Below are 49,796 nucleotides of genomic sequence, written 5' to 3'. Positions count from 1 at the left end.
GGGGTCAGGGGTGCGTTACGGTGTGTCACTAGGAACCTCCGGTGTTGGTGTGCGTGTCGTTACCCACCTGCCTACCGGAGGTTCCCTGTATCCGCTCACACTGTTTACAACCTCCCGAGGAAGTACAGCTAGCTCAGCCTCAACGCCGCCCAAGTACCTCGGAAAATAGCTCCTCGGGAACGAAGCCGGTGAGCATTCCCAGAATGACACCGAAGGGGTCGAGATGCTGGGTGTGCTTGTCGCTGCAACGGTCGGCGGGTTCCTCATCGGTGAACAGGTAGGCGCTGCCGGTCACCGGGGACTCGACGCTCTTGTTCCATACCTTCGAGGAACCTGTATCCAGCAGCAATGGGGAATGTTGTACTTCTGCGCGGGGAAAGAAAACCCACTCCCCAGGAGCTGCCAAAGCATGGCGGCCAGCCGAAGGACTGACCACTCCGTCACTCCAGAGGGGGCTCAGCTACTCCGAGGTCTGGGATTCGGCAAGAGTGCCGGCCACTTCCATTGCTGTCTCCCATGCATTCCGAATCGCATCACGGGAAACGCCGGTGACCAGGAGCTCTTCGTCGGGGCGGCCCCGCATCAGGGAAACCGGTGCGATGTGGCCCGCTTCCACAGCCGCCGAGACGCGCTCAACCAACAGGTCCGCCGCGCTCAAGGGGCCGCTGAGAATTACCGTTCCGGGGTCGACTACGGTCGCGGCATCGAGCACCGTCTGCCCCAGCAGCTCAGCCGCATACTCGGCTTCGGTGTTGTCGGGATCCTGGAACGCGGCAAGCGCCAGGTCGATGTCGATGGAGGATTTGTCCGGGCTGCCGAAGCTCAATGAAGAAAGTTCGGCGTGCAGGGTGGTGCCATGTGGGGTGCGGAGAAAGCTGATCTCCCCGGCCGCGCCGTTGGCACCACGGACTACGGTGCCTTCGGCCACCTGGGCACCGCCGATACCAGCGCCCAGGTAGATGTAGAGGAATGACCGGCCCGGCTCTTTGTCCGGATCGGTGGCCTCCGCCAGGGCTGCCCAGTTCACGTCGTTGTCCACGCGGACCTGTGGCACATGCGCCAATCCCAACTCGGCGATGATGTCGGGGACGAAGCCACCCAGGGGCGCGCCGGCCATCGGTTGGACCGCACCGGTGTGCGGATCCACCGGCGCGGCGACGGAGATGGTCGCGGAGTGGCACGGAGTGTCCATTGCCGTCGCGGCCGCAGCAAGTTGTTCTTTCGCCCAGGCAATTCCCCGGGAAAAGCTCACATCCTCGGTGTATTGCCGCTCCCACTGGAGCTCGCCGCGGAAATCCAGCGCGCGGACCACGAAGTGGCGCCGCTCGAGTACCACGGCGCTGACATGACAGTACCCGGGATTGATCCCGTAGAGCAGGGCGCGTCGGCCGCGTCCTCGGGGAGTGGACTCGCCGACTTCGGCGATCATGCCGGCAGTGCGGAGTCGGGTGGCGGAGTCGGAGATCGTTGGTTTGGAGATCCCGGTTGCCCGGGCGATCTCCGCTCGGCTCGCTGCGCCGTGTGTGGCCAGGTGTCGGAGGAACGCCTGGTCCGTCATTCCGGTGAGGTTGGCGGGAAGGGAGCGGGAAGACGGCGGCGGGGGTGGCATCGCAATAAGTGTAGCTACTGGGATGTCCTCAACAGGAGGTTTCGGGAGGGTGGCCACCCCCGGAAGAGCTGACTCCAGGCCCTGGTTTGTGGCCGTTTTACTCACGCCCCTTTACTTGTGACAGCTATCACGCTAGTTTCTAGTAAATCGTTTTTACCAAATAGGTCAACGTGAAGAGAGGGCACATGACCACCGCGACTTCCCCACATGCACCCACCCAACGTCCGGATGACCTTCCTGCCGCCATCCGGGAAACCAAGGCACAACTCCGCGCCCAACTGGGCGGACCAGCTGGCGTCAAGGCCGCCTTCCGCGAGGTCGAGGCCTTCGTCGAGGAACGGGTGAAGGAGATCGAAGAGTACAACGCCCGCGGCGAATCGATCTGGCCGGAGATCAACTACGACGACATCGCGGCCGGCAACATCTCCGAAGAGTTCAAAGAGAAGGTCCGCCGCTACGGAGTGCTCGTCGTCCGCAACCACTTCCCCCGTGAGCAGGCGCTGGAATTCGACCGGGAATTGGTCGACTACGTCGACGTCAATGACTTCGACGCCCAGTACCGCGGCCCCGGTGATGACTTCTTCGGCACCTTGGCCGCCTCCCGCCCGGAGATCTTCCCGATCTACTGGTCCAGGCCGCAGATGCAGGCCCGACAGTCCGAGCGCACCGCCAAGGTGCAGGCATTCCTGAACCACCGCTGGAAGTTCGAGTCCGAAGGCGTGAAGTGGTTCGATCCGGACCAGGACAGCATGTACCCGGACCGCATCCGTCGCCGTCCCCCGGGAACCAATTCCTCCGGCCTGGGCGCCCACACCGATTCCGGTGCAGTGGAACGCTGGCTGCTGCCCGCCTACCAGAAGGTCTTCCAGGACGTCTTCAGCGGCAACTTCGCCAACTACGACCCGTGGGATGCGGCGCACCGCACCGAGGTCAACGAGTACGAGGGCGGCTCCACCATGTGTTCTGCCTTCCGGACCTTCCAGGGCTGGACCGCACTGTCCGACCAGCAGCGTGACCAGGGGGTGCTGGCCACCGTCCCGATTCCGGAAGCCATGGCCTACATCCTGCTGCGCGCGTTGCAGGACGACGTCGCCGAGGACGACCTCTGCGGTGCCGCACCCAGCCGGGTGCTCGCCGTCAACGAGCAGTGGCACCCGTTGCTCATGCGCGGGCTGACCAACATTCCGGATCTCCAGGCTGGCGACAGTGTCTGGTGGCACGCCGATATCGTCCACGCCGTAGACCCGATCGAGGACCAGCAGGGCTGGGGCAACGTCATGTACATCCCGGCCGCCCCGATGTGCGACAAGAACAAGGCCTACTCCAAGCAGGTGGCCGAGCACTTCCTCAACGGCACGTCCCCGGACGACTTCCCGGCCGAGGACTACGAAGTGGACTGGCAGGACCGTTTCACCACCGCTGATCTCAATGAGATCGGCCGCCGTGGGCTCGGCCTGGATTAATCAGCCCTCACTTACAGCGGGGTAGCTGCAGCATCAGGCCCTTGAAGGGCGGCTGCAGCATCCCGCCGTTGGCACACCAGCACGGACCATTGAGAGCATCCATCACTCCCACCAAGGGACTCAAGAGAATCGACAACAGTCATGGCAGACACAACACACACCGCCGATGAGCGGGTGAGTTCCCGGCTCATCGGAGTCGTCGCCACTGCGGCACTGGGCGGCTTCCTCTTCGGCTTCGACAGCTCCATCATCAACGGCACCGTGGAGGCGATCCGCGACCAATTCTCCCTGAACGCGGTAGTACTCGGTTTCGTGGTCTCCGTCGCGCTCCTGGGCGCCGGCGTCGGGGCCTGGACCGCGGGCATCTGCGCCGACCGGATCGGGCGGGTGAAAACCATGCTCGTGGCAGCATTCATCCTCTTTGTCTCCTCGGTGGGGGCGGGGCTGGCCTTCGGCGTGGTGGACCTGATCATCTGGCGCTTCCTCGGCGGTGTCGGCATCGGCTTCGCCTCCGTGATCGCCCCCGGCTACATTGCCGAGGTCAGTCCCGCGAAACACCGCGGCACCCTGGCCACCATGCAGCAGATGGCACTGGTGACCGGCATCTTCATGGCCCTGCTCGCCAGCGCGTGGTTCGCCCGCATCTCCGGCGGGGCCGCCGAAGTGCTCTGGTTCGGTCTGCCCGCCTGGCGGTGGATGCTCATGTCCGCGGCTGTACCGTCCCTGATCTACGGCATCCTGGCGATCCGGCTGCCGGAATCCCCGCGTTTCCTGGCCTCCCGCGGCCGCACCGACGAAGCCCGCACCGTGCTGCGCGAGGTCGTCGGCATGCGCCAGGAAGTCAATATCGACGCCAAGATCACCTCGATGCTGGGTACGGTCAAACTGGAGAAGCGGCAGAAGTTCAGTGACCTGCTCGGTGGCCGCTTCGGCCTACTGCCGCTGGTCTGGATCGGCATCCTGCTCTCGGTGTTCCAGCAGTTCGTCGGCATCAACGTCATCTTCTACTACTCGACCACCCTGTGGCAGGCCGTCGGCTTCCAGGAGTCCGATTCGTTCGTGATCTCAGTGATCACCGCAGTGACCAACATCGTGGCCACCATTATCGCGATCATGCTGATTGACAGGGTCGGTCGACGCCGCCTGCTGCTGATCGGCGCCGCGATCATGACGGTGTCACTGGCAACCATGGCCCTCGCCTTCGCCCAGGCAGACATTATCGACGGCGCGCCGGTCCTGCCCGGCTCCTGGGGCCCGGTGGCATTGGTGGCGGCCAACCTCTTCGTGATTGGCTTCGGCATCAGCTGGGGGCCGACGGTCTGGGTGCTGCTGGGGGAGATGTTCCCGAATCACATCCGTGCCTATGCCCTGGGTGTGGGCGGCGCCGCTCAATGGTTGGCGAACTTCGTGGTCAGCGCGACGTTCCCCTCGCTGGCGGACGCCGGTCTGGAGTTGGCCTATGGTCTCTACGGCTTCTTCGCACTGCTGTCGTTCGTGTTCGTCTACTTCCTGGTGCCCGAAACAAACGGCAAGCAACTCGAAGCCATGGGCGATGACGCTCCCCGCGAGCCGGCACTACCGGTCCCAGGCTCCCACATCGAGGACGACGTGGACCCCCGGATGAGGACCTCGCCGGATCCGGTGTAACCCGTGACTCCCCGAGACCGAGCCACCTGTTCAGGGGCTCGGTCTCGTCATCTTTGGCGGCGGGGAGGTGGCACTCTGGAAAAATTCGCCGGGTAAGTGCTGCAGTAGCGCCGAATCAGGGAACTCCGAGTAGCCAAGAAAACACCGACTCTCCTCGACTGTCCCTATCGCTACCGGCCGCGAGATCTGATCAGCGGCATCCGGTACCGCATCAAGACCGGTTGCCCTTGCTTACCGATCCCCCGCGCTCCCACCCGCCGCCCCACCGATCCCCGGTAACTTGGGGAGCAATGAAACCTCATCGGCTCCTGGCCACTGTCGCGGGCATTCCCGTTGCGGCACCCGTGGTCACCGCTGGTATTGCCATGGGCGGAGCACCGCAATGAGCACCGGTAACAACAATCGCCGCCCGTTCCGCGTGATCCTGGGTCTCCTCCTGGTCGTGGCACTGATCGTGGCGCTGGTGGTCTACGGTCCCGGCCTACTCCGCAGCCTGCGGGAGGGCGAGAACCTGCTGCCCTGGCCTGCCGAGTGCACGGTCCAGACCGCGGAGGGCGAAGTCGGACTCTCCCGCGACGAGGCAAAGCTGGCCACCACGGCGGTGGCGCTCGGGGCCCGCGGGACGGAGACACCGGACACCTCCGGCATTGACGACGCCGTGCTGCAGCGGCTCGCTGAAGGCTCTCCCGAGGATGCGGGGCCGAGTCTGATCTGCCGCGGAGCAGCTGCCAGCAACCTGCTCGAAGAGCAGATGACGGCCAGCGGTCTGACTCCGCGCGCCGAGCAGGTCCGCGCGGCGATGGCCGAGGTATTCGGTGAGTTGCCCCTGGGCGGCTTCACCCCGGGTGGCTTCGATTACGGCCACGGGGAGGACTCGACGCACTATGACGGCCGCGCCATCGACGTCTTCTTCCGCCCGGTCACCGAGGAAAACCGGCGGGCAGGATGGCGGCTGGCCCACTGGCTGATCGCGCACGCCGACGAGCTGCACATCCAGTACGTCATCTTCGACGACCGGATCTGGAGTGCCCACAGCTTCCGCGGGCAGTGGCGGGATTACCGGGCACCCGAGCCAGCCAACGAGATCCTGCGCCACCTCGACCACGTGCACGTGGACGTGCTGGGCGGTGGACCCGAATAGGAATTCGCCCTGCTTATCGATGCCCCGTTCCCGGCGCGTGCGACCATGCACCGCTGGCATCTCCACAGATCCTGGCTGGCATTTACTGCTTTACAATGATGAAAGATAGTTACATTCCGGAACCGGGATGAGACGTGGGCACAGGGGTTGCCGCAGCACTAGCTTTCTCCGTGATAAGTCACCACCCTGCAGAGGGAACCCCGGTCTGAGTTTCAACGAAGCCCGGGCGTGTGCAGTGCGATCCAGCGGCTAGCGAGCTTCATGATCAGCGTGAAGTTCGCCTCGCTAGTGGGTGCCGGTCTGCAGATGGCCTACGGCCTCTCGGGCTTCTTCGCCCTGGTGTCCTTCGTCTTCGTGTACTTCCGGGCGCCGGAAACCAACGGCAAGTACCTTGAGCCCATGGGAGAGGACACCCCGGGAGAACTGACGCCACCGGTTACCTCACTTACTCGCTCCAGCACTGCCAGCAATGCGGAACTCCGTCCGAGGACGCTGGCCGATCCGGTGGAGGCACTGACGCCCCGATACCGGATTCCTTGTTTCGAGAGCCCGGCATCGTCATCTTTGGTGGCCGGAGGTGAACTACCCGGTACCGAGTAGTTCACCTCGGTTTCTTAAGCGGCGGTCTCTCTACAGCGGGTGCTTGAGTCCCGCTGTCATAGGAGGGGATCCCGCCGATGGCTTGCTAGCGATAGATGCTGCCGTGACTGCGTGAGGAAAGGTCCTGTTCCGTCTGGCAAGCGACGAGTCTCAAGGCAGATCCTTCGTTGCTCCAAGGCCCAAAATCTGTAGCGTCGGCAGTTGCTGCTGGGTCCCCTAAAGCAGACGGTAGCTGCGAAGAATGTGGTCGGTAGCTGCAGCCCCATCCGATCCGCTTCGCGGACTCGATTCGGTGAACCGGACTGCTCGTCTTGCCCTGGGCCCAGGCGGGACGGACGCCTGCGAAAACTCCGGCCGATTCGCGATTGCCGGTGCCCGCTCTATCCTCCCCTTGAGTACCTGACCTCCGGCAGGTTTTCTCCCCCGGTACTCCGTGACATGCTCTCCACGCCTTCTTTGATGAGATCGATGAACCACTTCTGAGGTGCTGTTCGCCGCCGCTTCACTCGCGACATCAATGACACTTCCATACGCTCAGCGGGGATCGGACTGGGCAGGATCTGCAGCCGCTCCGACCAACCGAGGCTCTCGACCACCGCTTCAGGAATGATCCCCAGTAGATCTGAGTTCATGACCACTCCGGGTACGGACACAACTCTGGTGCCGAGAATCCCCGTCTGTAGCTGTACGCCAGCCTTCAGTAGAAGATTCTCGGGAGCATCATGTCCAATGGATGATTTGATCCGGATAAACCGCTCAGCACTCAATTGGTCAAGACTGACGGACTCCTGAATACGAGGATGATTCATATTTGCCACCACAACATAAACGTCTCGATAGATCACGGTGCGCTCTACATCATCGGAATGGAAATGCGGGGTTTGAATAGCAGCATCAATCTCACCGGTAGTTAGTTTCTCCGGCACTTTCGGTACATCCAGAGGTTCAATTCTCAACTGGGCCGAAGGGGCCCGCGTTTCGAACAAGCTCTGGATGAGTGGAAGGAACACCACCTCCCCGAGGTCGGACAGCATAAGGACAAACTCTCGGGTTGAACTCGCTGGCTCGAACCCGTGACTGAAGAGTTCGGTGGACGCGATCAGGTCCAAGGCTGCCCGGAGGTCGGGGTAAATCTGCTGTGCCCGAAGAGTGGGATGGAGCAGACCGCGCTCGCGATAGAAAAGCTGATCATTATAGGCCCTTCGCAGCTGCTTCAGGGAGTAGCTCACCGTCGGCTGGGACAGGTGGAGCTCGTCGGCTGCACGACTAATCCCCTGATGCTCATAAATCAAGCAAAAGGTGTGGATCAAGTTTAAGTTCACGTCTTTTACCACCGTGTATAGAGCCTCTCTATGGCATTGGAAAATACTTTTATTGGACTGATTGTGATGTGGGTCATTAGCTTAACTCCTATCGAGAAACGACGAGAGGAAGACAACGTGAAGACCCAGCAATACTTGGCAGAAGCCCCCACAAGCCCCGGCTCGAAGCGTACGGTGCGTTCGGCGGTCCATGAGCTCATGCTCAAGCACGGAGTGTTCCGGATTTTCGGGAACCCCGGATCAAATGAACTGCCATTTCTGTCCGACCTCCCAGAAGAGATCGAGTACGTTCTCGGTCTTCACGAACAGGTTGTAGTCGGGATGGCCGATGGGTTCGCTCAAGCATCAGGAGAGGTTGCTTTCGTCAATCTGCACGCGGCATCCGGAACCGGCAACGCGATGGGGGCTCTCACCAACTCCTTTTACTCGCGTAGTCCGCTTGTCATCTCCGCCGGGCAGCAAGTGCGAGAGACCATCGGTATCCACTCATTCCTCTCTAATGTCGATGCCGCTCAGCTCACCAAGCCGTTGACCAAGTGGAGTTGTGAACCGACCTCCGCCTCCGATGTGCCGCGTAGCTTCAATGAAGCGGTGATGCAGGCTCAGGCGAGCGCGCCCGGTCCTGTCTATCTCTCTATTCCTTATGACGACTGGGACCACGAGGCGAATGCCAATGATGAACTCCTCCTCCGCCGTTCCTACAGCGAAGAGAATGAGCTGTCCGCCGCCGCTGTTGAGCATCTCTCCGGGCTGATCTCCGCAGCCATGAGACCGGCGATCATCCTAGGATCTGCGGTTGATACCGTCGGCGCTAACGGGGCGGCCGTCACACTAGCGGAAAACTCCGGCGCTGATGTCTACCTCGCTCCTTCCCCCTACCGCCTGCCTTTCCCGAACAAGCATGGACAGTTCCGGGGAGTGCTGCCGGCCTCTATTCATGCCGTCAACACAACTCTCGCGGCCTATGATTTGGTCTTGGTGATCGGAGCCCCGGTTTTCCGCTATCACCAGCACGTTCCCGGCCAGTACCTGAGCGATGAAGTCGACCTGATTCACATCACGGATGATCCCAACGAAGCGGCTCGAGCCCCCTTCGGAACAGCGGTCGTCACCAACATCAAGCGTGCGGTTGAACTTCTTGCAGAGGCAGTGCCGCCGCAGGAGTCCGTCATCGAACTGCGACAGCAGGGATTCCCGGCGACCGAAGCCCCGGTGGCTGGTGTCTTCGATCCGGCAAGGGTGTTCGCGCTGCTTCGGGAGCATGCTCCAACTGGCACGTCCTATGTTGTCGAGTCGACCTCCACCAACTCCGACTTCTGGGCTCAGATGGACCTGCAAGAACCAGGTTCATATTTCTGGCCGGCTTCCGGAGGACTGGGTTTCGGCATGCCAGCGGCGGTTGGCGTCCAGATGGCGCTAGCTGATCGTCAGGTGATTGGGATCATCGGGGACGGTTCCGCCAACTACGGCATCACAGCGCTATGGACGGCAGCGCAGTATGACATTCCGGTTGTCTTCATTGTCTTGAAGAACGGAACCTACGGAGCACTCAGGTGGTTCTCTGAGCTTCTGAACACCCCCGATGTACCGGGCGTCAATGTGCCGGGCATCGATTTCGTTTCCCTAGCCCACGGTTATGGAGTGGAAGCCCGCACAGCCGAAAACGAGGGGGACTTCATCGACGCCCTGGCGGAGGCGGTCGCTTCTCGAAAGCCGTGCCTCATCGAGGTCTGCACCAATCTCACTCAACCCTGAAACGTACGAATCAACCGTAACTTACTCCAAGCAAGGAATTGACGATGACTAACCTTCACGTGGAGACCCCTCTGGGGACCACGCCCCAGTCCATTTCCGTCGCCCGAGTGGTCAATCAAGCGAAGATCACTCCGTTCCACAAGCGAGTCTTCGCCCTCTGCACACTATTGATGATCGTTGACGGCTACGACATGATCTCCTACGGATCAGTCGTTCAAACTCTTATCCTGGAATGGGGTATGACCCCTCAACAAGGAGGCTACCTGGGCGCGGCTGCTCTGGTCGGCATGCTCATCGGCGGCATGTTCGTGGCCCCACTCGCTGACCGTTTCGGCCGAAAAAACCTGCTGCTCGGCTGCCTGATAGGCTCCGCGACCTTCTCCCTGGCGTGCGCGCTGGCTTTCAACTTCGAGACACTCTTCATTGCCCGCACCTTGGTCGGTATTTCACTAGGCGCGATGGTCCCCAACTTCGTGGCCATGACCGGAGAGTTTGCCCCGCAGCGGCTCCGCTCCTTCGCGGTGTGCTTCGTTTGTAGCGTCTATTCCATCGGAGGCATCATCGCCGGTCTTCTCGGCATGTTCCTCATTCCGAATTTCGGCTGGCACAGCGTCTTCTGGGTCTCGGTGTCCTTCATTGTCCTAGCGCCGGTTGTCTGGAAACTCATGCCGGAGTCCCCGATGTTCCTGTCCAAACTGCCTGCCCGCAGAACTGAGTTCGAGAGCGTTATATCCCGCATCTCCCCGGAAACGAATCCCCGCGCTGTGATAGCCGTCGAGGAGCCCAAGCAACAGTCTGCTCCCTTCATCGAGATTTTCCGCAGAGGAAATGGATCCAACACCCTGCTTATCTGGGTCGTCTTCCTCATGACCATGCTGTTGAGCTACGGACTCAACACGTGGTTGCCCACCCTGATGGCGTCCGCAGGCTACTCCTTGGGAGGTGGACTGTTCAATCTGGTGGTCCTTAATATCGGCGGTTTCCTCGGTGCGGTCCTAGGCGGCTACCTGGCAGATCGCTTCCGGATCAAGAACGTGATCCTCGCCTACTTCGTTGTAGCCACCCTTTCCCTCGCCTCGCTGGCACTCACCCAGAACAACCTCATCGTAAACCTGCTACTAGTGCTCGCTGGTGCCACGACAGTCGGGACTCTGTCAGTCATCCATGCTTTGGCTGCAGAGTACTACCCCTCTGCCATGCGCTCCACCGGCATCGGTTGGGCTGCCGGCATCGGAAGACTCGGCGCAATCGCCGGACCGGTTCTGGGCGGAGCACTTCTGGGACTTGCCCTTCCGTTCTCGCAGAATTTCTTGGCCGTCGCCATTCCCGGGGTCATCGGCGCAATAGCCATGGCTTTCGTCAACATGTCCAAAGCCACCAAGGACATGGAGTAGATGCTCTATGTCCATCGGAGCCGATCCCCGCCCGTCCCCTTGAAACCTGGCACCACCCATCCCGACCTGAAATCAGCTTTACTGCCTCCTTGAAAGGACAAGACCATGCAAACCCAGCTGCTCATTGACAACAGTGCCCGTCCTGCCACCGATAACGGGAATTTCACCTGGTCACATCCAGTGACTGGCGAGACGATCACGACCAGCGCTGCCGCTACTGTTCAAGACGCGATCGACGCAGTTGAGTCAGCCGACCAGGCGTTCACCAGCTGGTCCAAAACCGGACCCAGCCAGCGCCGTAACATCCTCCTCAAGGCTGCAGATCTCCTTGATGAGCGAGCCGAGGAGTTCACCGAGGTGATGTCCTCCGAGGTAGCCGCCGCAGAAGGCTGGTCGCGGTTCAACGTTTACTTGACCACTCAGTGTCTGCGTCAAGCAGCTAGCCTGACCAGCCGCATCTCGGGTGAGACCATTCCGACCGACCGTCCCGGCGTGTTCTCCATGACCGTGCGACAGCCCGCCGGGGTCGTGCTCAGCATGGCTCCGTGGAACGCCCCAGGGGTCTTGGGTATGCGCTCTCTAGCGTATCCACTGGCTTGCGGAAACACGGTTGTATTCCGTGCTTCTGAAGCCAGCCCCCGCACCCACCAGATCCTGGTTGAGGTGCTGCATGACGCAGGGCTCCCGCCCGGAGTCGTCAATTTCCTGACACACGATCCGGTGGATGCCGATGAGATTGTTGAGGCCATGATCTCTCACCCTGCTGTTCGCCGGGTGAACTTCACCGGTTCCACCCATGTCGGCCGTATCATCGCAGAGAAATGTGGACGCCATCTGAAAAAGCCGCTCCTCGAGCTCGGTGGAAAGGCGCCGTTCGTTGTTCTCGACGACGCGGATATTAATGGCGCTGTTGATGCCGCAATCTTCGGATCCTTCATGTTCCAGGGCCAGATCTGCATGAGCACGGAACGATTCGTCGTCGACAACAAGGTCGCAGACGATTTCGTGTCCAAGTTTGGTGAACGCGCCGGACAGCTCAAGCATGGTATCTCCGTGGCAGATCCTTCCGTTGCTGTGGGGCCGATGTTCAAACCAGCCTCTGGAACTCGTATCAACACACTGATCGACGATGCTGTGGACAAGGGGGCAAACGTGGTTACCGGTGGAAAAGCTGATGGAGCCCTGATGCCTCCTACGATCCTTGACCACGTCACACCGGAGATGGACATCTACGACCAGGAGACCTTCGGCCCCGTCACCATCGTTGTGCGCGTTACAGGTACTGAACAGGCGGTCTCCACCGCCAACGACACTGAGTACGGTCTGGCGGCAGCAGTACACGGGGGAGACGTGAAGCGGGCCATGGATGTCGCCCTCCAGATCGAAGCTGGTCACGTACACGTCAACGGGGCAACGGTCCAGAACGACGCCGCAGCACCGTTTGGGGGAATGAAAGCCAGTGGCTTCGGCAAATTCGATGGTGAAGCGGTAATTGATGAATTTACCGAACTCAAGTGGATGACAGTCGAACCTTCTGATCAGCAGTACCCGCTCTAAGCGAGCTCTACGCGCCAATCACAAGGAAAATCACTAACTGCGTAGAGTTTTGAGTGAAGGCGATCGGTGAGCTGAAATGCCAGCTCACCGATCGAGCCTCTCGGTCCCACAGCGTCCCAACCTGGCGGCAGTGCTGACGGCCGCAGGGACGGTGTATTGCGTGAGTTCAGCGCGGCACTGCTTGTGAGGAGACTAGCGTCGCGTTTCGTTGCCAGACCGCGGTGCGCGCTTGCCCACCTTCTGGGGCAGCCGCTCACATGTCCAGCTGGGCACTCTCTGGTTAGAGGGTGAGGGAGTAGAGAGGTTTTCTTCCTGTCCCAATTCCCACCGGCACCACCACCCAGGCCACCAACAAGGCCAGTCCCAACCAGTACTCCCAACCACGCTGCGTAGGCGCACCAGTGTCCACCACCTGGTCGCCATCAACCACCAGGCCAACCCCCAGCTGCTCAAGAGCCGAGACATCCCCAGCAGCCCACGCCTCCTGCGCCTGCACCCAACGCTCTGACGGCGGATCAACCACCTCTCCATCCACCACGAGCGCCCCGGATTCCACCAGAGACAGTGCCTTGGACATGGGTTCCACAACCACACGGCCTTCGATCACCGTCAATGGGGCAGCGCCCATCAACAAGACGTCGCGCCCGTCAGCCCGCTCCACCAGCTCTTCATCCACGGGAACTTCCACCGGTGCCAGCTGTTGCATCACCCGCGGGGCATCGGGGATCTGTAGCACGGCCAGCAGAATCACAAGAACCGCCGGCGCCGCAGGCCGCACGTTAGTCCGCAACACCCCCGTACTTCGCGCGCTAGCCCCGGAAACACCCACGCCCCACACCCCGACACCCACCGAACGCGAAGACCCAGCAAACACCACCCCACCAGCCATCGCCGCATATACCGGAATCGCCAGCATCACCAGCTTCTGGGAGTCGCGCAATAGACCAGCACCCGGCACTGCAGAAATCAACCAGCCCATAACTCCCGGCAGCAACCACGCCAGCGCAGCGCTACCTAGGCCCACAGCACCGAGCACCAACAATCGCACCGGAACCCGTCGCGCGCCCAACAGCAGTACGGCGAATAACAAAATCCCGAACACCGCGAACCCGGCTTCCCGGGACGCTGGCACCGCATCCGCGTTCCAGATTCCGCCTAGCCCAAGCAGCGATCCCAACGTTCCCGTCCAGGCTTCCGCTCGCGGTGCAAACGCAGTCGCACCAGTACTGCTGCTCGTGGATCCCATTAACAGGCCAGGAACAATCCACGGCAGGCTCATGAGAACACCGAAACCGAGGATCACCAGCCGGCGTCGCCACTCCCGGGCGCTGACCACTCCCACCACCACAGCGAACAGGGCGCCGGTAGGTGTCAGCGAAGCTAACCACATCGCCAGCAGCTGAATCACAAAACTCCGGCGCAATGCTGCAGCCGCAATCAGTGGCAGCAACCACGCCGCAATCACCAGAGACCAGTGCCCCTGAAGGAAGCGCTCCACCACGAAGGGGTTCCACAGCGTCACGGTGATCGCAGCAGCCTGCCCCCAAACCACGCCACGCCCCACACCGGCGCCCTCAGCGCCGTCGCCGTCCGCAGCACTACCAGCGGCCTCACCAACAGACTCGCGCTCAGCACCAAAACCACCAGCCCCCGAGGAAACAGCCCTCGAAGAAGCACTCCCCGAAGCAATAACCCGCACCAACCACGCCGCCCCCAGCGCTCCCACCGCGCCGGCCACAACGATCAGTACCCGCACGAACCACGATGCCGGCATCACCATGCCAATCAGCGTCAGAAGCCCGTCCTGGGGCGAGTTGCGGGCAGCTAAATCACCAAAACCGAGTGCTCCCCGGGACAGCGCGGGATGGTCGATCACCATCATGTCGCGCAGCGCCAACTGGCCGGAGAAGATCCCAGAGTCAGCGGGCATAAACAGCGGGTACACGAGCAACCCCAGCAATAGCGTCGCCCATGCGGTCAGCAGGGTTCGCGCCAGGGTGCCTCGCTCCCCGCTGGCCATCAGCGTCCCTTAACGCCGTCCACGCCGGTATCGCCGCCACCTTCGGTGCCGCCGCCTCCCGAGCTACCAGCCGCGCCGTCCTCAGCAGCATTCTCACCCGCCGCGCCACGCTCCGAAGCATCGCGCTCCGAGGCGCCAACCCCCGAAACATCACCCTCCGAAGCATTTGGCTCCGAAACGCCATCAACCCCCGTCGCTCCCTCAACCGCAACACCACCACCGGCAATGGTCCGGTTCTCCTTATATCGGCGACGCATCCACCAGATCAGTGCGCCGGCAGCCAGGAACACCACGATGGTGTTGCCCAGCAGGGAGATCACTTCGAGCGCCTTCAGCACCCGTAGGTCGGATTTCGCCTGCTCCTGCGCGGAATCCGTGGTTGCGGTGTCCCACGCCAGCTCGGTCGCCAGCACGGTCCGCTCTGAAAGCTCCCCGTTAGCCCCGAAAGGCTCGGCTACCTCGGAACCAGCCTCGCCAGCAGCATCAGCCCCGCCCGAAGCCTCAGACGAAGCCTCAGACGAAACCCCTGAAGACCCCGCAAAAACAGCCGCCGCCATCTCATCCGCCTCGTCCTGCCCGGCAGCCAGGTACACCCACACTCGGTCAACCCGGTCAATCACCGTGCCGGACTGCGGCTCCACCCACAGCGTGCGATCCACGCTGTAATAAGGGCTCAGCGAAACCCGGTCCGTCGCGGACATCCCCTCTGAAGCCAACTCCGCCGCAGAGTAGAACTGTGACGCCGCGCCGTTCACCCGCAGCGAGGAAATAGCCTCGCGCTGTTCTTCATCCAGATCCCCCATCCGCAGCAGTGGCGGCATCTCCGGCGCGTCGGAGATGCCGTGCGGTTGCGTGAAACCCTGCGCCATGGAGCTCATCAGGTCCACCGCGGGCACGGTCTGCTGGAATTCATAGCTGCGCAGCCCCTCGTGCTCCACGCGGTCCACGAAGTCGAGTGGCTCGGCCAGCTGGATCATCGGGTCGAAGAACGCGTAGGACACCCGCTCGGTGTTGTAGGGGAAGAAGTACTGCAGTCCATTGCGGCTGAATTCCCCCGTCGCCACAGAATCTCCCAACTGGGGCAGCGTCATCTCCATCGAGGAACTCGGCTCCGGCACCGGGAACGCGGAGTGGCTCTGCAGCCGCACAAAGTCCTCAATCTCCAGAATCGGGGAACCGTCCACGGACAATGCAGAAGCAGCAGACACCGCCACTTCCTTCCGCGTCTCCGTGGAAGCGGTTTCCACCTCCCGGGAGAACTCAGCCTCCCCGGGAATCACGAAACACGAGAAAGAAGGCTCCTCTCCGGCGCACTCCTCCCGCGCAGCATTCACCTCAGGAACTGCACCTTCCCGAAATGCTGAAAGATCCACCGCCCGCGCCGCCGCAGGCGTAGAAGAATACGAAAAAGCCTCGTCCTTCGGCATCTGCCGCAGCCCGGCAATCACAAATTGCGGCACAATACCCGCCACCAGGATGATCGCCAGGATGACGGCACCCACGATCACCAACGGTCGATTGCGCGTCAACCACCGCCGGCGTCGCGACATTCCAGTGCTCCTGGTGGTCAACGGCCCTCCTTGAAGTAGGATCTCCCCAACGACACCACGTGAGGAAGGCGGCGTTGTAACTGGTGCATTCGGCACAATCCTACGCAACGGGCTTCATCCCCTCGTTGGAGGGCTTGCGCGCCGTGGCGGCACTCGGCATCATGCTCACCCACGTCGCCTTCCAGTCCGGCATGGACCCGGCCACCTTCCCGGGTGACCTGCTCGCGCGTTTCGATTTCTTCGTCCCCGTCTTCTTCGCCCTCTCCGCGTTCCTGCTCTGGCGCCGCCACCGGCTCGACCACGCCCAGGGCTACGGCATCGCCCGCTACTACCTCAACCGCCTGGGCCGCATCTTCCCCGCCTACCTGGTGCTCGTCGTGCTGGTGCTGCTGCTCCTCCCGGAGGCCGCCGGCATCAGTTGGCAGGTGGCACTGGCCAACCTGTTCATGGTCCAGCTCTATATTCCCGACGCCCTGGCGCCTGGCATGACCCACCTCTGGTCGCTGGTGGTGGAGGTCGCCTTCTACCTGGCCATGCCGCTGCTCGCCCTCGCCGTCGGCGCCCGCCGGCGCCTTATTCGCTTATCGACGATCGCAGCGCTCAGCGTGCTCAGTCTCGGCTGGCCCTGGCTTCCCTTCGTCGCCGCATCGCCGGACGAAGGCGTGCCGAACATGCAGATCTTCCCGCCCTCCTATATCGCCTGGTTCGCCGTCGGCCTGTTGGCTGCCGAGTTCGAGAACCGCGTCCCCGACTGGCTGGACCGCATCTTCCGCTGGCGTTGGCTGTGGTGGGGGCTGGCCATGCTCACCGCCTGGGTCGCCGCCCAGGAGTGGTACGGACCCATCGGATTGACGCATCCCTCCGCCTTTGAGTTCAACCTGCGCGTGCTCGCCGGCACCGTCTTCGCCGCCTGCCTGGTCGTGCCCTACGCCCTGGCACCGGGGGACAGGTTCCTCGGGACCAGGGAGATGCAGGCGCTCGGTCGCTGGTCCTACGGCATCTTCCTCTGGCACCTGGCCGTACTCACTGTGGCGTTCCCGGTGCTGGGTATCGATCTCTTCTCCGGTTCCTGGATCGTCTTCCTGATACTGGCCGCCTTCACCACCGTGGTCTCGGTGGTGGTGGCAGCGATCAGCTACTCACTCATCGAGGAACCGGCCCGCAAGTTCGTCCGTGATCTCAGCTCCCGGCTGGAACGGAAGCAGGAACCGGTCGGCCGGCACCGGCAACCGGAGGAGGGCTACCAGGTGGTGTCGGAAACCGCGGGCCCGGGAGCGCAGAGCTGAACCCCCGGACCAGCAGGTCGCGGGGGTTAACTACATCAGAGTGCTACTCGCAGCCCACACCGTCGCCGTCGCGGTCCAGGTGCGTTCCGTAACCGGGGCTGCCGGCATAGACCGGGGCAGCGCCAGCAGCACGCGCGGCCGAGCAGTTCTTGTAGTAGGTCGCAGCGGGTGCCGGTGCCGGAGCAGGAGCCTGTGACTGTACGGGCGCCGGGGCCGGATCCGGCAGAGACGCGATGCGCCGGGGACTGTCCAGATCGACGGCGGCAGCCGGATCAGTGTCGATGTCGATCTCCGCTGGCGCGGTCGTCGCTGCGCTGGTGGTCGGCGTCGGCTCCTCGGTGGTGGGCTCGACCGTGCTGGTCACAGTCTTCGTGGTGGTCGCCGTCGTGGTGACCGAGGAGGTCACGGTGACGGTTTCTGCCGGGGTCTCGGCTTCGCTGGTGCCGCCGCAGGCAGTCAGCGTGCCGAGGGCGAGCACGGCGCCTACGGCCATGATGCCCCGCTTGAGGAAGCTGCCGCGCTTCTTTTCGGCGCCGGTCATGTCGGGAGAAAGGGTGGGGAGGGTGTTAACCACGAGAACCTCGATCTTAAGAGAACCTGAACTATAAATAAGTAAGCTAGCATCTGGTGTCAGGCTCGGGGTGTTTTGCGACGAGTATCACCAAAGATCATTTCTCACTGCATGAGCCACCCTCTCAGAAGGACGTTAAATACTGCCCCCGAACACCAGGGGGATGAGGGTGTACAGGGCGATCATGACCAACACCAGGGAGATCATGTTCAGCCACACACCCGCCCGCACCATCTGCTTGATGGTGATTTCCCCGGAGCCGAAGGCCACCGCATTGGAAGGTGTCGCCACCGGGAGCATGTAGGCGGAGCACACGGCCAGGGTCACTGCGATCGTCATGATCAGCGGATCCACGCCGACGCCCACCGCTACCGCACCAAAGATCGGGAAGAAGGCGGCTGCGGTGGCTGTGTTCGACGTCAGCTCGGTCAATGCCAGACCGACGATGATGACGACGAGGATGATGATCCAGTTGGGCAGGGAGGCGAGCCCGGAAACCTGTGAACCGACCCAGTTGGAGAGCCCGGTAGCGGTGAACATTGCGGAGAGCGACAAGCCGCCGCCGAAGAGCAGCAGTAGCCCCCAGGGGACTTCTCGCGAGGCGGACCAGCTGAGTAGGGCACCGCCTGTTGGTGCGTCCCGACGCTTTTCAGCGGGGACGATGAAACAGACCACGGCAGCGGCGATGGCAACCTGGGTGTCTGAGATCGATGAGAGGAACGGCAGATACTGCGCGATTACTGGGGTCTCTGCGATGAAGGGAACCGCCACCCAGAAGAAAATTGCGGCCAGGAAGATCAGGGCGACCCGCTTTTCCGGAGTCCGCATCGAGCCGAGCTTCTGGTACTCCTCGCGGATCATTTCCTTTCCACCCGGGATTTCGTTCACCTCGGGGCGGAAGACCAATTTGGTGAGTACCAGCCAGGCGATCGCCGTCATCACCACGGCCCACGGGACCCCGACGATCATCCACTGTCCGAATCCCATGTCGAAGTCCTGGGATTCCAGCAGGTACGCCTTCATCAGAGCCATAGGGGGCTGCCCGATCAGCGTTGCCGTGGAACCGATGGTCACGCCGTAAGCCACGCCAAGGAGCGTCGCAGCGGAGAACTTCGTGCCGGCCGCCCGGCTATCCACCTTCCGCACCAGCTGGATGATGGAGGAAGCGATCGGAACCATGATCACCGCGGTAGCGGTGTTCGATACCCACGCGGAGATGAAGGCGGAGGCAATCATGAGACCGAGGACGATCTGGGCAGGCTTGGTTCCCACCACCTTGATGGTCAGCAGTGCCACCCGCAGGTGCAGGTTGGACTTTTCAGTGGCCAGTCCGAGGATCACACCACCCATGACCAGGAAGACCACGGAGTTGGCATAGGGGCTGGCTACCTCTTCCATGGTCCCTGCCCCTACGAGCGGGAAGAGGATGAGGGGGAGCAATGAGGTTACCGGGATCGGCACGGCCTCGGTCATCCACCACAGCGCCATCCAGATCGCGATGCCGGCGACGGCCCGCCCCTCGAAGACGAGGCTGTCCGGAAGCAACAGTGTCAGCACAATGGCCACCACCGGGCCTGCGAGGATTAACCACCAATTCCGGCGGCCACCGGTGTCCATCGCGTCCTTGACTGGTTGCGAGTTTGCGGACTTTTCCTCAGTGGGCACACTGTTCTGTTGTTCACTCATATTCCACCTTCTGTGCTCTGAACTACAGAGGTGGACACTACAGCGTGGTGTCACAGTAGAGGGCTTCCCAAAAGTGACTACCCCCGCTTCTCCTGCTCTCTTCGTGCAGCGTGAGCGCCAACCAAATAGCGGGAGGGAAGACTATTTGTGCCTGTTCTGCAATGGGGCCAGCGCTGATTGTGCCTGCTGGAGCAATGTGGTCACCGCGCTCTCTACGGAGGGGGCGGTGACCAGTTTCTTGCTCATGGAGTAGATCGCAAGCTTGTCCAGAATCCAGCACCTAGCTGGGATCCGGGCAGGAGTCTGTTGACTGGTGCCAGCAACCCGAGAACAACCACCCACCCAAAAACCGCCACACCTTAGCAGCTCCACACACTCTCCGCTAGCTTTTCGGCAGAAAATACCGATACGCTTGAAAGTTATGTCTCAATATCTCTTATATCCCTTGGAGGACCACACCGCGGCCGTGATCGCCCGGTGAACTACAGGATCCAACTCCGCCGGCTGGTCACCTTCCTGCTCGGCATCCTCATCATGTCGATCGGTGTCGCCATCACGGTGCACGCCCAGCTCGGCACGGCACCGATCACATCCTTCCCCACGGCGCTCTCCGCCGCCACATCCCTGAGCGTGGGCGTCTGGACCATCCTGTTCTGCCTGGTGGTCCTGCTCATCGAGGTCGCCGTACTGCGCAAGAAGTTCCCGCTGATTCAGCTGATCCAGCTTCCCGTGGTGCTCCTCTTCGGCATGTTCGTGGACCTCAGCGTGGCCCTGACCACCTGGGTGGAAACGGACAACTACCTGCTGCAGTGGGTCTGGACCCTGATCGGTTCCGTGGTCGTTGCCCTCGGCGTCTACATCGAGATCCAGCCCCGCCTGACCTACCTGCCACCGGAGGGACTGGTCGCCGCCATCACCATGCGCAGCGGTCTGCCCTTCGGCCGCATCAAGCTCTTCTTCGACTGGACCCTGGTCGCCCTTGCAGCCATTACCGCCCTGGTCCTCATGGGCGAGCTCCAGGGCGTGCGTGAAGGCACGGTCTTCGCCGCCGTCGCCGTCGGCTACATGGTCAAGGTCATCGGCAACGCTCATGATGAAGTGCGCAATCGCCGTCACGTCCGGATCACCGAGCAGCAGCCTCCGGAGGTCCCCGGAGACCAGGAGGCTACCGACGCCGCGGACAGCACCGACACAGTCGGAAGTCACGATGATCCCGGCTCCCCGGGTCCGGTGAACTGAACGTCTCCTCAGGAGCTGTCACCAGGTTCAGCGGAACACGCATTATTCCGCCTCGCCGGACAGAAGGTTGAGTTACCGGGATACTCGTGTGGCAGTTTCTTCGATGCCTACGTTATCCGTACACCAGGCCGGGGAGTCTCCCTTCACGTCTCTAAGGAGTCCGACGACGTTGTTCCCTGGGGACACCTGGATCCAGTTGTCTATACCGCGTTCGGAGAGAGCAGCTACACCCGTACTCCATTGGACTGGCCTGTCAGTGGCGTGAATGAGATCCGCGCGTAGTTGCGGTGCTGTCCTGATCATGCGGCCCGTGGTGTTCGCCAGCAGGGGGAACGCGGGTTTGGTCATCTTCACCGGCCCCATCGCCTCGTCGAGGTTCTCGCGAGCAGACTGCATGAGCGGACTATGTGCGGGAACCGCCACCTTTAAACGCACCATTCGCTGGGCACCGGCTGCCTCCACTATCGGTTCTAGTTTCGCCAGCGCGGAAACGGATCCAGAGACTGTGGATTGCGCGGGGGAATTGAGGTTGGAAAGCCAGATTTCCTCGTCCGCTGAGCGAAGCTGCTGCACCAGACCTTCCAGCGGTGACGGGCCTAGACCGATGATCGCTGCCATGCCGTAACCGTCTGAAACAGCCTCCGCCATTCCGGTGGCCCGCACATCTACCATGCGGAGTGCATCTTCCAGGGATAATGCGCCTGCGGTGACTGCCGCGCTCCAGGCACCGAGAGAATGTCCGGCAGCAAAGGACGCCTGTACTCCATGGTTCATGAGCTCTTTTGCGACACCGGTCTGCAGGATCAGGAGCGAGAGCTGCACAGCTCTGGTGCCGTGGAGGGCTTCTTCGGTATCCAACTCCCACGCATCCTCCCCGAGAATCTCCGTCGCGGTGGCCACATGACCCCGGACCGCGGGTAGCACGGACCACTCGTGGAGCATACCGACCTTCTGGCTCCCTTGACCGCCGAAAAGCAGCGTCGTCGTCATCATCAACTCCAGGGGTACTTCGCCAACTCCGGACCATCCGGAGTTCGGAGCATTACTGTGGGTTTGGGCTGAAGCCCGATGGCGCGGGTGAGTTCAGCGAAAGCGACTGCGCCGGTGGGGGTCTCCACGAGGATATCTATTCGCGTTCCGCTGAATTTTTGGATGGACCCAGTGGTCATCTCTAGTTCGCGTAGATCCTTATCGGTGACCGCTGCGTCAGCGTAGACGATCAGGTCAACATCACTGCTCTCCTTTGCGGCCTTTGCCCCGGTGACAGTCTCGAACCCAAGGCTCCCGCCTACACCCCAGGGCAAGCTGATGGGGGCATCAACCAGAGCCTGCAGGACTCGAAATGCCCCCAACTGCGATCGGGTGGCCGGAAAATTACGCGCTTGAGCGGGGGTGACGATATCGCAGATATCCGACTCGCAGACCTCCGCAGCCCACCGCTGGCTGCGCTCCGGACCCCGGACACCGATGGGAATGCGACTGGGAGCGCTGGGTCTGGCGCGGCGGACCACCGCCCACGGAACTTGAGACAGCGAGGAAGCTACCCAGGATTCCTCCGCCGCCTCCGCGCTCAGCCCTTCGATAGCGGAGGAAGCCAGACGTACGAGGTCATGAACCTGCGGCGGGTTTTTTCGGGGAGTCACCATTGGGCGTTGACCACCTCGCGCACCTGCCGGGAGAGCTTCCGGGAATCACGCGCCGCTGCGGAGTCCAGCCTGGAGGACAGGTCGCGGTTTGAGTCCTCCTGGATGTCTTCCAACGCTCGGGTCAGGCAAGCACGAGCTACGTTGAGATCTTCGGGGCCTGGCTGAAGCGGATCTACTGCGGTGATCACCTCGGCCACGGCCCCGAGCGTGGCGAAGGACGCACCGTCGAAGGCCATGGCGGGCACGGACTCCGCTGCCTTGTCCAACTCCTCTATCGTGCGTTGGGTGATGCGGGCGGCTGCCTTTTTGCTCATCACCTGCACCTGGACCCCCTCGTGGTCCAGTGCGACGATGCGGTTGGACTGCAGACCAGTGGCCAGGAAAGCGCCGGAAATTGCTTTACCGACGATGAGGCTGATGATCGGATGGCCTTCTAAACGTGCCTGTGCAAGTGCGTGAACGGAGGTTGCGAGGGCGAAGTTGATCCCGAAGAGCTCCTCAATATAGCCGTAGGCTTGGCTGGGGACATCGATCAACAACACGATCGGCTGCTGGGGATCCTTCAGGCTCTTGACCCAGGCCACCAGATCCAGAGATTCCTTCAATCCGACCTCTCCATGGCGGGCCCGCGGATATTCACTGTCTTTATCGGGGACAATCGCGGCCAGTGCTGCGGAGGTTCCCTGCAGCGTGATTTCACCGGTCAGCAGCGATCCCGTGTCTGAGCTGCCAGTTTCATCGAGCGCGTTAAACCAGGTTCGCCCGAATTCCGGAGTGTTTTGAGTGGTCATGAGTGGCTCCTGTCGGTGATGTCGCGCAGATCTTCGGCGGTCAAGCGGATGGTTGGGTCGACGGTGGCGAGTTGAGACAACAGCTCATCCACCTGATTGGCTCGGTGGACTGTTGGTGTGACAGCACTGGCTTCAACTACCGCCCGGCGGACATCCGCGGTCTGGTCCTCGACTAGAACATCAGCGCGTCGAGTGGCCACCCGCTGTCTGCCGCCAATCATGTTCCAGATGGCGGGGCGATCAGTGGAATCCAGCTCGGCGACGCCGGCTTCCGTCTCGATGACCTCTGGACCGTTGAGCCCGAGCCGGCCTTCCTGGGTCATGATGATTCGATCGCAGAGACCAGCCGCGATACCCATGCCGCCGAAACATCCGACCATGCCAGCTACGACGCCGACAACCGGGGTGTGACGTTGCAGGGCCACGATTGCGGAGTGGATTTCTGCGATGGCCAGTAGGCCGAGATTCGCCTCTTGGAGCCGGATGCCACCTGTCTCCAGTAGCAGGACGACCCGGATCGGGATACCGGCCTCCGCATCGACGAGCGCGCGTTCGAGGGCTGCGGCAATCTTCGCTCCGGAAACCTCACCGATTCCCCCACCCTGGAACTTTCCTTCCAGGGCTGCCACAACCGCCGGATCACCGTCGATGGTGCCTCGAGCGAGAACAGCGCCGTCATCGGATTCAGGGACGATACCCTGCGGCTCCAAGTGTGCAGATTCGAGGCGTTCAAAGGGGCCGAGAATTTCGCGGAAGGTGCCGGGATCCAGAATCCCTCGTGCGCGGTCCCGGGCGCTGAGCTCGGTGAAAGGCATCTGGTCGAGGTCACGGCCCCCGTTGGCCTCCGGCATCGTCGCCAACTCGAAAGCCTGCGCCAGCCGCAACGTCACCATCCCTGGGGTGGCCCCGAAGTCATTGATTTCGAAATCACCGGCAAGATCGTGCCGGTGGAAGAAGCGCTCGAGAACGTTGCGCCAGACGGTGTCGAAGCCGTCAACGGAGGTCCGCACCTTCACCGTCGCCCGGCCTGGGGTGCTCGGCTCCGAAATGAGAATCTCCATGTCCCCGGACCCGACCACCCCGACATGGATGGGACGGCGAAGCTGCACTGAAGCGGGGTACTGCTCATTGATTGTCTGCATGTTCTGCTCCCAGAATCGAGGTGAGAAAGAGTGCACAGGCCAGTAGATCGGCGCTGCCGCCGGCGGAGAGGTCACGCTCGGCCAGCTGATGGTCAAAGTTCTTGAGCGCGGTGGCCCAGGTCGCAGGCTCTGAAGTCGAAACTGCTAGGAGCGCCAGTGCCCCTGACTGCACGAATTCCAGCCCCTCCTGGCCGCCTCGGTGCAGGACGCAGGTGTCATCGAGGCTGCTCATGCTGGTCAGGAGGCCCCGCAGCTTTTGCGTGTTGGTGGGCGGTAGGTCGGTGTACCCCTCAGTCGAACTCATTCCGCGTAATGCCGCGAGTACGTGCGGAAAACCGGCAGCGGCCTCTGAGACGGCACCGCCTACTCGGAAGCGTTTCCGGGCCGTGGCACCGGGGCGCGGACGATGGTCGGTAAAGGAGTCCGGAATTGAGGCCAACCGGCCGGCGTGCCGGGTGATGAGGTTGGCGCAGGGACGTTCCCGGGGTTGTTGCTGTCCCAGTCCGGCGGTGGCAATGACCATCAGGCCGAGGTTCCAGATCGCACCCCGGTGTGTGTTGACTCCGCCCGTGGCGGTCAGCATGGCTTCTTCGCCTTCCCGTCCGATCTCTCCGACGACATCGCGGAGCTCCTGGCCGACCTCTAGGCTGTTGCCGGCTTCAGCGAGTTTGGTGAAGGTCGGTTCCAGGGTGCGGGCGGATAGCCGCATCAGTTCGACATCCATGTCGGCGTGGGAACGGGTTCCGTCCGGTCCCACCAGCCCGGGCTTTCCTGGCAGGTTGACTTCCGCCAGCAGCGCTTGCATCGCTTGGTGGCCTAGCTCGGCAGGGGGTGGGGAGACGAAGGTCGTCTCCGTTGAAAGCAATAGGCTGCTCATGTGATTCCTCTCATCGTCCGTATGCGGTCTGGTTCCTACCGGCTGCGGAATTTCGGCGGGGGCTCATAGAGTCCACCGGACCATTCGATCAGCGATTCGATGGAATGAGCGGCGAGCAGGCTGCGGTCGGCTTGCGCGCGCTGGATTCCCAGATCCTCGGGGAAGGCGACGACTCCGTTGCGACGCAGCTCTGCCACGTCCTCCGCGCGCGACTGGCTCCCGATGGGGGTAACACCGGCGATCGCTGCGACAGCTTGCCGGCGTTCCTCAAGGCTCTGCGTCTTGTACAGGTAGGCCACGCCTTCCTCTGAAACCAGGTGGGTCAGATCATCGCCGTAGACCATGACCGGTGCCAGGGCCATGCCGCTTCGCTCACCGACGGCAACGGCATCGAGCTGCTCCACGAACTTCGGATCGGCTCCGGCGTTGTAGGTTTCGGCGATCTGGACCACCAACTTCTGTCCGCGATGGACGCCCATTTGTCCTTCGCCCTGGGCTAGATCCATCCAGGCGGGGCTGGAGTGCCGTCGGCCGCGGGAGTCCGATCCCAGGTTGGGGGCGCCGCCGAATCCGGCTAGACGTCCGGAGGTAACGGTGGAGGAGTTTCCTAAGGCATCGACCTGCAGGGTGGATCCCACGAACATGTCGGTGGCATAGAGGCCGGCTGCCTGCGCCGCCATGCGGTTGGAACGCAGGCTGCCATCAAAACCGGTGGCGAAGATGTCCGGGCGGGCCGCCACATAATCGCTCATTCCGACTTCACCACCGAAGGCGGAGATCTTCTCCACCCAACCGGTTTCAATGGCGGGAATGAGAGTCGGGTGGGGGTTTAACGCCCAGTGAGTGCAGATCTTTCCCTTGAGCCCGAGTGATTTACCGTAGGTGGGAAGCAGCAGCTCGATGGCCGCGGTGTCCAGTCCCACGCCATGGTTCAGTGAGGTCACCTCGTGCCTTTCGTAGACTCCGCGCAACGTGATCATTGCCAGGAGGACGTGCACGGAGGTGAGCTTGCGGGGATCGCGGGTAAACAGGGGTTCGACCTGGAAGGGGGAGTCCGCCTCGACCACGAAATCAACCCAGTCCCCGGGCACGTCGACCCGGGGCACTTTATCCACGATCTCGTTGACCTGGGCAATAACTATGCCCGAGCGGAATGCGGTCGCCTCGGCGATGGAGGGAGTGTCTTCGGTGTTCGGGCCAGTGTAGAGGTTGCCATCGCGGTCAGCCGAGACCGCAGCGACCAACGCCACGCGGGGCGTGAGGTCGAGAAACATGCGGGAATAGAGCTCCAGGTAGGTGTGGATGGCGCCTACCTGGAGCGTCCCGTCACCGATCAGCTGTGCAACGCGAGCTGATTGCTGGCCGGAGAAGGCGAAGTCCACCCGCTTAGCTATGCCGTCTTCGAAAATATCGAGATGTTCTGGCCGGGAGATTGAGGGGAAGAGCATGTGCAGATCGGAAACTCGGTCCGGATCTACGTTGGCCAGAGACCGGGACAAGAAGTCCGCCTGTTTCTGATTGTTTCCCTCCAGAGCCACCCGATCGCCCGAGGTGAGGATCTCCTCCAGGAATTGGGTGATTCGCTCGGTCGGGATGATGTTTCCCTGGGCAAGGTGGGCCACGGACTCCAGACGCTCGGCCTTATCTCTGCGTTCGGTGTCCCATTGGCGGGATGCCTGGACGATATTGGTGGTCATCTAATCATTCCTTCAAAAGGTTAGGTATGCGGCGCGGTGTGAGTTCTTGAATCACGGTGCTTCTTGATCCGGATTGGATACGGTTAAAGTGTGTCGTTGACTCCGCCTGATGCCGATAATCAAAGGTTAGAGAGCTGCAATGACGATTTTCTACAGTCATTTCGGTATCGATCATGCATTTATGCATGGATCTCATGAGGTCGAAATTCCGCAGGTCTACCCGAAGAGCAGTCGCAGCGCGAAGTAAAAGACGGAGGGGGCGAAGAGGCAACCGAGGCCGGTGTAAAAGGTTGCGGTCATTGCTCCGTAGGGGACGAGCCGTTGATCGGTGGCGGCGAGTCCACCTGCGACACCGGAAGTGGTGCCCATCAGCCCACCAAAGGCCATCGCAGATTTGGGGTTGTTGAGACCGATGAACCGGGCGACCATGGGAGTGCCGATCATGACCGCGACGGATTTGGTTAGCCCTGCCGCTACAGACAAGGCGATGACCTCAGAACTGGCGCCAACTGCAGTGCCGGTGACGGGGCCGACGATATAGGTCGCTGCGCCGGCGCCGATTGTCGCCAGTGATTCCGGATCGCGGTAGCCGAATGCGTAGGCGACACCAGCGCCCAGGATGAATGACACGAAGATCCCCAGAAATAGGGCGAGTACGCCGGTTATGCCTGCCTTTTTGATTTCTTTCAGGTCGACGCCATAGGCCGTGGAAACAATTGCGAAGTCCCGCAACATGGAGCCACCCAGGATGGCGAGGCCACTGAAGATGGTGATGTCTGCGAGTCCGTTCTCGCCACCGGAGTAGGTTCCCCCGATGAAGGCGAGTCCGAGTCCGAGAACAATCGCTATTGCTGAGCCGTGGACGCGTCCCCTGGTGGCTTTCTGGGAAATGAACCGGGAAATCAGCATCATGATCCCGACGACGGCAAAGGCAAAGATGAGGCTGTTTTTCTCGAGGATGTTACCGATGATTTCCATGTCAATTCACCTTGTTGTCGAGGAGGTCGTCCTTACGATCTTCGGCACTGTCTTCTGCTGGCTGATCGGCAGGCGGTAGGGGTTCTGAGGGCGGCCCGATCTTGGTCAGCACGGGCACCAGAGCAGTGCAGACTATAAGGGCGACGAATCCGGCGACAATGGCCACCGGTCCGCTCGACAGGGCGCCGACGACATTCTGGATGGAGGCCATGGCAATGACGATGGGAATGTACATGGCTGCCCAGAAAAGGATGCCCTGTTCGGTGGGCTGGGGCAGCAGCTTCTTCCGGCGTAGCCAATCGGAGACGAAGATCAGCAGGACCATGGCGAAGCCGACGCCGCCGATGTCGGCGTCGACGCCGACCAGCTGTCCGATCAGGTTCCCGAGGATTGAGCCGACTAGCATGCAGATGGCCAGGGTCGCGGTTCCGTAAAGAATCATGTCTTCTCACGTTCCAAAGAGGTTTGAGGGGGGAGATCGGCATAGGCCTTCACGCGCGGGCCAGCGGAATGACCTCTCATGGGCGCGGGCCATATTAGGGCTGGTGCCCGTTCGCGTTTAAACTTGAGGGTGATCATGGACACAATAGTGCCGGAATGAAAGGTTTATCACTAATATGAATTCTGGCGCATTCATGCATATACACATCAGTCATGGTGGAGAATGGGACGCGGTGAATCACGCGCTTTAGGTAGTTTCGATCACGCAGTGCCCCACCTTTGCCCGAGATCTTTGGAAAGGACGGTTACAGCCAGTGTCCCTTTCTATCGACACCACTCTGGCTCAACTCACGGGCATCCTTCCTGTACTACGTGAGCTGGGAAACGGTGAAACCATTACCAGCACCGCCGAACGGCTTGGCTTTTCGCAACCTGCGTTGAGTCGGGCGATAGCACGCTGTGAATCAGAACTGTCGGTCAAGCTGGTGGAGCGGGCTGGCCGGGGGATCGCCCTTACCGAAGAGGGGAGGGTCTTGACTGACGCTGCCACTGAAGCCCTGTCGATCTTTCAGCCTGCGTTGGAAGATGTGCTGGGCGATCGGAATGCTCGGCCCGTGCGCCTGGGGACGTTGCGGTCCATCGCTGGGCAATTGGGACCAATGATGACGCGCACCCCGATTAGTTCCAACGTGACAATCTCCGAAGGATCCACGGATGGTCTGCTGGAAAAGCTGGTCAAGGGCGATATCGATGCCGTTATAATCGGACCCCGGCCCGAAGATCCCCGCTTTGACTGGGCCTTCCTTCAGAATCAGGAGTTCGTCCTGGCAGTGCCCCCGGAGCACCGGCTCGCGGGGCGGGAAGCGATTATGCTGAACGAGGCCGCCGACGAGAGCTTTGTCGCCATGGATTCCAAGTACACCACCAGAGATCTGGCGGACCAACTCTGCGCGGAAGCGGGTATTTCTCCGCCCATCACTGTCGAGTCCGATAACCCATACACGTTGAGAACCTATGTGGCGTCGGGCCTCGGACTCTGCATCCTGCCGGACATCATGGCAGGAGATGATCCCAGCATCGCAACAGTACGGATTCTGCGCCCCGGTGGAGAGCTCGCCACCAGGGAGATCGGGATGGTCCGCATGAAGTCGCGCCCACTGCCCGCCCAGGTACGGTCCGCCTTGAGATCCCTGCTCGCTAGGCCCCTGAGCATTGATCCCCGGCTTGTTCCCTCGCGTGGGCTATGAGCAAAACCGGCAAAAGCCAACGCCTTTAAAGAGCTGGTGATCCTGTCAAGGAGGAAAACTCGCGCCGTGCCGGGACAATCAGTGACCGCGGGGCTCCTATACTCGGTCGCCATGACCAGACCCCGGGACTTCGCACAGGTGGATGTCTTCTCCGCCGCACCCTTCCACGGCAACCCGCTCGCCGTGATTCTCGACGCGGAGGGGCTCAGCAACACCCAGATGCAGCAGATCGCCAGCTGGACCAACCTCTCGGAGACCACCTTCGTGCTCCCACCCACCCAGGCCGGCGCGGACTACCGCGTGCGCATCTTCACCCCGACCGGCGAACTGCCCTTCGCCGGCCACCCGACACTCGGCACCGCCCACGCCTGGCTGGAAAACGGCGGCAGCCCGCTTGCCGACGCCGCGATCACCCAGCAATGCGCCGCCGGCCTGGTCACCATCCGGCAGGAGGGCGGCATGCTCTTCTTCGCCGCCCCGGACACAATGCGCTCCGGCGAGCTCGACGCCGCCACCCTCGGGCACATCCGGGAAAGCCTCGGCGTGGCACCGGAGGACATCAGCGGCCACCAGTGGGTGGACAACGGCCCGGGCTGGGCCGCGGTCCAGCTGGAAAGCGCTGAGCAGGTGCTCGCCCTGGAGCCCGATTTTGCAGCCGCCCAGGACCTGAAGTTCGGTGTCATCGGGGCATTTCCGGCAGGCAGCGAGTTCGCCTTCGAGATCCGTGCCTTCCTGCCGGACCGTCACGCTGAGGATCCCGTGACCGGCAGTCTCAACGCCTCGGTCGCGCAGTGGCTGCACCGCGCCGGTCAGGTGGGCAGCTCCTACCGCGTCTCCCAGGGCACCCGGCTCGGTCGCGCCGGGGACGTCCACATCACTTGCGAGGACAACGGCACCATCTGGGTCGGGGGAGCGGTCACCACCTGCTTCCGGGGCACCGCCACGGCCTGATCCGGCTGCTCCTAACCTTCCCTGCGGCTGACCATCTCCGTGATCCAGATCGGCGCATAGGGAGAGGTGCATCCCGGGGAGGCGGGGTAGTCCTTGAGCACCTCCAGACGCTCGCCGATCTCCAGGGCGCGTCCGCGCAGCTCCGGGTTCTCGATGCCGATCTGTGCCAGGCAGCTGTTCATGGCCCACTGCAGCCGCTCTGGGGCGCCGGCCATCTCCGCCTCGATCACGTCGAGGAGGTCGGGAAGATCCCGGTCCTCGGGCTGCTTCACGATCTTGTCCGCGGTCAACGTCCAGCCGGCGCTGGCGAACACCGGATCCGGATCCTCGAACCACGCGGTGCGCAGCTCTTCGACGTGCTTGGACTTCTTCACCACATAATTCAGCAGCCAGTCCTGAATCTTCGGCGTGCCTGCTTCCCGCAGCATGGTGTCCAGCTCATCGCGAGTGAATTCTTTTGGCCGGCAGATCAGCAGCGCCAGAAGGCGAGCCGCGGAGTCCCCAGCCTTCCAGAGCTGAACGGCAAGCTCCTGCTGTTTCTTCAACCGCTTGGAGATCGCCCGCAGCTTGGTCAGGTTTACCGCATGGTCATCACCGTGTTTCTGGTTGACCGCGAGGATCCTCTCGTCCGCCAGGGCTGCGAGTTCTGCCATGATCTCGTCCACTGCGTTCTCAGAGGTGAGGAAGGCGGGCATGGACTCCTAATTTCTGATCAGGCATCGGGGCGAGGAGGTCATGGTTGCGCCGGTGGCAGCCACCGGCCCTCCGGAGGAGCTAGCTGAGGCGGTCATAGTTTAGCGTTCCGGCCACTGAGCCTAGCCAATCAGAGAGAAATTCTGAGCAAGAACGTTCTCGAAGATGTCCCTCTAGTAGAAGTCTCAACTGGCAGCGATCGTTTTTCTTGTTCTAGATGCTCATTCTTCTGCTGGACAGCGTCTCTGTGTTGAATGTTACGGGGCAGAAACTATGGGGCATGAAATGGGAAAATGGCACTTTGGTGGAGTGTACTTGCTTGGCTTGTGACCCAAACGGGTGAAATTATTATCGTTGCGAGATGCAAAATGTATCACCATACGATTAACTGGATGGGTTGGTATGCCCTAATAGGGCTGAGCGAAGTTTAAGAAGAGTCAGGATTGTGATGACGCCCAAGATCATGACCGTGTACGGAACGCGACCGGAAGCGATCAAGGTTGCGCCGGTTATTTCTGCGCTACAGCGTGACGCTCGCTTTGTCTCCGTTCCGGTATCGACTGGCCAGCACCGTGAGATGCTCGATCAGGTCAACGGCATGTTCGGCATCACCCCGGTCTATGACCTGGATCTGATGAGGCCGGGACAGTCGCTCAACCAGATTGTCTCCCGGGCGATCGCCGGCCTCGACGAAATCATGGCAGAGGAACAACCGGATGTGGTGATCTCTCAGGGGGATACCTCCACGGCCATGGCAGCGGCACTGGCTGGATTCCACAATGGCGCCAAGGTAGTGCACCTGGAGGCGGGACTTCGTACCGGTGATATCCTGTCGCCCTTCCCAGAGGAGTCCAACCGTCGAATCATCGGCCAGGTTGCCTCACTTCACTTGGCCCCGACTTCGGAGTCTCGCGATAATCTGCTGCGGGAGGACTTCGATGAGAAAAACATTGTGGTCACCGGCAACACGGTTATCGATGCCCTCCTCCACGTCGCACAGCTTGAAAGTGAGTTTGAGGATCCGGAGCTGGCCGAGGCCGTGGAATCGACCAAACGTATGGTGCTAGTGACCACCCACCGTCGCGAGAACCTCGCTGCCATGTCCGAGATCGGCCAAGCTGTCGCTGAGCTAGCTGGACTCTATCCCGATACTGTTTTTGCGCTTCCCCTACACCTGAATCCCAAGGTGCGGACAGTGGTTCTCCCGCACGTGGAGGAGCTTGAGAACGTCATCGTCACAGATCCGCTGCCTTATGACCAGTTCACCCGTCTGATGGGCCGGGTTGACCTGGTTTTGACCGACTCCGGTGGAGTTCAGGAGGAGGCGCCGAGCCTCGGCAAGCCCGTTCTGGTAATGCGAGAGAATACCGAACGTCCTGAGGCGGTCACTGCCGGTACCGTAAAACTGATTGGTACGTTTCAAGAACGTATTGTTTCTGAGGCTCGCCGCCTTCTTGATGATGTTGACGCTTATGATGAGATGGCCAACGCAGTCAACCCTTATGGCGATGGCCATGGCGCGGAGCGTGCGATTGCAGCTATCGCGCACCTCACGGGTCTGGGCAGCCGCATCGAAGAGTTCGCTCCAGTGATTGAGGGAGAACGCCGGGACCCGGACATTGACCAGCTCGAAATGGTTGCAGCGGCGTCGGTCTAATCCTGGCTTCTTGAGAGCAGGCACCAATCACTTATTGGCTCCCTCGAAATTCGCGAGGGCGGTGACACTCGCAGCTATTCCTATTTGCGTAGGTTGCACCGTGTTTTGATCCGGGGACATGTGGTGCGTTGTCCTGTCCGGGTCGCCCGCGATTCACCCGTTTGAGCTAAGCTCGTTTCCTGATAATTGGTAGGATCAACCTAGCGCTAACCTCCAGCGAGGAAGTTCTGAGCAGGCCGGTGATGGGAATTGATGATCAACTTCAAGCTTCAGGCTAAGATTCCCGGAGCGCGGCAAGGGAAGGGCAATGCATTCGTGAAGGTGCCGCAAGCGCGATGAAAATTCTGATTCTTTCGCAATATTGGCACCCGGAGAACGGAGTGCCGCAGCGGCGCTGGACGTGGCTTTCGAAAGTCCTCGTCGACGCCGGTCACGAGGTGACTGTCATCGCTCCCCCTCCGCATTATCAGAGAAAGATCACCCTCAAGACGTGGTGGGGAGAAGGTCTTTACTCCGCAAAAGCAGAGAAGAGCAACGGACCTTCCGGCGAGCGTATTATCCGCAGTGGCTTCTTTCCTGCTGGTCAATCATTGACTCAGCGTGCCTTGAACCAGGCTACTGTCGCCTTAGGTGCTATATGGGTGGTTCTGCGGCGCAGCGATCTACTGCCGACCCCTACGCCTGATCTGGTTATTGGCACGGTCCCCGCGCTCCCTACTGCCGTGGCCGCCCGTCTAGTAGCGAAAAAGCTGGGGAAACCCTACATCATTGATCTACGAGATGCCTGGCCGGATCTCTTGACCGAATCCCGGAATTGGAATAAGAGCACGGGGAAAAAATCCGTGAGGGAAAGAATCCTGTCGAAGGGGCCACTCCAGCTTGTCAGCGCGACCACGAAACGCTCATTGAACGGTGCTCTGAAGCATGCGGCGGGAATCTCGGTAACCTCAAGTCACCTGGCGGAGAACCTCCGGGCTCGTCCCGAGATCATGTCCGATGGGGCCACGCCTCCGGTCGAAACGATCCGTAACGTGTTCCCGCCAGAAACCAAGTTCGCGGAAGGAAATGAAAACGACGGGTCCCGTGGGCAACTGAACGTGTTGTACGCCGGCACCTTTGGCCGCGCCCAGAACTTGGAGAACGCACTCTGCGCAGCGGAATTGGCGCGAGAACAGGGAATCGATGTCGCCCTGTGTTTCGTCGGTGCGGGAGTCACAAGGGAAGCACTTTCTGAGTCTGTGCGTGAACGTGGCTTGGATGTAACCATTGAAAGCCGAAAATCTGCTGGTGACCTCGCTCCGTTTTATGAGTGGGCTGATACGGCCCTTGTACATCTCACCGATTGGGAGCCACTCGAGAGAGCAGTACCATCGAAAACCTATGAACTCATGGCTGCTCGGGTGCACATTTCTGCGGTGGTCAGTGGAGAAACCGCCGAGCTTGTTAGAGGATTAGGCGCCGGCGATGTTGTTGACCCCGAAGACCCCCAAGCGCTAGCAGAGCAATGGGTCAAACTTGCGAATAACAGGACACTGCTTTCAGTAGAAGGCGGCGGTTCTGAATGGGTTGCAGAGGAACGTGTGATGGTGGCTCCTCAAAGGTTGCTGGCATTGATCGAGAAAGCAAGAGCTGTCGGACGATGAAGTGGAAGTTCAGGCTCCGCGTTTTTTCGCTGCTTGCTAGTGCCGTGCTTCGGCTTGTGCGCGAAGACCCAACGGGGTTCGCGATCAAAGTTGCAGAACGCGTGAGGACTTCGGACAGCAAACTCTTGTCGAAAGTTCCTAGGAATCTTCTTTCACGCCTCTCGCTGCCACCTAGCGAAGCTCGAAAGTTCATCGAATTAGGCGAGTTGTCCGACGGGATCAAGCTTGTTGAAAGACAAGGCCGTTCAGCCAATCGATCGGATAGACACCTCGCGCAGCGTACTCGTGAACGGCTCCAGCAACTCACCGAACCTATACCCAGCTCGGCTAATTCGGGGGAGCGTCCGACACAACACCGGATCCTCCATGTGTTGACGAACAGTGTCCCATATACGCATTCCGGCTACACGGTGCGTTCTCATAATGTCCTCAAGTCTCAGCGTGACGCCGGGCTGGCGGTCCAAGGAGTCACCCGGCTGGCATACCCCGTCCTCGTCGGGAAGCTGCCTGGCTCCCCCGTCCAGATCATCAACGGAATCGAATACCATCGACTCCTTCCGAAAAGCTATCCGGTCAGTCTCCTCGAACGAGATGAACTGGCGGTGGCCATGATTATTGCCCAAGCGCAATACTTCGGTGCTTCCATTCTCCACACCACCACAGATTTTAAGAACGCGATGGTCGTGGCGAAGGCTGCACAGCGCCTTGGTATCCCTTGGGTGTACGAAATCCGCGGCGAGCTGGAAAGTACGTGGCTTTCGAAGCAACCGGATTACCTGCAAGAGCGAGCAGTGGCTTCTGAGTTCTACCGGTTAGCCAGGCGACAGGAGGCTGCCTGTGCGCGAGCGGCTGATGCTGTCGTGACACTGAGCGAGATTGTTAAAAGACAATTTGTTGCGCGAGGAGTCTCTGGAGAGGACATTCATGTCATTCCCAATGCGATCGACCAGCGTGATCTCAATCGCGAATTTGATAGATCCGCGATCCGTGCGGAACTTGGCCTTCCGGATATCAGCTTGGTCGGAACTGTTACGTCCGTAGTGGATTATGAAGGCATCGACACACTCATTAGAGCCCTCCTGCATCTTCCGGACTCGGTTGAAGCACTCATCGTGGGCGACGGAACAGCTCGACCTGGCTTGGAAGACTTGGTGAGGGAGCTCGGGTTAGATTCTCGCGTTCACTTCGTCGGTAGGAAGCCGCAGGAAGACATTTGGAAGTGGTATGCAACACTTGATGTTTTCGTGGTGCCCCGCAAGGATCTTCAAGTATGTCGGGTGGTAACACCCATCAAAGCTTTGATGGCGCAGGCTCTCGAAGTTCCTGTAGTCGCTTCTGACCTTCCCGCGCTCCGAGAGGTGACAGGCGGTCGAGCAGAATATGTCCCCCCAGAGGATTCGCACAGCTTAGCTGCAGGGGTCCGCAAGCAACTCCAGGTTCCGCTAACCAACGATGGGGACGCTGATTGGTTGGCCTCACGTACTTGGACGGCGAACGCAGACCGGTACCTCAGGCTCTATGAAAGCCTCTGAGATGAGGAAGCAGAGCGGGTACCGTTAGTTTGTGCAGCTGCTAGACGCATACATGCCGTGTATTCAGGCCGAAAGATTCAACGATTCCGTTGGCGAGGAATTCGGCATCAGTAGCTGACCAAGTGTGAGCGCCGTGGCCCCGAACCTGGATAAAATTGAACCGGTCTGCGGCGTAAATCTTCATCCCGGCATCCAGCACATCGACCAGGAAGGCACTGTCTTCGCCGTGAGTGATGTCTGCAAAGGGAATCTCCTCAAAGACTCGACGGTAGCCCACAAGAGTCGGTCCAGCAATGAAATCGGTCCATCGGTGCTCCCGGGTAGGGCGGCGTAAAACCAAGACATCGTTCGATTCTAAGTAGGCGTAGGCAGCTTCCTTGCCCACCAGGTCCGCTCCTGAAAAACTCAGGGCGTTTAGCTGGTCCAAAAGGTAGAAGGGCCCGTACAGGTCATCGTCGTCAAACTTGGCGACAACACTGCCGCGTGCCTCAGAAACGAGTTTGTTCAGACATGCCCCGAGACTCCACGCTGCGGGGGCTGAGAACGAGCGAATCTTATCAATTCCGAGGCGCTGACAGGTTTCTCGAAGTTCCGATTCATCGAGGTCGAAGCCATGTGAAAGAAGAAGAACCTCGAGCTTGACATCGCGTTGATGGACAATTTGGCTAAGCACATGCTCTATTTGATCGGGTCGGTTAGTGGAGACGACTATAGAGACCGTAGGGGAGTCGAGAGTCCTGTGCGCAATCCCAGCTGCTGCCAAAACTTGTTCAGCCCGATGAGTGTAAGTATGAGCTCCCCAGATTCTGCGCTGGGCTTTGTGAACCATGCGATCTCGGTATTGTGCTGAGTTCACTAGCGAACGCAATAGCAAGGCAGCTTCAACTTCATCGTCGACAGTTGGTACTTCATCAGCCGGGAAAAAGTTTCGGATAGCCGCGCTGGGAGCGCTGACTACAGGAGTACCGCTGGCCGTGATCTCGAAGATCCGACGGGCACACATACTGGAGCTATCCGTCACAGAATTGACGTTGAGGAAGACCTTGAAGTGGCGGTAAGCGGTGAGCATCTTGGCGTACGGGAGGGAGCCGACAACGTATTGATCAAATGGTGCGGGGAACTGGTACTTCTCGTCATTGCCGGCAAACCGAGAGAAAATCGTCAGACCGTAGTTCATGCGGGACGAGACTTCTGCGGCAGCTGACAGGAGCACCTGCATTTGCTGGCGACGTTCGGGAAACTTGTGGGCAAAGTACATCCCGGCGAAAGCGATGTCGCCCCGTTGATGAATACCTGGGAGCCGAATCGGATTATGAATTGCCGGCTGGGCGGCAAAACTCATGACATGAATCCGGTCATGATCCAAGGCCTTTCGATAGTCGCTGACCTTGTTGACATCGGTGGTGAATACAACGTCAAACAGCTTTGCCGTTCCCAGAAAGTCATCGAAGTGTGGCGGGTCCTCTTTGTTCCAGAAGACTGAAGGCACGCCCCGTTGTTTGCAGAAGTCAGTGAGCTCTCGTAGAGCGTTGCTGGGCGCAGAGCGACCAGTAAGCTGGTACTGCCAACTTCCGTCATTCCCATTCCACGCAGACTCGACGAGCAGCAGGTCAACATCGTCATCGATTAATTCCCGCCAATTTTCGGGAGTGACGGGAACGGTGTTGAATTCGTAGCTCCACGCTTGCATGGAAAAGTCATCGAGAATGACTGCAACCTTGATAGTATCGAACGATTTCGGGCGTGAGAGGGAAATATACGTCTCCACGCCGAGCGGATTCCATTGCTCTCCGGTGCGACGGGCTGGTGTTGCGTCATGGAACCTGCGGCGCTTCAACCACTCGCGATATTGGGCTACGCCACCTTTACGAAGATGCCAAAAACCGCGGCGCGCTTCGGAGACTAGTTGCTTCATTCTCATCAGGGGACATGCCTTTCCAGGGAGAGTCAGAACAGGAGGCGCAGGTTTCATGGGAGCTAAGCGGAAATACCGGACCAGAGGGCGAGCTGGTGGTACACACTCCTCCGGAGCCTGTCTTTGAATGGAAGAGAGAGCATGGCGTGGAAGATTCGCCGAGAGTTGAGCGGCAATACCACCAGAGGCCCGAAGTCGGCTTCGGAGTAGCCATAGGCAGCCCAAGTAGACATACGGTGTTCCCAATAGAACAAGTCTAGTAGGTCGTAGCCAGCGGAGTTCTCTTCGCTGAGCTCGGTGTAGTCCATATACTCCGTCATAGTCTCGATCAACCGCGGGTCGTGTTGGAAGGCCGACTGAGTGTATTTCCCGGCAAGGACTTCCGGTGTGATCTTGTCGAACTCGCGATCTCTGTAAAAGACGGTTCCGACCTCGCCACCGATCCCCAATATCAAGGCTTCGTCAGCCCCGAGTTCCTCATAGTAGGTTCTAGCTAGCGTCGGAAACCGCGCCCAGGTAGGGAAAGTTTTGCTGTACATGGAGGTGAACGCGTGAGTTTTCCGGCGGGGTGACACATCGAGCACGCGGTGTTTGAGGTTGCTCAAATTAGCGAGCCGATTCGCCCCCAGTAGATCCTCCCGAGAATGGTCAGCGTTGCGGGCAAAGAAATGATACGTCATCGCGGATACGTCGGCAGTATGCAATAGATCGAGTGTCGCAGTGAGGATCGCTCGAGAATCAGCTCCGGCGGTCAGTCCGAAAACTGTCTTGGGGCGATGGGCCAAAGCTGCGTCCATCTGAAAGCGAAGCTCCGAGAGATAGCGTTCGGCGGCTTCTGCGACACTGAGACTTTCGGGTGGCGTAGAAAAAAACCGGCGATGAGATATCTCAGAACCCTGGATAGTCAACGCACAGTTGGCAATGACCATTTTCACGGCGTCATGTGGACTGACCATTCCCGGGAGACATTTTCCGGCAGGATTATGATAATCGGGGTGTGTGAGAACCCATCGACTTCCACTGGCGGCGACATCTCCGATCGCTTGTGCAGCCAGAATGGAATGGGAGGCAAAAACGAGATGACCGCCCTGCCTTGCCCAATAGCATGAACGTGACGCCATAGCATCCACATGGATGCGTACGGAGGATGACCGCCGTCCGATTGCAACGAACCGGCCTCCCAGCCAAGTCACGGCCTCATCAAACGCATCCCAGCCTAATGAGCTGGATAGCTCTTTCAGGAGTTCCGAAGCTACGCTTTTAGAAGTGTGAAGTCGCTTTGCGGAGTCCGTAGCTTGTCCAAGAAGCAGAATTTCGTATTCTCCCTCAGCGTGAACCACATGATGCACTTCGAGATCTGGATCGAATTGACATGTCCAAGCTCCGAAACCCAGCGATTTCCAGTGTTCTGGGAGGGACACGTCCGGATTCGGTGTGTTGGTAAGTATCCAACCCTGCGCGAAAAAATTGCGATACTGCCGAACATCAGCTGCGGAAAGTGACGTTTCTAGTCGATTCGCGATCGCCTGCCAGGATTGCGTAAGCGACGGGCTACTGCTTGTCAGAGCCTCACTAGGAAGATATCTATGCTTACGGCTCTCTAGAGAACCGGCGATCCGATTGCGATTCCAGCGCCTGACCTGCTTTAGACCGCCATGGCGGAGATGCCAGAAGGCCTTCCGAAGCTCATCAATTTTTTGATACATTAGGTGCGCTGCTCCTGGACGAATTCATCAATGCGCTTTCGGAATAGCTCGTAGGCTTCTGAAGTGTAGTGGAAAGGAGCTCGGCCCCAGCGGTGGTCGAGGTCAGAAACGAGTCCGGTGAACCTAGCTACTCTCAAACCCGCCTCTTCAAGGTGAGTGAGATATGGAGCAAAGGCGGCAGGTGCATCGGAAGGCCGGAGTTCTCCTAGCTTGCGAGTGGGTTGCCCAGCGGTATCGATCAACGCCCAGTCAGGTGCCAGGACGAGAACACGATTCTTGATTTCCGCACTCGCTAGAGCCTCAACCAGCACGTCCGCAGCTGTCTTCCAGCGCGAAATATGCTCTTCAGTATTAAAGTCGATTTTCCTCGCATTGCTCAGAGAACTTCTCAGTTCAGGAACCTTACGAAGATCAGGACTATTGGTCACCACTGAACCGTCAGGAAACTCCCAGCAGCCCGCTCGTTCCACGTTGAGGTCCCAGAGGAGTACGTCGATATTACCGAGCTTTGCAACTTCATGGAACAAGTTTCCCCTGATGTCGAAATCAATGATTCGTTGCTGAAATCTACTCCGAACATTGAATACAGGGAAATTATGGGAAGCATCTTGACCTGCAGAAAGCAGCGAATGGCGTGCGATATAGCGCGTCAGGGGGTAGTTTTCATCACCGGAGAATGCGAGAGTATCCCGACTAACGCAGCCTCCGAAGATTGCTGTCTTCGTGGTTGGCACGAGATCGTCATTTCGCACTGGCTTTCCTATCATCTAAGACTGCGTATTGGGAACACAGTAAAGTGAACCCGGTTGTTGCTTGAACATACTTTATCTAGGGGAGGTGGGCCATGAGTAGTAGTGGTCTTACTAGCGAGTCATTAGGGTCCTCAAAGCGAGATCGCTCAACTGTGCAAGTCGATGACAGCAAGCTCCACCCCCTCAACGTACGCCCTAGTTTACTTCGTTATATTCGTCAACTTTGGGGACGCCGCTACTTCATTGCCGAAGATGCCACGGGAAAATCGTTTGACTCCCAGAAGGACATGTTCCTCGGAAGAGCGTGGCTCGTGCTGTCTCCGATGCTCGATGCGGCGATGTATGGAATTCTCTTTGGGCTACTGTTACGAACTTCGCGTGGCATCGAGAACTTCATCGGCTATCTCATCATTGGGATCATCTTTTTCAGTTACATGCAAGCCGGCTTGAACGGCGGCACCAATTTGATCAAGAGTTCACAAAACATGATATCCGCTTTCATGTTCCCACGAGCTGCTTTGGTGCTTTCCCAGGCTGCTCGAAACTTTATATCGGGTCTAGCCCCAGCATTGGTAGCTGTTGTTGGTGCTCTCGCGTTCCAGTGGGGAACTCCTCCGACGTGGAGATTGCTGTTGGTGATCCCGTTGTATCTGTTGATTCACGTTTTCGCGACGGGAGTCATGTTTATCGTTGCGCGTCTATGTGCATTTGTGCCGGACCTTCGATCGTTGGTCCGAGTTGTTGGGCGGGCTTGGTTTTTCACTTCCGGTGTATTTTTTTCAGTCGAAAGGTACGCGACAGTTCCGCTGATTCAAGACATCATGGTGGCAAATCCTGCTTACCAGTTTTTGCAAGCTGTGCGCGATACCGTCATGTACCAGGAGACACCCAAACTCGAAGTTTGGGGTTATCTCACTGTCTGGTCAGTGGGAATATTTGTTATAGGTTTGATCTTTTTCTGGCGAGCTGAGGAGCGCTATGGAACCCTCCATTAACGACCCGACAGTGGTCGTTCGAAAAATATACAAGGACTACCGCGTGGTAGGGCACAGAAAACAAAAAGTTCGCGCGCTGTCTGGAGTGACATTTGCTGCTTATTCTGGCGACTCGATAGGAGTCTTGGGAAAGAACGGTTCAGGGAAATCAACGCTACTCCGTCTGATAGCGGGAGGTGAAGCGGCTACTTCCGGAGAAATCAAGGTCTCATCCCAACCAACGCTTCTCGGGGTGTCAGCAGCGCTCCAGCCTCGTTTGAGCGGGGCTCAGAACATCCGGCTAGGCCTGCTTGCGATGGGGCTGACCCCTGACCAGGTTGACGAGAAATTCCAGGAGATTCGCGACTTTTCAGATATCGGAGACGCGATTCATCGACCTATGAATACATATTCATCGGGGATGGGGGCTCGCCTTAAATTTGCAATCTCTACTAGCGTGCGGCCCGAGATTCTCCTCATTGATGAAGCTTTGTCTACTGGAGATGCTTCGTTTACTGACCGCGCCAGAAAACGCATGGATCACATGCTTGAATCATCAGGAACTGTCTTTTTGGTTTCGCACGGAGCTGCGACAATTCAAGAGGCCTGCACCCGAGCGCTCTGGTTGCACGAAGGAAGAATAATTGCCGATGGCGAGGCTGAAAGCGTGACCAAGTCATACAGGGTTTGGGGCAACAGGAAGGCTACTGGTAGAGACCTCGAAGCTCAGCAGATAATTTCCAAGATGGAACAATATTACACGCCCCCACGTATCAACCTGTTGAGCGAACAAGAGAATCGTCGCTGATAAATGAAAAGGGACAGGCTAGGATAATTAGTCTGTAATGGAATAGACATGATACTTTCTTATTCTAAACGTTGGATCCTATGTTGGGTATTATTCTTCATAGGCTTACTTACGTTAGTGGCAGGACTCTTCTCGCTGGCAGTCGATATCAGGCAAGGAGCCGGTCTGAGTTTGATTGCCTCCGGCTTAATGGTGCCCTCCAGCTGGTGGTTGCGCCGAGCGAGCCGACGCAAAGCAGTTCCGCGGATGCCTCTTGTTTCTCTTATCGGCGGAGTAGGACTCGTATCTGGAGCAGTCCTCTTGCCGTGGAGTAACCTACTGGTATCGAACGACTCCAACCATTATGTAGATGACAGGGCTGACGAATCGGAAACTCCTTCAGAAAGTTCGCCCGCATCTCCCTCTCGGAGCTCAAATCCTAGCGTTCGAGAAACTCAGTCTACCGCCGAAACTACTGTCGTAACTGACCCCTCCATCAACGTGCGGACGGAGTACGTGACGGAGCCTCCAGCGACCGTGACAGAGGTCGAGACTCTCATGCCTCCAACTGTCACCGTTACAAGTCAGCTCCCTCTTGAGCCGGTTCCGAATCAGAGTGTGAACCCTGGACTGCCGCAAGAATCTCCATATAACTCAGGTGCTAGTGATCAGCCTGGGCAAATCACCTCCCCAGCCGAAACCATGGAACCTAGCCAGGGTACTGAGTCAAACGCGGAGAGTAGCGAGTTGGGCCGAACACCGAGTCAATCGACCAATGAGGTAGAGCCGGACGCTCAGGAGTATGCGGTGCCTGGGAGGGAACCTGTTGAGGATCCGGAAGGTGATAGGAACAGCACGACAAGTGCCGTCCCCGCGTCACCAACGCCTGAATCCCTAGAGTAAAACCGGATGGCAGAAAAATTCCTCGAGGTTGTAGTAGTGACTTAGGGTGTTTATGGTGTCACCACTGTGTTACTCAGAGTTAGCTGTAATCTGAATGTGCGCCAAAAGAGTCCAGCCGATTTTGAGCTCGGCTACGTGTCACGCCGCAAATATATCCCCATAAAACGGAAGGTTTGGTTCACGCAGGATGAAGTCTAGAACCCGGGTGAATCCGGATCTCGTCGCTGCCGATTTTCTTGTCCTTCGGAAATGGATAACCGATGCTCAGAACAGAGAGCTCCAAATCCTTGAAGAGCTAGATTCCCTGAAAAAGGAGCTCCAAGAAGTAGCGAGACAGGCCGGGGAACTTCAGACGCTTAACGAAGCGCGAGACCGATGGCAGGATGAGGCTGAGGACCTCAAGCATCAGTTAGACGATTTGAAGGAAAGTCGAACTTACCGCTTAGGTGCTGCGCTCAGAGATTCACGAAATATGCGTGGTTTGCTTGCTCTGCCCCGTCGCGTCACGAGACTTCTCACCAGTACCGGAGGAAATCCCCAAAATGACTAATGCAACTCTCTCTTCGATCCCTTCTCACGTTGAGGATCGGCGACTCGAAAAGCAGCTAATCCGAACCCGGCAGAGACAAGGTCGAGCTGCCTCGTTGACTGTGGCATGCATTTTGGACAATCTATCCATGTCATCGTTCTCACCAGAAGCGGATTTTCAACCACTTACAATGAGGGACTGGCTTGTGGAGCTGACGGCTTCTCAGCCAGATTTGCTGTTCGTTGAATCCGCTTGGCGTGGCCATCGAAATAGCTGGTGGAACGAAGTTCAACGGTGTGGCCCTGAACTACTCGGCATCCTTGAGTGGTGTAATTCTCGTAATATTCCTACCGTGTTCTGGAATAAGGAAGATCCGGTTCACTTTTCTACTTTCTTAAATACGGCACAATTGTTTGACGTTATATTTACCACCGATGTAGATTGTGTTCCCCGGTATAAAGCTTCCCTAAATCATGATAGGGTTTATTTTCTTCCTTTCGCGGCTCAGCCAAAGTTCCATAACCCTATCGAAGAGTTCAATCGGCTCGAAGGCTGCTCGTTTGCGGGTGCCTATTATAAAAAATACGGAGCTCGTAACCGTGATTTCGCCGAATTGAGTACGGCCCTAAAAGAAACTGGTCGTCTAGATATCTATGACAGAAACTACGGGTCAGAACTTGAAGAGCAGCAGTTTCCCTCAGAACTGCAGAACCTCATTGTCGGAGGGCTGTCGCCGGAAGATATAAGTGTTGCATACAAGGGATACACCTACAGTTTGAACCTGAACTCGGTGAAGGAAAGCCAGTCGATGTTTGCCCGACGCGTCTTCGAACTTCTGGCGTCGAATACTGGCGTGGTAAGCAACTACGCTCGTGGCCTCAAAATCCTATTTGGAGACCTGACTTTCACTACAGACAGTCCAGAACATCTCAGGACGCGGATGGCTTGGGTGATGTCGCAGCCGAATGGGTCCGAGCGTCTGCGAAGCATGGGACTTCGCAAAGTGCTCGCGGAGCATACGTATGCTAAAAGGCTGGAAGAAATTGCCACTCGCGCCGGCGTCGATCTCTCTCCCAGGAGCGCTGGTCACGTCTTGCTTGTTAGCTATGTCTCCTGCCAACAAAAAGCCATGAAATTAGCAAGATTAATGAAGGCGCAGAGTCACCAAGCCTGGGAGTTATGGTTCGTCGGAACGCACCTTGACTACGATGGATTCATAGATCCGCGTATTCATGTGGTCGAAAGCGGCGCGCAGCTATCTAGCATTGAGGTCGCCGGCTTCCGATTTCTGGGCTATCTAGACGAGCAGGACTGGTATGGAGAAGAATATCTGACAGATCTTCTGCGCGTGTTCGAATGGGCTGACGTTGACGCAGTCGGACATTCAGAAAGATATGTCTCGAACGGCCAACAGGTCGAGCGGGTTGGACATAAGACTGCATGGACACACCAGAGTGATATGTGTCTGACAAGGTCCCTAGTGAAGCTTCGTGAAAATGATGCCCTCGAAGTTGAGACTTTGGGGCCAGAGAGGCTGGTTTCTGGGGTCGCAACTTCGACCCTTGAATATTGTGAGGGGGGGGCGGAGCTTTCGCTCGATCAGCTAGCGCCAGTCACAAATCTCCATTTATGCGAAGGTATGTCACTTAGCGAACTCCAAGATTACGGCAGCAACCTAGATCCTAACGCGGAACTTGAGGCTTCGGGGATTGGCGGAGAGTTACACCCTTCTGATCTTTTTGAGGGTTTGGGCAGTGTCCGCGGCCTCAAGATTGAAGAACAGGAAGGAAAGATCAATGTAACTTCGTTCTTGGAAAATGGGCAGCACCAGTACTCCTACTCACAAGTCCCGATCGACCCGGTGATGTTGCCGGACGTGAACGGCGGTGAAGTCTATTTTGAAGCAACGCCCGGATTGAACGTCATGTTGGCGTTCATCTACTATTCTGCCGAAGGCGAGCGTCTTGGTCATACCATGATCTCGCATTCGCGTAACACCTCGGTGAGCTGGCCTGAAGAAACAGCGAAAGTCAAGGTGGGGATCCGTGCATTAGGCGCTGGCTCCTGCACGATTTCCTCATATTCACGGGCCCCGCGAAAGTCAGCACTTCATCCCCCTGTTTCGCAAAGCAAGACACTGATCGTGACGAACCGATACCCTTCTTACGAATCCCTCTATCAAAATGGGTTCGTAGCAAGTCGAGCTGAGACCTACGCTGATAAAGAAGCTGCTCCGGAGATCTTTTGTGTGGATCTATCGAAGAATTCAGTCGGGTACCGTGAGTTTAACGGCATAGAAGTGATGACCGGAACAGCTGAGCATCTAAAACTAATTGTGGAAGACGGCCACTACAGCCGCATATTGGTACATTTCTTGTCACGCCATATTTGGGAGGCTTTGAGCGCTTCTGAGTTCCGCAAAGGCGTTACCGTCTGGATTCACGGGTTTGAGGCGCAACCTTGGTGGAGGAGAAAATCGCTCTACACTGACCCAAAGATGCTTGAAGAAGCTAAGCGACAGACCGAGATTCGGATGGACTTTTGGCGCGACGTTTTCTGCAACTCTTCGGAGAACTGGCATTTCGTCTTTGTTTCAAGTTATCTTGCGCAACAAGTCTTTGAGGACGTAGGGGTAACGCTTGATCGTTCACAATACTCTATCATCCCTAATGTTATTGACGATAGCCTATTTACATATGAGAAGAAGGGCGAGGATCAACGTTTCAAAGTTTTGAGTATCCGTCCCTATGCTTCCCCGATATATGCTAATGATCTTGCGGTTCAAGCAGTGCTGCTCTTGAAGGAACTATCGCCCAACTTCGAGCAGTTTGAGTTCGCCTTCTACGGAGACGGTCTCCTTTTTGATGAGATTCTTAAACCTCTGCAGGGTCTGGAAAACGTGAAGGTAATCCGTGGTTTTCTCACACGTAAAGAAATATCGGAAGTACACAAGGACTATGGCGTATTCCTGGTGCCTTCGCGAATGGATACGCAGGGTGTCTCACGAGGTGAGGCGATGGCGTCAGGTTTAGTGCCAGTAACTAGTTCAGTCGCGGCAATCCCTGAGTTCGTGGACGAGAAATCGGGAGTTCTAACCGAGGCTGAAGATATTACTGGGTTAGCTTCTGCGCTGCAGTGGATAGCTGACGATCCTCAGGTTTTTTCTCGTCTCTCTGAAGGTGCAGCGCTCCGTGTTAGGGAGCAATTGAGTTTTTCGGAAACGGTCGGCAAAGAAATGGATCTGATCGGGCTGAGGCACAGGGCGCCGCAGAACAACGCCTAAAAATGTCCACCGGTCTTGTTCTCATTTCCAAACTAGCCGGTGAGGTTTTTAAAGTTCCCCTGCTCCCAGTTGCATGCCAAATTGGGGTGGGGAGAAGGAATCGAGGAGAAACGCAAGGTTGGTTTGCCCCTCAAGAACTATGGACCGAAAGGCGGGAAAATCGTGGTTGCTTGAAGCTGCTCCCTAGATGTAGAGCTCAAATGAAGTAATTGTTCATAACTTTAGGAAACGCTTCTGAGAGTCCGTGCTCGAGATCTCTCCAAATTCTAGTGGAGCGTGTCTCTTCAGGATAATACGTGTGCTCATTCATGCGCACTTGCTAATTGACGGCGATTATTGTTCCATATCCAAACAGAAGAAAGTGGATGTTTTGTTTTTTAAGTCTGCGGATCACGTCAGTATCAAAACTAGCGCAGTAGCCATGAGTGACGCTGCCGATGAGGAACCAGAAAACATTTCTGAGTTCGTTGTTCGATCGACAGCAGGGGTCGGGGCTGGTCCCAACCACTTTTTCGACACGTCTTTTGGTTCTGACGATTTAAATGGTATACCTGCTTCAGAAGTGGCCGATTGCGTGGGTGAGTGGCTGCTTATTGCCGAGCGTAGGAAGGTCGACTGCAGCGAATTTATAGCGTTTGGCGATGAATATGGATACTGCCCGTTATTTTATGCTCTCGTACCGGGTCATGCGATTGTTATATCTGATTCGTTCTATGGAATTCGTGCAGCTCTCGTCGACTACGGCATTGAGCCGAGTCTCGACGTGGACAACTATATGGCCACGGTCACCGCAAAATCCGTTCATTTTGCCAATCCTACGGTCCGAAGAACGATGGCAGCAGAGATCAGTATTCTTTCGATGGACGAAGCTCTGCTTATCGGAGCTGAAGGGGTCCGGAAGATAAATCGAAGTGGACTCGGCAATGCACATCGGGTGACCAGTTTCGAAGAAGCCGTGGATCTTGGCATCGACTTTATTGGTGATTCTCTGCAAACTCTTGCTGATACTTTTAGCGGAGACAAAACGCTTTTCCTCTCCGGAGGTGTCGATTCGCGTCTTCTATTGGCCTTGGCAAAAAGCGCGGGCGTCAGTGAGAAGTTTTTGATCCGCTCCGCAGACCCAAGGAACTTTAAATCTGCCTACTCTCGTAAGGTGGTTCGAGACGACATTCTAATATCGGATACGATTCGTCGCGATTTAGGGCTATCTTGGTGGTGTCGAGGTGGGTCGAGTAGGTACGCTCTTGATTTTCGTGAGTCGCTCGCATTTTTTCAAAGCTATCGGTCCAACTTCTCTTATTCTTTTTCTCCGCAAAAGTCGGTTACGGTTTTTGACGATCCGATTATCGCGCTTCGTGGAGGAGGTGGTGAGATGTTGAGATCCACTAATACTAGTTTGGCTATCAGTCGCAAGGTTTCTGACTTCGTTTCTTCGGCAGATATTTCTGACTCTTCTAACGTCGAGAATCTCGTGCGATGGTATATGAACTCAGGCAGGCTGGCCCAATCTGGGGAGCAGCCGACGGAGCGGGTGATGCGGGGGGCCTTCGGTGCTTTCAGTGGTTCGACGGTAGTAGAGATTATGAACGCGCACTATTTCAATACCAGGAATAGAGCTCACTTTGGTCATATCCGCTTTTCTCACGCCTCAAATGAAGTAGCCTTCCATTTCCTTTCGAATGGATATTTCAAACGTGCCGCAGAGTTGTCCTCTTTCGAGGATCGTGTAAACGGCGAGGTGGCTCGCGCGATATTCCGTCGCACCTCCCCGCAACTGTTGTCGTATCCTTTTGAAAATGATGGATGGACCCAGAAGTTAGCTTCCGCGCCGCTAAGGACTGTGAGCGGTAGTGATGAAAGATGGACGGCGGAATTGGATGCTCTTCGTGGGAGCGTGCCGAATTCTAAACCGGCAGCCGGTTGGGGGGCGAGACAACGGGGCGTTCATACTGATTATGAACCGGACGTCATTCAGTTAAGCTTTATTAAGAGAGCTTTTAGCTTGATTGAATCCCGAGTTCCTGAAGGAAGGCGCGAGGAGTTGAGTGTCTTTCATGAGGAGATACTCTCTGTTGCTAGTGCTTCGTCTCTTCATCTAAGTACACTGGTCGCGAAGGCTGCATCGGCGGTAGATGTCTTCTACCCGATCATCCGAAAGGGAAACTCCGTGCGCCTTTCCTGTCGTCCGGCACAGGGGAAGCCCTCCTCTGCTATTCGCTCGGCTCGTGCTGATTTTCTTGATGTACCGCAAGACGGTTGGAATAATATTCCATTTATTGAATTTTCGCCGACGATTATGCTCACCGCAGAGGGCATTCTGGTTGAAGTTAATGTTGCTGGTACGAGTAGCCTTGGTTCCTCCTTTGCCTACTATCTTTTCCGAGATGGGAAGCGCGTCGACACTGTTTGGTATTCATCCCGTTCGTCGGCGCTGTTCGAGAAGCCATCGACACCCGGCCGTTACAGTGCTCTCGTGTTCGCCCGCACCGAGGCCGATGGGGAACGAGTACTGAAGGTGCGAACGAACCAGTTGCAGATTAGGTAGATTAGGTAGATCTCAGTTCCAGATGCCGGGCTCCTTCGTCTGTCTCTATGTATATTAATTCGCTGGGCCCAGCATCATGGTTGCCGTGAGAATGTGTAACTCGTTTATCCCAGCGGTTCTACCCAATCCGGCCCTTCCGGATCTAGAGTGCGTTGATCTTGGCCTGGAGTCCTCCCGAGTGGATCAGTGACCGCAATATGTAGTGGTTGAGATTCCGGAAGCCCAAGGCAATGCCGCGCAGGTGCTCGAGTCTGCCGTTGATCGCCT

The 49,796-nt window shown here is 58.5% G+C and carries 37 protein-coding genes; 18 read left to right on the top strand and 19 right to left on the bottom strand.

Features of this window, described 5'->3' with window-relative positions:
- Positions 1-139: 139 nt before the first annotated feature.
- On the bottom strand, positions 140-349 hold the full coding sequence (locus ACQCVD_RS14175; RefSeq protein ID WP_426824430.1) for a hypothetical protein: 210 nt from the start codon (positions 347-349) through the stop codon (positions 140-142).
- 111 nt (positions 350-460) lie between these two features.
- Complete coding sequence (locus ACQCVD_RS14170; RefSeq protein ID WP_426824429.1) at positions 461-1,609, bottom strand: ROK family protein; 1,149 nt, start codon at positions 1,607-1,609, stop codon at positions 461-463.
- Between the two features lie 185 nt (positions 1,610-1,794).
- Between ACQCVD_RS14170 and ACQCVD_RS14165 the strand changes: the two genes are divergently transcribed.
- The 4 genes from ACQCVD_RS14165 to ACQCVD_RS14150 all read left to right on the top strand — a co-directional run bounded on the left by ACQCVD_RS14165 (position 1,795) and on the right by ACQCVD_RS14150 (position 6,460).
- Complete coding sequence (locus tag ACQCVD_RS14165) at positions 1,795-3,072, top strand: DUF1479 domain-containing protein (RefSeq protein WP_426824428.1); 1,278 nt, start codon at positions 1,795-1,797, stop codon at positions 3,070-3,072.
- A 141-nt stretch (positions 3,073-3,213) separates the two neighbouring features.
- Complete coding sequence (locus ACQCVD_RS14160; protein ID WP_426824427.1) at positions 3,214-4,719, top strand: sugar porter family MFS transporter; 1,506 nt, start codon at positions 3,214-3,216, stop codon at positions 4,717-4,719.
- 382 nt (positions 4,720-5,101) lie between these two features.
- A complete protein-coding gene (locus ACQCVD_RS14155) occupies positions 5,102-5,860 on the top strand; it encodes a hypothetical protein (protein WP_426824426.1) in 759 nt (252 codons plus the stop codon).
- Between the two features lie 261 nt (positions 5,861-6,121).
- Complete coding sequence (locus tag ACQCVD_RS14150) at positions 6,122-6,460, top strand: hypothetical protein (RefSeq protein ID WP_426824425.1); 339 nt, start codon at positions 6,122-6,124, stop codon at positions 6,458-6,460.
- Positions 6,461-6,840: 380 nt separating this feature from the next.
- On the opposite strand, the gene ACQCVD_RS14145 is transcribed toward ACQCVD_RS14150, so the two are convergent.
- Positions 6,841-7,782: a LysR family transcriptional regulator gene (locus ACQCVD_RS14145; protein WP_426824424.1), complete on the bottom strand. Its 942-nt coding sequence runs from the start codon at positions 7,780-7,782 to the stop codon at positions 6,841-6,843.
- 30 nt (positions 7,783-7,812) lie between these two features.
- Here ACQCVD_RS14145 and mdlC point away from each other — a divergent pair, with 30 nt between their 5' ends.
- The 3 genes from mdlC to ACQCVD_RS14130 all read left to right on the top strand — a co-directional run bounded on the left by mdlC (position 7,813) and on the right by ACQCVD_RS14130 (position 12,488).
- The gene (gene mdlC / locus ACQCVD_RS14140) at positions 7,813-9,537 is read left to right on the top strand and encodes a benzoylformate decarboxylase (protein WP_426824423.1); all 1,725 of its coding nucleotides are present in this window, start codon (positions 7,813-7,815) and stop codon (positions 9,535-9,537) included.
- Between the two features lie 44 nt (positions 9,538-9,581).
- Entirely contained in the window at positions 9,582-10,931 is a 1,350-nt protein-coding gene (locus ACQCVD_RS14135; RefSeq protein WP_426824422.1) for an MFS transporter, read from the top strand.
- A gap of 105 nt (positions 10,932-11,036) precedes the next feature.
- Positions 11,037-12,488, top strand: coding sequence for an aldehyde dehydrogenase (locus ACQCVD_RS14130; RefSeq protein ID WP_426824421.1), 1,452 nt, complete (start codon positions 11,037-11,039; stop codon positions 12,486-12,488).
- Between the two features lie 280 nt (positions 12,489-12,768).
- On the opposite strand, the gene ACQCVD_RS14125 is transcribed toward ACQCVD_RS14130, so the two are convergent.
- Positions 12,769-14,508 (bottom strand): hypothetical protein, encoded by a 1,740-nt coding sequence (locus ACQCVD_RS14125; RefSeq protein ID WP_426824420.1) that lies wholly within the window; start codon positions 14,506-14,508, stop codon positions 12,769-12,771.
- Positions 14,508-16,058 (bottom strand): porin PorA family protein, encoded by a 1,551-nt coding sequence (locus ACQCVD_RS14120; protein ID WP_426824419.1) that lies wholly within the window; start codon positions 16,056-16,058, stop codon positions 14,508-14,510. Before ACQCVD_RS14120 ends, ACQCVD_RS14125 begins: the two co-directional genes overlap by 1 nt.
- A gap of 83 nt (positions 16,059-16,141) precedes the next feature.
- On the opposite strand from ACQCVD_RS14120, the gene ACQCVD_RS14115 reads away from it, so the two are divergent.
- Positions 16,142-17,344, top strand: a complete 1,203-nt coding sequence (locus ACQCVD_RS14115; protein WP_426824418.1) for an acyltransferase family protein — start codon at positions 16,142-16,144, stop codon at positions 17,342-17,344.
- A gap of 43 nt (positions 17,345-17,387) precedes the next feature.
- On the opposite strand, the gene ACQCVD_RS14110 is transcribed toward ACQCVD_RS14115, so the two are convergent.
- The gene (locus ACQCVD_RS14110) at positions 17,388-17,837 is read right to left on the bottom strand and encodes an excalibur calcium-binding domain-containing protein (protein ID WP_426824431.1); all 450 of its coding nucleotides are present in this window, start codon (positions 17,835-17,837) and stop codon (positions 17,388-17,390) included.
- Positions 17,838-18,050: 213 nt separating this feature from the next.
- The gene (locus tag ACQCVD_RS14105; RefSeq protein WP_426824417.1) at positions 18,051-19,601 is read right to left on the bottom strand and encodes an SLC13 family permease; all 1,551 of its coding nucleotides are present in this window, start codon (positions 19,599-19,601) and stop codon (positions 18,051-18,053) included.
- A gap of 477 nt (positions 19,602-20,078) precedes the next feature.
- On the opposite strand from ACQCVD_RS14105, the gene ACQCVD_RS14100 reads away from it, so the two are divergent.
- Complete coding sequence (locus tag ACQCVD_RS14100) at positions 20,079-20,840, top strand: YczE/YyaS/YitT family protein (protein ID WP_426824416.1); 762 nt, start codon at positions 20,079-20,081, stop codon at positions 20,838-20,840.
- Positions 20,841-20,912: 72 nt separating this feature from the next.
- On the opposite strand, the gene ACQCVD_RS14095 is transcribed toward ACQCVD_RS14100, so the two are convergent.
- From ACQCVD_RS14095 to madL, 8 genes are all read right to left on the bottom strand, one after another.
- The gene (locus ACQCVD_RS14095) at positions 20,913-21,830 is read right to left on the bottom strand and encodes an ACP S-malonyltransferase (RefSeq protein WP_426824415.1); all 918 of its coding nucleotides are present in this window, start codon (positions 21,828-21,830) and stop codon (positions 20,913-20,915) included.
- Between the two features lie 2 nt (positions 21,831-21,832).
- Positions 21,833-22,486: a malonate decarboxylase holo-ACP synthase gene (locus ACQCVD_RS14090; protein ID WP_426824414.1), complete on the bottom strand. Its 654-nt coding sequence runs from the start codon at positions 22,484-22,486 to the stop codon at positions 21,833-21,835.
- Positions 22,480-23,277 (bottom strand): biotin-independent malonate decarboxylase subunit gamma, encoded by a 798-nt coding sequence (mdcE, locus tag ACQCVD_RS14085; protein ID WP_426824413.1) that lies wholly within the window; start codon positions 23,275-23,277, stop codon positions 22,480-22,482. The genes ACQCVD_RS14090 and mdcE overlap by 7 nt, the downstream gene beginning before the upstream one ends.
- Complete coding sequence (locus tag ACQCVD_RS14080) at positions 23,274-24,419, bottom strand: biotin-independent malonate decarboxylase subunit beta (RefSeq protein ID WP_426824412.1); 1,146 nt, start codon at positions 24,417-24,419, stop codon at positions 23,274-23,276. The genes mdcE and ACQCVD_RS14080 overlap by 4 nt, the downstream gene beginning before the upstream one ends.
- Entirely contained in the window at positions 24,403-25,296 is an 894-nt protein-coding gene (locus ACQCVD_RS14075; RefSeq protein ID WP_426824411.1) for a triphosphoribosyl-dephospho-CoA synthase, read from the bottom strand. The genes ACQCVD_RS14080 and ACQCVD_RS14075 overlap by 17 nt, the downstream gene beginning before the upstream one ends.
- 35 nt (positions 25,297-25,331) lie before the next feature.
- A complete protein-coding gene (gene mdcA / locus ACQCVD_RS14070; protein WP_426824410.1) occupies positions 25,332-26,993 on the bottom strand; it encodes a malonate decarboxylase subunit alpha in 1,662 nt (553 codons plus the stop codon).
- Between the two features lie 216 nt (positions 26,994-27,209).
- Entirely contained in the window at positions 27,210-27,971 is a 762-nt protein-coding gene (madM, locus tag ACQCVD_RS14065; protein ID WP_426824409.1) for a malonate transporter subunit MadM, read from the bottom strand.
- Position 27,972: 1 nt separating this feature from the next.
- Entirely contained in the window at positions 27,973-28,413 is a 441-nt protein-coding gene (gene madL, locus ACQCVD_RS14060) for a malonate transporter subunit MadL (protein WP_426824408.1), read from the bottom strand.
- A 313-nt stretch (positions 28,414-28,726) separates the two neighbouring features.
- Here madL and ACQCVD_RS14055 point away from each other — a divergent pair, with 313 nt between their 5' ends.
- On the top strand, positions 28,727-29,659 hold the full coding sequence (locus ACQCVD_RS14055; RefSeq protein WP_426824407.1) for a LysR family transcriptional regulator: 933 nt from the start codon (positions 28,727-28,729) through the stop codon (positions 29,657-29,659).
- Between the two features lie 111 nt (positions 29,660-29,770).
- Positions 29,771-30,610, top strand: a complete 840-nt coding sequence (locus tag ACQCVD_RS14050) for a PhzF family phenazine biosynthesis protein (RefSeq protein WP_426824406.1) — start codon at positions 29,771-29,773, stop codon at positions 30,608-30,610.
- Positions 30,611-30,621: 11 nt separating this feature from the next.
- Here the strand turns inward: ACQCVD_RS14050 and ACQCVD_RS14045 are convergent, their stop codons facing one another.
- Entirely contained in the window at positions 30,622-31,305 is a 684-nt protein-coding gene (locus ACQCVD_RS14045) for a DNA alkylation repair protein (RefSeq protein WP_426824405.1), read from the bottom strand.
- 443 nt (positions 31,306-31,748) lie between these two features.
- Here ACQCVD_RS14045 and wecB point away from each other — a divergent pair, with 443 nt between their 5' ends.
- The 3 genes from wecB (at position 31,749) to ACQCVD_RS14030 (ending at position 36,135) form a co-directional block, all read left to right on the top strand.
- The gene (gene wecB, locus ACQCVD_RS14040; RefSeq protein WP_426824404.1) at positions 31,749-32,960 is read left to right on the top strand and encodes a non-hydrolyzing UDP-N-acetylglucosamine 2-epimerase; all 1,212 of its coding nucleotides are present in this window, start codon (positions 31,749-31,751) and stop codon (positions 32,958-32,960) included.
- Between the two features lie 335 nt (positions 32,961-33,295).
- Positions 33,296-34,603 (top strand): glycosyltransferase family 4 protein, encoded by a 1,308-nt coding sequence (locus ACQCVD_RS14035; RefSeq protein WP_426824403.1) that lies wholly within the window; start codon positions 33,296-33,298, stop codon positions 34,601-34,603.
- Complete coding sequence (locus tag ACQCVD_RS14030) at positions 34,600-36,135, top strand: glycosyltransferase (RefSeq protein WP_426824402.1); 1,536 nt, start codon at positions 34,600-34,602, stop codon at positions 36,133-36,135. The genes ACQCVD_RS14035 and ACQCVD_RS14030 overlap by 4 nt, the downstream gene beginning before the upstream one ends.
- Before the next feature lie 40 nt (positions 36,136-36,175).
- Here the strand turns inward: ACQCVD_RS14030 and ACQCVD_RS14025 are convergent, their stop codons facing one another.
- The 3 genes from ACQCVD_RS14025 to ACQCVD_RS14015 form a co-directional block, all read right to left on the bottom strand.
- Positions 36,176-38,050, bottom strand: a complete 1,875-nt coding sequence (locus ACQCVD_RS14025; RefSeq protein WP_426824401.1) for a glycosyltransferase family protein — start codon at positions 38,048-38,050, stop codon at positions 36,176-36,178.
- Between the two features lie 62 nt (positions 38,051-38,112).
- A complete protein-coding gene (locus tag ACQCVD_RS14020; RefSeq protein ID WP_426824400.1) occupies positions 38,113-39,756 on the bottom strand; it encodes a hypothetical protein in 1,644 nt (547 codons plus the stop codon).
- Positions 39,756-40,508 carry a DUF6270 domain-containing protein gene (locus ACQCVD_RS14015; RefSeq protein WP_426824399.1) on the bottom strand — a complete coding sequence of 251 codons (753 nt, stop codon included), beginning with the start codon at positions 40,506-40,508 and terminating at the stop codon, positions 39,756-39,758. The genes ACQCVD_RS14020 and ACQCVD_RS14015 overlap by 1 nt, the downstream gene beginning before the upstream one ends.
- A 152-nt stretch (positions 40,509-40,660) precedes the next feature.
- Between ACQCVD_RS14015 and ACQCVD_RS14010 the strand changes: the two genes are divergently transcribed.
- The 4 genes from ACQCVD_RS14010 (at position 40,661) to ACQCVD_RS13995 (ending at position 49,529) form a co-directional block, all read left to right on the top strand.
- Positions 40,661-41,503, top strand: coding sequence for an ABC transporter permease (locus tag ACQCVD_RS14010; RefSeq protein WP_426824398.1), 843 nt, complete (start codon positions 40,661-40,663; stop codon positions 41,501-41,503).
- Entirely contained in the window at positions 41,487-42,290 is an 804-nt protein-coding gene (locus tag ACQCVD_RS14005) for an ABC transporter ATP-binding protein (protein ID WP_426824397.1), read from the top strand. Before ACQCVD_RS14010 ends, ACQCVD_RS14005 begins: the two co-directional genes overlap by 17 nt.
- Positions 42,291-43,849: 1,559 nt before the next feature.
- A complete protein-coding gene (locus ACQCVD_RS14000) occupies positions 43,850-46,984 on the top strand; it encodes a glycosyltransferase (protein ID WP_426824396.1) in 3,135 nt (1,044 codons plus the stop codon).
- 298 nt (positions 46,985-47,282) lie between these two features.
- Positions 47,283-49,529: a hypothetical protein gene (locus ACQCVD_RS13995; RefSeq protein ID WP_426824395.1), complete on the top strand. Its 2,247-nt coding sequence runs from the start codon at positions 47,283-47,285 to the stop codon at positions 49,527-49,529.
- Positions 49,530-49,796 lie beyond the last annotated feature (267 nt).

Source organism: Corynebacterium halotolerans, from assembly GCF_050107895.1.
Taxonomy (GTDB): Bacteria; Actinomycetota; Actinomycetes; order Mycobacteriales; family Mycobacteriaceae; genus Corynebacterium; species Corynebacterium halotolerans_B.
This window is presented reverse-complemented; position numbering and strand designations above follow the sequence as displayed.

Bases quoted from the DNA above. Each gene is read 5' to 3' on its own strand.
- madL (WP_426824408.1), bottom strand. From the start codon at position 28,413: ATGATTCTTTACGGAACCGCGACCCTGGCCATCTGCATGCTAGTCGGC.
- ACQCVD_RS14025 (WP_426824401.1), bottom strand. From the start codon at position 38,050: ATGAAGCAACTAGTCTCCGAAGCGCGCCGCGGTTTTTGGCATCTTCGT.
- ACQCVD_RS14045 (WP_426824405.1), bottom strand. From the start codon at position 31,305: ATGCCCGCCTTCCTCACCTCTGAGAACGCAGTGGACGAGATCATGGCA.
- ACQCVD_RS14095 (WP_426824415.1), bottom strand. From the start codon at position 21,830: ATGACGACGACGCTGCTTTTCGGCGGTCAAGGGAGCCAGAAGGTCGGT.
- ACQCVD_RS14035 (WP_426824403.1), top strand. From the start codon at position 33,296: ATGAAAATTCTGATTCTTTCGCAATATTGGCACCCGGAGAACGGAGTG.
- ACQCVD_RS14170 (WP_426824429.1), bottom strand. From the start codon at position 1,609: ATGCCACCCCCGCCGCCGTCTTCCCGCTCCCTTCCCGCCAACCTCACC.
- ACQCVD_RS14075 (WP_426824411.1), bottom strand. From the start codon at position 25,296: ATGAGCAGCCTATTGCTTTCAACGGAGACGACCTTCGTCTCCCCACCC.
- madM (WP_426824409.1), bottom strand. From the start codon at position 27,971: ATGGAAATCATCGGTAACATCCTCGAGAAAAACAGCCTCATCTTTGCC.
- ACQCVD_RS14000 (WP_426824396.1), top strand. From the start codon at position 43,850: ATGTCATCGTTCTCACCAGAAGCGGATTTTCAACCACTTACAATGAGG.
- ACQCVD_RS14080 (WP_426824412.1), bottom strand. From the start codon at position 24,419: ATGCAGACAATCAATGAGCAGTACCCCGCTTCAGTGCAGCTTCGCCGT.
- mdcE (WP_426824413.1), bottom strand. From the start codon at position 23,277: ATGACCACTCAAAACACTCCGGAATTCGGGCGAACCTGGTTTAACGCG.
- ACQCVD_RS14135 (WP_426824422.1), top strand. From the start codon at position 9,582: ATGACTAACCTTCACGTGGAGACCCCTCTGGGGACCACGCCCCAGTCC.
- mdcA (WP_426824410.1), bottom strand. From the start codon at position 26,993: ATGACCACCAATATCGTCCAGGCATCCCGCCAATGGGACACCGAACGC.
- ACQCVD_RS14120 (WP_426824419.1), bottom strand. From the start codon at position 16,058: ATGTCGCGACGCCGGCGGTGGTTGACGCGCAATCGACCGTTGGTGATC.
- ACQCVD_RS14130 (WP_426824421.1), top strand. From the start codon at position 11,037: ATGCAAACCCAGCTGCTCATTGACAACAGTGCCCGTCCTGCCACCGAT.
- ACQCVD_RS14110 (WP_426824431.1), bottom strand. From the start codon at position 17,837: ATGGCCGTAGGCGCCGTGCTCGCCCTCGGCACGCTGACTGCCTGCGGC.
- ACQCVD_RS14050 (WP_426824406.1), top strand. From the start codon at position 29,771: ATGACCAGACCCCGGGACTTCGCACAGGTGGATGTCTTCTCCGCCGCA.
- ACQCVD_RS14020 (WP_426824400.1), bottom strand. From the start codon at position 39,756: ATGTATCAAAAAATTGATGAGCTTCGGAAGGCCTTCTGGCATCTCCGC.
- ACQCVD_RS14150 (WP_426824425.1), top strand. From the start codon at position 6,122: ATGATCAGCGTGAAGTTCGCCTCGCTAGTGGGTGCCGGTCTGCAGATG.
- ACQCVD_RS14165 (WP_426824428.1), top strand. From the start codon at position 1,795: ATGACCACCGCGACTTCCCCACATGCACCCACCCAACGTCCGGATGAC.
- ACQCVD_RS14155 (WP_426824426.1), top strand. From the start codon at position 5,102: ATGAGCACCGGTAACAACAATCGCCGCCCGTTCCGCGTGATCCTGGGT.
- ACQCVD_RS14160 (WP_426824427.1), top strand. From the start codon at position 3,214: ATGGCAGACACAACACACACCGCCGATGAGCGGGTGAGTTCCCGGCTC.
- ACQCVD_RS14105 (WP_426824417.1), bottom strand. From the start codon at position 19,601: ATGAGTGAACAACAGAACAGTGTGCCCACTGAGGAAAAGTCCGCAAAC.
- mdlC (WP_426824423.1), top strand. From the start codon at position 7,813: ATGGCATTGGAAAATACTTTTATTGGACTGATTGTGATGTGGGTCATT.
- ACQCVD_RS14090 (WP_426824414.1), bottom strand. From the start codon at position 22,486: ATGGTGACTCCCCGAAAAAACCCGCCGCAGGTTCATGACCTCGTACGT.
- ACQCVD_RS14030 (WP_426824402.1), top strand. From the start codon at position 34,600: ATGAAGTGGAAGTTCAGGCTCCGCGTTTTTTCGCTGCTTGCTAGTGCC.
- ACQCVD_RS14005 (WP_426824397.1), top strand. From the start codon at position 41,487: ATGGAACCCTCCATTAACGACCCGACAGTGGTCGTTCGAAAAATATAC.
- ACQCVD_RS14125 (WP_426824420.1), bottom strand. From the start codon at position 14,508: ATGGCCAGCGGGGAGCGAGGCACCCTGGCGCGAACCCTGCTGACCGCA.